45 protein-coding genes and 1 pseudogene (2 of these 46 running past the window's edge) are annotated in these 57,671 nt (G+C 73.2%); 34 read left to right on the top strand and 12 right to left on the bottom strand.

Annotated elements, in window-relative coordinates; genetic code table 11:
• From ACFYXC_RS19040 to ACFYXC_RS19050, 3 genes are all read left to right on the top strand, one after another.
• Nucleotides 1-5,994, top strand: the end of a protein-coding gene (locus ACFYXC_RS19040) for a non-ribosomal peptide synthase/polyketide synthase (RefSeq protein ID WP_389553005.1). It extends 14,253 nt beyond the left edge of the window; the window shows 5,994 of its 20,247 coding nt (coding positions 14,254-20,247); its start codon lies beyond the left edge, outside the window; the stop codon is at nt 5,992-5,994.
• 98 nt (nt 5,995-6,092) lie between these two features.
• Nucleotides 6,093-6,296 carry an MbtH family protein gene (locus ACFYXC_RS19045; protein ID WP_388909269.1) on the top strand — a complete coding sequence of 68 codons (204 nt, stop codon included), beginning with the start codon at nt 6,093-6,095 and terminating at the stop codon, nt 6,294-6,296.
• Nucleotides 6,297-6,382: 86 nt separating this feature from the next.
• Nucleotides 6,383-6,895, top strand: a complete 513-nt coding sequence (locus tag ACFYXC_RS19050; RefSeq protein ID WP_388909271.1) for a GNAT family N-acetyltransferase — start codon at nt 6,383-6,385, stop codon at nt 6,893-6,895.
• Between the two features lie 21 nt (nt 6,896-6,916).
• Here ACFYXC_RS19050 and ACFYXC_RS19055 read toward each other — a convergent pair whose 3' ends face one another.
• A complete protein-coding gene (locus tag ACFYXC_RS19055) occupies nt 6,917-8,197 on the bottom strand; it encodes a helix-turn-helix domain-containing protein (protein WP_389553009.1) in 1,281 nt (426 codons plus the stop codon).
• Nucleotides 8,198-9,068: 871 nt separating this feature from the next.
• Between ACFYXC_RS19055 and ACFYXC_RS19060 the strand changes: the two are divergent.
• A pseudogene (locus ACFYXC_RS19060) lies at nt 9,069-9,317 on the top strand (PAS domain-containing protein); the annotation flags it as partial.
• An 81-nt stretch (nt 9,318-9,398) separates the two neighbouring features.
• Nucleotides 9,399-9,695, top strand: coding sequence for a LuxR C-terminal-related transcriptional regulator (locus ACFYXC_RS19065; protein ID WP_389553507.1), 297 nt, complete (start codon nt 9,399-9,401; stop codon nt 9,693-9,695).
• A gap of 147 nt (nt 9,696-9,842) precedes the next feature.
• Here ACFYXC_RS19065 and ACFYXC_RS19070 read toward each other — a convergent pair whose 3' ends face one another.
• Nucleotides 9,843-10,361 (bottom strand): RNA polymerase sigma factor, encoded by a 519-nt coding sequence (locus tag ACFYXC_RS19070; RefSeq protein WP_389553012.1) that lies wholly within the window; start codon nt 10,359-10,361, stop codon nt 9,843-9,845.
• Between the two features lie 109 nt (nt 10,362-10,470).
• Nucleotides 10,471-11,820, bottom strand: coding sequence for a protein kinase (locus ACFYXC_RS19075; RefSeq protein ID WP_389553015.1), 1,350 nt, complete (start codon nt 11,818-11,820; stop codon nt 10,471-10,473).
• A 498-nt stretch (nt 11,821-12,318) separates the two neighbouring features.
• On the opposite strand from ACFYXC_RS19075, the gene ACFYXC_RS19080 reads away from it, so the two are divergent.
• The 4 genes from ACFYXC_RS19080 (at nt 12,319) to ACFYXC_RS19095 (ending at nt 26,615) form a co-directional block, all read left to right on the top strand.
• Nucleotides 12,319-21,114 carry an amino acid adenylation domain-containing protein gene (locus ACFYXC_RS19080; protein WP_389553018.1) on the top strand — a complete coding sequence of 2,932 codons (8,796 nt, stop codon included), beginning with the start codon at nt 12,319-12,321 and terminating at the stop codon, nt 21,112-21,114.
• Nucleotides 21,107-24,940, top strand: a complete 3,834-nt coding sequence (locus tag ACFYXC_RS19085) for a type I polyketide synthase (RefSeq protein ID WP_389553020.1) — start codon at nt 21,107-21,109, stop codon at nt 24,938-24,940. The genes ACFYXC_RS19080 and ACFYXC_RS19085 overlap by 8 nt, the downstream gene beginning before the upstream one ends.
• 125 nt (nt 24,941-25,065) lie before the next feature.
• Nucleotides 25,066-26,295 carry a crotonyl-CoA carboxylase/reductase gene (ccrA, locus tag ACFYXC_RS19090; protein WP_389553022.1) on the top strand — a complete coding sequence of 410 codons (1,230 nt, stop codon included), beginning with the start codon at nt 25,066-25,068 and terminating at the stop codon, nt 26,293-26,295.
• Between the two features lie 125 nt (nt 26,296-26,420).
• On the top strand, nt 26,421-26,615 hold the full coding sequence (locus tag ACFYXC_RS19095) for an antitoxin (RefSeq protein WP_388909283.1): 195 nt from the start codon (nt 26,421-26,423) through the stop codon (nt 26,613-26,615).
• A 110-nt stretch (nt 26,616-26,725) separates the two neighbouring features.
• On the opposite strand, the gene ACFYXC_RS19100 is transcribed toward ACFYXC_RS19095, so the two are convergent.
• Genes ACFYXC_RS19100 through ACFYXC_RS19110 form a run of 3 tightly spaced genes read right to left on the bottom strand, consistent with a single transcriptional unit; the run spans nt 26,726 to nt 29,204 of the window.
• Entirely contained in the window at nt 26,726-27,475 is a 750-nt protein-coding gene (locus ACFYXC_RS19100; protein WP_389553025.1) for a 4'-phosphopantetheinyl transferase superfamily protein, read from the bottom strand.
• Nucleotides 27,472-28,956: a class I adenylate-forming enzyme family protein gene (locus ACFYXC_RS19105; protein ID WP_389553028.1), complete on the bottom strand. Its 1,485-nt coding sequence runs from the start codon at nt 28,954-28,956 to the stop codon at nt 27,472-27,474. Before ACFYXC_RS19105 ends, ACFYXC_RS19100 begins: the two co-directional genes overlap by 4 nt.
• Nucleotides 28,956-29,204, bottom strand: coding sequence for an acyl carrier protein (locus ACFYXC_RS19110; RefSeq protein WP_388909290.1), 249 nt, complete (start codon nt 29,202-29,204; stop codon nt 28,956-28,958). The genes ACFYXC_RS19105 and ACFYXC_RS19110 overlap by 1 nt, the downstream gene beginning before the upstream one ends.
• Nucleotides 29,205-29,566: 362 nt before the next feature.
• Here ACFYXC_RS19110 and paaA point away from each other — a divergent pair, with 362 nt between their 5' ends.
• The 9 genes from paaA (at nt 29,567) to kynU (ending at nt 37,496) form a co-directional block, all read left to right on the top strand.
• A complete protein-coding gene (paaA, locus tag ACFYXC_RS19115) occupies nt 29,567-30,664 on the top strand; it encodes a 1,2-phenylacetyl-CoA epoxidase subunit PaaA (protein WP_389553031.1) in 1,098 nt (365 codons plus the stop codon).
• A complete protein-coding gene (locus tag ACFYXC_RS19120) occupies nt 30,661-30,972 on the top strand; it encodes a 1,2-phenylacetyl-CoA epoxidase subunit B (RefSeq protein ID WP_388909293.1) in 312 nt (103 codons plus the stop codon). Before paaA ends, ACFYXC_RS19120 begins: the two co-directional genes overlap by 4 nt.
• Nucleotides 30,973-30,979: 7 nt before the next feature.
• Entirely contained in the window at nt 30,980-31,807 is an 828-nt protein-coding gene (gene paaC, locus ACFYXC_RS19125; RefSeq protein ID WP_389553474.1) for a 1,2-phenylacetyl-CoA epoxidase subunit PaaC, read from the top strand.
• Entirely contained in the window at nt 31,804-32,313 is a 510-nt protein-coding gene (gene paaD, locus ACFYXC_RS19130) for a 1,2-phenylacetyl-CoA epoxidase subunit PaaD (RefSeq protein ID WP_389553034.1), read from the top strand. Before paaC ends, paaD begins: the two co-directional genes overlap by 4 nt.
• A gap of 8 nt (nt 32,314-32,321) precedes the next feature.
• Complete coding sequence (locus ACFYXC_RS19135; protein ID WP_389553036.1) at nt 32,322-33,575, top strand: 2Fe-2S iron-sulfur cluster-binding protein; 1,254 nt, start codon at nt 32,322-32,324, stop codon at nt 33,573-33,575.
• A 59-nt stretch (nt 33,576-33,634) separates the two neighbouring features.
• On the top strand, nt 33,635-34,411 hold the full coding sequence (locus ACFYXC_RS19140; RefSeq protein WP_389553039.1) for an SDR family oxidoreductase: 777 nt from the start codon (nt 33,635-33,637) through the stop codon (nt 34,409-34,411).
• Nucleotides 34,412-34,472: 61 nt separating this feature from the next.
• Complete coding sequence (locus tag ACFYXC_RS19145; protein ID WP_388909305.1) at nt 34,473-35,321, top strand: tryptophan 2,3-dioxygenase; 849 nt, start codon at nt 34,473-34,475, stop codon at nt 35,319-35,321.
• Nucleotides 35,311-36,240 carry an alpha/beta hydrolase family protein gene (locus ACFYXC_RS19150; RefSeq protein ID WP_389553041.1) on the top strand — a complete coding sequence of 310 codons (930 nt, stop codon included), beginning with the start codon at nt 35,311-35,313 and terminating at the stop codon, nt 36,238-36,240. Before ACFYXC_RS19145 ends, ACFYXC_RS19150 begins: the two co-directional genes overlap by 11 nt.
• A complete protein-coding gene (gene kynU / locus ACFYXC_RS19155; protein ID WP_389553044.1) occupies nt 36,237-37,496 on the top strand; it encodes a kynureninase in 1,260 nt (419 codons plus the stop codon). The genes ACFYXC_RS19150 and kynU overlap by 4 nt, the downstream gene beginning before the upstream one ends.
• 156 nt (nt 37,497-37,652) lie before the next feature.
• Here kynU and ACFYXC_RS19160 read toward each other — a convergent pair whose 3' ends face one another.
• Entirely contained in the window at nt 37,653-40,331 is a 2,679-nt protein-coding gene (locus tag ACFYXC_RS19160) for a glycoside hydrolase family 97 catalytic domain-containing protein (protein ID WP_389553047.1), read from the bottom strand.
• Nucleotides 40,332-40,605: 274 nt separating this feature from the next.
• Between ACFYXC_RS19160 and cpt the strand changes: the two genes are divergently transcribed.
• On the top strand, nt 40,606-41,127 hold the full coding sequence (gene cpt, locus ACFYXC_RS19165) for a chloramphenicol phosphotransferase CPT (RefSeq protein WP_389553476.1): 522 nt from the start codon (nt 40,606-40,608) through the stop codon (nt 41,125-41,127).
• A gap of 259 nt (nt 41,128-41,386) precedes the next feature.
• On the opposite strand, the gene ACFYXC_RS19170 is transcribed toward cpt, so the two are convergent.
• Both ACFYXC_RS19170 and ACFYXC_RS19175 read right to left on the bottom strand, forming a co-directional pair.
• Nucleotides 41,387-42,295: an endonuclease/exonuclease/phosphatase family protein gene (locus tag ACFYXC_RS19170; RefSeq protein ID WP_389553478.1), complete on the bottom strand. Its 909-nt coding sequence runs from the start codon at nt 42,293-42,295 to the stop codon at nt 41,387-41,389.
• A gap of 227 nt (nt 42,296-42,522) precedes the next feature.
• A complete protein-coding gene (locus ACFYXC_RS19175) occupies nt 42,523-43,053 on the bottom strand; it encodes a D-alanyl-D-alanine carboxypeptidase family protein (protein ID WP_388909320.1) in 531 nt (176 codons plus the stop codon).
• 86 nt (nt 43,054-43,139) lie between these two features.
• Between ACFYXC_RS19175 and ACFYXC_RS19180 the strand changes: the two genes are divergently transcribed.
• The 12 genes from ACFYXC_RS19180 (at nt 43,140) to ACFYXC_RS19235 (ending at nt 50,693) form a co-directional block, all read left to right on the top strand.
• Entirely contained in the window at nt 43,140-43,892 is a 753-nt protein-coding gene (locus ACFYXC_RS19180) for a response regulator transcription factor (RefSeq protein ID WP_388909323.1), read from the top strand.
• Nucleotides 43,885-45,000: a sensor histidine kinase gene (locus tag ACFYXC_RS19185; RefSeq protein WP_389553051.1), complete on the top strand. Its 1,116-nt coding sequence runs from the start codon at nt 43,885-43,887 to the stop codon at nt 44,998-45,000. Before ACFYXC_RS19180 ends, ACFYXC_RS19185 begins: the two co-directional genes overlap by 8 nt.
• A gap of 106 nt (nt 45,001-45,106) precedes the next feature.
• Nucleotides 45,107-45,427 carry a gas vesicle protein gene (locus ACFYXC_RS19190; RefSeq protein ID WP_389553054.1) on the top strand — a complete coding sequence of 107 codons (321 nt, stop codon included), beginning with the start codon at nt 45,107-45,109 and terminating at the stop codon, nt 45,425-45,427.
• 40 nt (nt 45,428-45,467) lie between these two features.
• A complete protein-coding gene (gvpJ, locus tag ACFYXC_RS19195) occupies nt 45,468-45,950 on the top strand; it encodes a gas vesicle protein GvpJ (RefSeq protein WP_389553057.1) in 483 nt (160 codons plus the stop codon).
• 18 nt (nt 45,951-45,968) lie between these two features.
• On the top strand, nt 45,969-46,718 hold the full coding sequence (locus ACFYXC_RS19200) for a GvpL/GvpF family gas vesicle protein (protein WP_389553480.1): 750 nt from the start codon (nt 45,969-45,971) through the stop codon (nt 46,716-46,718).
• A gap of 1 nt (nt 46,719) precedes the next feature.
• A complete protein-coding gene (locus tag ACFYXC_RS19205) occupies nt 46,720-46,974 on the top strand; it encodes a gas vesicle protein GvpG (RefSeq protein WP_389553060.1) in 255 nt (84 codons plus the stop codon).
• A 7-nt stretch (nt 46,975-46,981) separates the two neighbouring features.
• Nucleotides 46,982-47,902, top strand: coding sequence for a histone protein (locus tag ACFYXC_RS19210; protein WP_389553063.1), 921 nt, complete (start codon nt 46,982-46,984; stop codon nt 47,900-47,902).
• Nucleotides 47,903-47,908: 6 nt separating this feature from the next.
• The gene (locus ACFYXC_RS19215) at nt 47,909-48,997 is read left to right on the top strand and encodes an SRPBCC family protein (RefSeq protein ID WP_389553065.1); all 1,089 of its coding nucleotides are present in this window, start codon (nt 47,909-47,911) and stop codon (nt 48,995-48,997) included.
• Nucleotides 48,990-49,313 (top strand): gas vesicle protein, encoded by a 324-nt coding sequence (locus ACFYXC_RS19220; protein WP_389553068.1) that lies wholly within the window; start codon nt 48,990-48,992, stop codon nt 49,311-49,313. Before ACFYXC_RS19215 ends, ACFYXC_RS19220 begins: the two co-directional genes overlap by 8 nt.
• A 61-nt stretch (nt 49,314-49,374) precedes the next feature.
• Nucleotides 49,375-50,187, top strand: coding sequence for a GvpL/GvpF family gas vesicle protein (locus ACFYXC_RS19225; protein ID WP_389553071.1), 813 nt, complete (start codon nt 49,375-49,377; stop codon nt 50,185-50,187).
• A gap of 15 nt (nt 50,188-50,202) precedes the next feature.
• Complete coding sequence (locus ACFYXC_RS19230; RefSeq protein ID WP_389553482.1) at nt 50,203-50,418, top strand: gas vesicle protein; 216 nt, start codon at nt 50,203-50,205, stop codon at nt 50,416-50,418.
• Nucleotides 50,415-50,693, top strand: coding sequence for a gas vesicle protein K (locus tag ACFYXC_RS19235; RefSeq protein WP_389553072.1), 279 nt, complete (start codon nt 50,415-50,417; stop codon nt 50,691-50,693). Before ACFYXC_RS19230 ends, ACFYXC_RS19235 begins: the two co-directional genes overlap by 4 nt.
• 86 nt (nt 50,694-50,779) lie before the next feature.
• Here the strand turns inward: ACFYXC_RS19235 and ACFYXC_RS19240 are convergent, their stop codons facing one another.
• From ACFYXC_RS19240 to ACFYXC_RS19250, 3 genes are all read right to left on the bottom strand, one after another.
• Nucleotides 50,780-51,304, bottom strand: a complete 525-nt coding sequence (locus tag ACFYXC_RS19240) for a hypothetical protein (protein WP_389553075.1) — start codon at nt 51,302-51,304, stop codon at nt 50,780-50,782.
• Nucleotides 51,305-51,393: 89 nt separating this feature from the next.
• On the bottom strand, nt 51,394-52,299 hold the full coding sequence (locus tag ACFYXC_RS19245) for a hypothetical protein (RefSeq protein ID WP_389553076.1): 906 nt from the start codon (nt 52,297-52,299) through the stop codon (nt 51,394-51,396).
• A gap of 17 nt (nt 52,300-52,316) precedes the next feature.
• Nucleotides 52,317-52,703, bottom strand: coding sequence for a hypothetical protein (locus ACFYXC_RS19250; RefSeq protein ID WP_388909337.1), 387 nt, complete (start codon nt 52,701-52,703; stop codon nt 52,317-52,319).
• Nucleotides 52,704-53,039: 336 nt separating this feature from the next.
• On the opposite strand from ACFYXC_RS19250, the gene ACFYXC_RS19255 reads away from it, so the two are divergent.
• The 3 genes from ACFYXC_RS19255 to ACFYXC_RS19265 all read left to right on the top strand — a co-directional run.
• Nucleotides 53,040-56,372 carry a BTAD domain-containing putative transcriptional regulator gene (locus tag ACFYXC_RS19255; RefSeq protein WP_389553078.1) on the top strand — a complete coding sequence of 1,111 codons (3,333 nt, stop codon included), beginning with the start codon at nt 53,040-53,042 and terminating at the stop codon, nt 56,370-56,372.
• A gap of 80 nt (nt 56,373-56,452) precedes the next feature.
• Nucleotides 56,453-57,112, top strand: a complete 660-nt coding sequence (locus ACFYXC_RS19260) for a M15 family metallopeptidase (protein WP_389553080.1) — start codon at nt 56,453-56,455, stop codon at nt 57,110-57,112.
• A gap of 75 nt (nt 57,113-57,187) precedes the next feature.
• A protein-coding gene (locus tag ACFYXC_RS19265) for an RNA polymerase sigma factor (RefSeq protein WP_389553082.1) crosses the window boundary here: on the top strand, nt 57,188-57,671 show its 5' portion. 281 nt of this gene lie beyond the right edge of the window; 484 of the gene's 765 nt are visible here — the first part of the coding sequence; it begins with the start codon at nt 57,188-57,190; its stop codon lies off the right edge, out of view.

Genomic DNA, 57,671 nt, shown 5'->3' on the forward strand with positions numbered 1-57,671 from the left:
AAGGCCGTGGCGGTGCGCCACCGTGACGTGGCGTCGCTGGCCACCGACAGCCGATTCGCCGGCGGGGTGTGCGACCGCGTGCTGCTGCACTCGCCGGTCGCGTTCGACGCCGCCACCTTCGAGGTCTGGGCGCCCCTGCTGACCGGCGGCTGCGTGGTCGTGGCCCCCGGGGAGACGGTGGACGCCGCCCTGCTGCGGCGGCTGACCGGTGCGGGCGGGCGGACCGGGGACGGCGGACCGGCCGGTCCCGGCGATGAGGGCGCGGCAGCCGAGGGCACCGGACGCCCCGCCGGCGGCGGACTGACCTCCCTGTGGCTGACCGCCGGCCTCTTCCGGCTCCTGGCCCAGGACGCACCGGACTGCTTCGCGGGCCTGCGTCAGGTGTGGACCGGCGGAGACGTGGTCCCCGCGGCCGCCGTACGCCGGGTGCTGGCCGCCTGCCCCGGCCTGACCGTGGTGGACGGCTACGGGCCGACCGAGACCACCACCTTCGCCACGTCCCACGCCCTCGACGACGCCTCGGCCGTGCCCGGCACCGTCCCCGTCGGCCGGCCCCTGGACGACAAGCGGGTCCACGTCCTGGACTCCCGGATGCGTCCCGTTCCGCCGGGCTGCGCGGGCGAGCTGTACGTGGCCGGCGAGGGCGTGGCACGCGGCTACCTGGGCCGCCCCGGCGAGAGCGCGCGCCGCTTCCTCGCCGACCCCCTGGGACCGCCCGGAGCCCGCATGTACCGCACGGGCGACCTGGCCAGGCGCCGTCCGGACGGCACGGTCGAGTTCCTGGGCCGCGCCGACGACCAGGTGAAGATCCGCGGCTTCCGGGTGGAGCCCGGCGAGGTGGCGGCCGCCCTGGCGACCCACCCCGGTGTCGCGGACGTGGCGGTCGTGGCACGCGAGGACCGGCCCGGCGCACGCCGCCTGGTGGCCTACGTCGTCGGCCCGGCCGCCGACGACCCGCACGACCTGCGCGCGTACGCCCGCCGCACGCTTCCCGACTACCTGGTACCCACCGCGTTCGTGGCGCTGGCGGCCCTCCCGCTGAGCGGCAACGGCAAGGTGGACCAGGCGGCTCTCCCGGCGCCGGAGCCGGACACCGCGACGGGGCGGGGGACGCGCAGCGCACCGCGCGACGGGACCGAACGCCGTGCCGTCGAGGTCTTCGCGGACGTGCTCGGCGGCCGACCCGTGGGCGTGGAGGACGACTTCTTCGCCCTGGGCGGCGACTCCATCCTCAGCATCCGCCTGGCCTCGCGGCTCGCCGAGGAGTTCGGCACGACCCTGTCCCCGCGCGCCGTGTTCACCCACCCCACGCCCGCCGCGCTCGCCGCGCTGCTCACCGGGGACCGGACCGCCGACGAGGCACCGGCCGTCATCGTGCCGGTGGACCGGGACGCGGCGGCCCCGATGTCGTACGCGCAGCAACGCCTGTGGTTCCTGGAGGAGTTCGCGCCCGGCGGCACCGAATACGTCACCGCCCTCGCGCTGCGTCTGCGGGGCAGGCTCGACCCGCGGGCCCTCGCCGCCGCCCTGCGGAAACTGGTGGCCCGGCACGAGTCGCTGCGTACCACCTTCGACACCGTGGACGGCCAGGGCGTCCAGATCGTCCACCCGCCGCGGGAGGTGCCGCTGCCGCTCGACGACCTGTCCGGGCTGCCCGAGGGCGAGCGCGCGGCCCGCCTGGAGAAGCGGCTCGCGGCCGACCGCGCCCGCCCCTTCGACCTGCGCGAGGGCCCGCTGCTGCGGACCGGCCTGATCCGGCTGGCCGCCGACGAGCACGTCCTGACCCTCACGCTGCACCACATCGTCACCGACGGCTGGTCGACCGCCGTACTCACCGGAGACCTCGCCCACCTCTACCGGGCCGAGCTGGACGCGGCCACCGGGCCGCTGCCGGTGCTCGCGGTCCAGTACGCCGACTACGCCCACTGGCAGCGCACCACGAGCGGCAGTGAGCAGCAACTGGCCTACTGGAAAGAGAAGTTGGCCGACATCGGCCCGTTGGAGCTGCCCACCGACCGGCCCCGCCCGCCGATCCGCACCCGCTCCGGCGCCACCGCCCGGCTGGCGCTGCCGCCCCGCACCGCCCGCCGTCTGGCGCAGGTCGGCCGGGACCGGGGCGCCACCCTGTTCACCACGCTGGTCGCCGCCGCCCAGACCTTCCTCGCCCGGCTGAGCGGCGGCCGGGACATCGCCGTCGGCACCGTCACCTCGGGACGCGAACAGGCCGAGATCCAGCAACTCATCGGGTTCTTCGTCAACACCCTGGTGCTGCGCTCGCACATCGACGCCGACCGTCCCTTCCCCGAGTTCCTCGACGACGTCCGGCGGACCGTGCTGGACGCCTTCGCCCACCAGGAGGTGCCGTTCGAGCAGGTGGTGGACGAGGTGCGACCGGTGCGCGACACCAGCCGCACCCCGCTCTTCCAGGTGATGGTCGTCCTGCAGAACACCCCGTCCGCCGACCTCGACCTGCCGGGCCTGGAGGTGACCGCCGTCGAGACTGAGCTCCAGCACGCCGCGTTCGACCTCACCCTGGAGTTCGCCGAGACGGACTCCGGCGCACTGCACGGCGTGCTCACCTACAACACCGACCTGTTCGACGCACCCACGGCCGGACGCATGGCCGATCAGCTCGCCACCCTGCTGACCGCGGTCGCCGACGACCCGCACCGCCCCCTCGGCGCCCTGCCCCTCGCCTCCGACGAGGAACTCAAGACCCTCCTGGACCAGGGACAGGGCGCCGCGGCGCCGGTACCGGCGGCGACACTGCCCGAGCTGTTCGAACGGCAGGCGGCCGGCACCCCCGACGCCGTCGCCCTGCTGGACGGCGACCGGCGCCTGTCGTACGCGGACGTGGACCGCGCCGCCAACCGGCTCGCCCACCGGCTGATCGCCCGCGGCGTCGGACCCGAGGAGATCGTCGCCCTGGTCCTGCCCCGTACCGCGGAGACGGTGGTGGCGCAACTCGCCGTCGCCAAGGCGGGCGGCGCCTTCCTGCCCGTCGACCCCGCCTACCCCGAGCGGCGGCGGGAGTTCATGGCACGCGACGCGGGCGCCCGGGTGGTCCTCGCCGATCCGGCGCAGATCTGGGTGGCGGAGGAGGACGGCCCGGACTCCGCACCCACCGACGCCGACCGCACCGCCGCCCTCACCCCCGACCACCCGGCGTACGTCATCTACACCTCCGGGTCCACCGGCACCCCGAAGGGCGTCACGGTGACGCACCGGGGCCTGGCGGGCTTCGCCGCGGCCGCCGCCGAGCGGTACGCGGCGGGCCCCGGCGACCGGGTGCTGCAGTTCGCCTCACCCAGCTTCGACGCCTCCGTCCTGGAACTGTGCGTCTCCCTGCTCAGCGGCGCCGCCCTGGTGACGGGGGAGGAGGGGCCGCTGATCGGCGAGCGGCTGGCCGACGTGCTCGCCGGGCGCCGCATCAGCCACACCCTCATACCGCCCGCCGCACTGGCCACCGTGCCGCCGGGCACCTCGGATGCCCTGCCGGACCTGCGCACCCTGATCGTCGGCGCCGAGGCATGCCCGGCCGACCTCGTGGAACGGTGGGCACCGGGCCGCCGCATGATCAACTCCTACGGGCCCACCGAGGCCACCGTGGTCGCCACCTGGACCGGCCCGCTGAGCCCGGCGGACGGCGCCCCGCCGATCGGCCGCCCCGCCGGCGCCACCCGCGTGTACGTCCTCGACGCGGCCCTGCGTCCCGTTCCCCCCGGCGTGACCGGGGAGCTGTACGTGGCGGGAGCGGGGCTGGCACGTGGCTACCTTCACCGGCCCGGCCTGACCGCCCGGCGGTTCGTCGCCGATCCGTTCGGCGCGCCGGGAGAGCGCATGTACCGCACCGGTGACCTGGTGCGCTGGGGCGCCGACGGCGACCTGCGCTTCGTCGGCCGCGCGGACGACCAGATCAAACTGCGCGGCTTCCGCATCGAGCCAGGAGAGACGGAGAGCGCGCTGCGCCGCAGCCCGCACGTGCGCGACGCGGTGGTCGTCGTCCGCACGGACGGCCCGGACGGGCAGCCGTCCGACGGCCCCGGACGGCTGGTGGCGTACGTCGTCCCCACGAGCACGGCCACCACCACGACCACGGCCGACGTGGCGCCGGTCCCCGCTCCTGCTCCTGCCCCGGCGGGTGCCACCGCCGGCGACGATGCCGAGGGCCTGCCGGTCGCCGCGCTGCGCGAGCACCTCGCGGGACTGCTGCCCCCGCACATGATCCCGGCCGTGTTCGTGCCGATGGAACGACTGCCGCTGACCCCCAACGGCAAGACGGACCGGCGGGCCCTGCCCGCGCCCGGACCGGCGCGGTCGGCCACGGGCCCGCGCACCGCACCCCGTACCGGCACCGAACGCCGTATCGCCGCCGTCTGGACCGATGTCCTCGGCGTGGCGGACATCGGCGTGGACGACAACTTCTTCCACCTCGGCGGCGACTCGATCCTGAGCATGCAGGTGGTGTCCCGGCTGCGGCGCGAGGGCCTGCACCTGGCCACCCGGGACCTGTTCACCCACCAGACCGTCGCCGAGCTGGCCACGGTGGTCGGTACCGCTCCCCAGCACACCGGTGACGGCCCGGCGACCGGCGCGGTGCCCCTCACCCCGATCCAGGAGTGGTTCCTCACCACTCCGCGCGCCGACCACACCCACTTCAACCAGTCGGCGCTGCTGGAACTCGACGGCCCGCCCGACACCGCCGCCCTGGAGACCGCGCTGCGGGCCCTGCTGGAACACCATGACGCCCTGCGCATGCGGTTCACCAGGGACGCCGACGGCTGGCACCAGCACAATCCGCCGCCCGGCGACACCCCGGGTCTCCTCGTCCGCCACGACCTGGCAGGCATGTCGGCGGAGGAGACCGACGCGGCGATGGAGAAGGCCGCCGACGACCTGCACACCGGCTTCGACCTCGGCCGGGGCCCGCTCCTCAAGGCGGCGCTGTTCACCGGCGCGACCGGAGAAGGCACCTCAGCAGCAGGCGCAGGCGCAGGCAGGGGCGAAGGCGACGGCGCAGGCGGCTCGGCCTTCCTCCTCCTGGTGGGCCACCACCTGGTCGTGGACGCCGTGTCCTGGCGGATCCTCGCCGACGACCTGGAAGCCGCCTACGGGCAGGCGCTGCGGGGCGAGACCGTCGACCTGGGGGAGCGCACCACCTCCTTCCGCGACTGGGCCCGCGGACTCGCCGCACACGTCGCCGAGGGCGGCCTCGACCACGAACTGCCGTACTGGGAGGAGGCCGTGACCGCCGGTCAGCTCACGCCCGCCGCCGAACCCGGCGCGGCCGCGCGGGAGGCCGGCACGCTCACCGTCGAACTGGGGGAGGAGGACACCACGGCGCTGCTGCGGGCCGCTCCGGCCGCCTACCGCACCCGCGTCAACGACGTCCTGCTGGCCGCCCTGGCCCTGGCGCTGGCCCACTGGACGGGAAGCGACCGTGTCCGCCTGGACCTCGAAGGCCACGGCCGCGAGGACCTCCTCGAAGACGTGGACCTCTCCCGTACCGTCGGCTGGTTCACCACCATCCACCCGGTCGCCCTCCAGGTGCCCGACCCGGACCACGCGGGGCCCGACCGCAACTGGCGGGCCCTGGTGAAGTCGGTGCGCCGCCAACTGCGCTCGATACCCGGCAACGGACTGGGCTTCGGCGCCCTGCGCACCTTCGGACCACCCGAGGTGCGCGAGCGGCTCGGCGGCGCCGACGCACACGGCCAGGTGGTCTTCAACTACCTCGGCCAGTGGGACGCCCGCCCCGCCGCGTCCGGCGGCGGCCTGGTGCGTGCCGAGCACGGCTCCTTCGGCCAGGACCACGATCCCCGGGACAGCGGCTCGCATCCGCTGGAGGTGGTCGGGGCGGTACGCGACGGACGCCTCGCCTTCACCTGGAACCACCGCTCCGGGACTCACGACCCGGCGACCGTACGGCGGGTCGCCGAGGAGTTCGCCGCGGCACTGCGGCACATCGCCCGGCATGCCAGGGAGAGCCGGTGACCCCACACCGTCCCGGCGACCCGCCGCGCCACCGACACCTCCGCCCACACCGGCCGCGGACGGCCGGACGAACCCGACCCACGACAGGAGAGAACGACATGGACGAGAACACCCGCTACCAGGTGCTGCGCAACGACGAGGACCAGTACTCCCTCTGGCCGGTCGACGTCGAGGTGCCCGCGGGCTGGCAGCCCGTCGGGAAGGAGGGCACCGAAGAGGAGTGCTCCGCCCACGTCGACGAGGTATGGACCGACATGCGCCCGCGCAGCCTGCGCGAGCGGATGGAGAACGCGGAATCCTGACCCGCCCGCGAGGTGTCCCGGGGGCGGCGATCCCGCCCCCGGACACCGCACACCGACTCTCTCCACCACAGCTCAGGAGCCCACCGATGACACCCACCCTGAAGACCGAACGGCTGGAGTTCACGCCCTACCGCCCAGAGGACGAGGACCACTTCGTCGCACTGCTCCGCAACGAGGAAGTGTGCCACTGGATGGGCCAGGACATGGCGCCCGAGGCCGACCTGCGCGAGGTGTTCCGCGCCATCCTCACCGACGTCTACCCCACGCAGCGCTTCGACGTGTGGGGGGTGTGGTGGCAGGGCACGTACATCGGCCACGCGGAGGTGAAGAAGACCGGCAACGTCGACGGCCACGAACTCATCGTCGCCCTCGCCCCCGACTACTGGGGCAAGGGCATGGGCACCGAGATCGTCCACGGCCTGCTGCGCCACGCCTCCGACACCCTCGGCCTGAAGGAGGCGTACGGCATGGTGGGCGCCGGGAACACGGCGAGCCTCGCCCTGTGCCGGCGACTGGGCTTCCGGCACGTACGCGATGTGGTCGGCGAGGACGGCACGGTGACGCAGATGGTCGTCATCTCCACCACGGAGACGACGTGACGGCATCGGCGCACCCCGCGGTCAGCTCCGCAGGGCCGCACCGGCGTCGACCTGGTCCCACGCCCCCGCAGGCACCTGGCGGGAGCGGACGTCGGCCAGACTGGTGGCCAGGGACTGCCAGATGTGGGCCGCCAGGTCGAGGTTCTTCGCCTCCGTCGCCTCCCGGCCCAGCCGTTGCAGGGTCGCGATGCCGTCGTCGACCCGGCCCGACAGGATCATCAGCCGGCTGTCGAGGACCGACAGCCGGACCCGGTCCCGGTAGGACAGGCGCAGGTCCTCCTCGGACAGCAGCCCGTGGCTGAGCGTGCGGGCGTCGTCCAACTGGCCCTTGTGGAACGCGAGGTGGGCCTGGAGCGCCCGCACCTCCTGTACCTGGAGCGGAGTGCCGACCAGCGCGAGGACGGACGCGGCCTCGCCCAGCCAGCGTTCGGCCACGGCGACCCGCGGCGGTGACATCTGCAGCGCGGCCGCGGTGGCGGCGGCCCGCAGCCTGGTCCACAGAAGCAGGTCGTCCTTGCTCTGCGAGAGTTGCAGGGCCGCCTCCAGTCTGGCCTGGGCGGCCGCGTGGTCGCCCTGCCGGTTGCTCACCATGGCGGCCGTCCACAGCGCCTCGGCCGCCTGGGCCGGCGCGGCCTCCGGCAGCAACTCCCGCTCCAGCTCGTCGACGTGCCGTCCGGCAGTCTCCAGCCTGCCGAGTTCCGTCTCGATGCTGATCAGCACCATCAGGGCGGCCATGGTGTCGGACACCGGCAGACTCTCGGCGCGGGCGATGGACAGGGCCGCCACGGCCGCCGGTTCCGCCGTCCGCATGTCGCCGAGGGCGCGTGTGCAGCGTGCGTACTGGACCTGCGACCGCGCACGGAGTTCCGCCGCCTCCAGCAGGTCGCTCAGCTCGATGATCTCCAGCAGCTGTAGGCGTTCGCGCTCGTAGTCGCCGTCGCGGCCGGCGGCGCGGCTCAGCAGCCACAGGGCCTGCCAGCGGGCGGCGGGATCGTCGCCCGCGTCCTCCTCGACCGCGCGGCTGAGGGCCGCCGTCTCGTCCGTGCCCGGCGGAGCCGACACCACCGCGGCCAGCACCCCGGTCAGGGACCTGCCGTCCGAAGGCGCGGTCAGTGCGGACGCATCGATGCCCAGACGCTCGGCGAGGTAGGTCACCGCCCGTTCGGTGGGGCGTCGTTCACCCGACTCCAGGCGGGACAGGTAACCCGTCGACAGGCCCTCACCGACGAGGTTGGCCTGGCTCATCCCTCGTTCCAGCCGGAGCCTCTTCAGCCGGCGGCCGAAATGCGGCTGCTCGAGCATCTCCCCCCTCTGGTGGCGCGGTCCGCAGGGTCCTCGTTCCCGGCCCACTCGGCGGACACGTGGAGTTGTCAACATTTTACGAACCGTCCGGAACGGCGGCAACCCGTTGCGCGCGGTTCAACCACCCAGCTCGCACGCCCCGTTGTACGTCCTGGCGTGGCCGCCGGCCGGAGACCCCGCCTGCCCGGCAACCGCCGCGTTTACGGGGAGTTGACAGGTTGCCCAGGTCACTTGGCAAACTCTTGCCAAGGTGGTTGCCGCATCCTAATCTCGAAGGCGCCGCCGTCCTGATGCGATTCCCCTACTCGTCTCGTGGAGGTATTCGTGCCGCGTCACCCCCGGCCGGGTTGCTCGCAGGGGTCGATCACCCGCTCGCAGAGGTCACTCGACCGGCCCTCGCCGGGCGCCGGTTCTCCCGTTCCGGTCACGCCCCTGTCACCGGGCGGACGGCCGCCGGGGCGGCGTAACGAGATCGAATGGCCCTGACAACGTTATCCAGGTGTCGGCCGCTCCGGCGTCGGCACCCTCGCTCCTGATCCCCTCCGGGAGTTCCGGCACACACCGCCGGTCCGCCCGGCGCGACGCGGAACACCTGGCCCGACCACCGGCGAGGTGGTGTGCGCCATCACCGGGCGCCTGCCGACACCCCGGCACCAGGGCACCCGGCCGGCTCCGCGTCCGCACCCCTTCCCAGCCCCCCACGCGCAGGAAGAAGGACGGTACGTCCGTGGCGACCACGAGTTTCCCCGGTGCTTCGCCCCGCCAGAAGACGCGAGCCGCACACCCGGCTCCCCGCGCCCGCCGCGACACCATCAGGAGCAGCGCGAGTGCCCCACGCGGTGCCGTGTCACGGGATGTCCGCACGGCCCATGTGTCCCCAGGGGCCCTGGTCGTCAGAGCCGCGGACACGGAATTCGCCCGCCAATTCGGTCTGAGCGCCGACGAGATACGCGGACTGAGTCTTCTCGACCTTCTGCGATCGTCCGTTCCCGCGCGGTTGCGAGAAAAGTTCGCCGCCCTTTCCTCGGGTCGACTTCGGCGATTCACCGAAAGGGTCACGGGCCGGGATGGCACCGGATCCACCTTTTCCGCGGAAGTCACCGGAACCGCCGTCAGAAGGCCGTCAGGTGAAATAGCGAGTGTGCTCGTTCTTCTGCACCCGACGGGAGAGGTACGGCGGCCGAGAAAGGACACCGAGTCGATGTCTTCCGGTGAACTACCCAGGCCCTCCGACGACGTACCGCAGCCTTCCGGTGACGTACCGGTGCTCGACGCTCTCGACGCGCAGGTCCTGGAAGGCGTGGCAGGCGGTGAGTCCACGGTGCAGCTGGCCGCCCGCCTCTATCTGAGCCGCCAGGGGATCGAGTACCGCGTCGGCCAGATGCTGCGGAGGTTCGACGCGCCCAACCGCCCCGCCCTGGTGGCGCGTGCGCACGCGCTCGGGATGTTCGCCGCCGGCCAGTGGCCGCCACGCGTCCTTCCGAAGCACGTGCGCTGACGTACGTACATGTGGTGACGTACGTGCGGTGACGCGTACGGCAGTGCGGCACGAAGCCCCGCCGGCCCGGCGGGCCGGCGGCCGTGGCGGTCTCCACCGCCACGGCCGCCGTCGTACACGCCCCTGGGCGCCTCCGAGAGGAACGGGTCAGGCCGCCGTGGGCTGCCACGCCTCCTGGAAGCGGCGGCGGGCCCGGAACAGCCGGGACCGGACGGTGCCCACGGGCAGCGAGAGGACCTCCGCCATCTCCTCCTCGCTGAGCCCGTAGGCGCGCAGGGTGAGGACCTGCCGGTGGGCCTGCGACAGACGTTCCAGCACGTCACTGATGTGCACCGCGTCGAGCGGGTTCGTCTCCTGCCGCGACTCCATCTGCGTGCAGGTCCGTTCCTCGCCGTAGCGCTTGGCCGTCCGGACCGCCTCACGGATCGTCACCGAGCGCACCCAGCCGTAGAACGCCGCCGGTTCGCGCAGGGTCTGCAGACCGCGGTAGATGGCGAGCAGCGCTTCCTGCGTGGCGTCGGCGCCGTCGTCGTGGGTGACGGAACGGCAGATGCGCGCGACGTACGGCGTGATGGCGGTCAGCAGGTGATTCATGGCCGCCTCGTCGCCCGACTGGGCTCGGGGGAGCAGTGTCAGGGGGGAAGGGAGTTCGCTGACGGTGGTCATGTCGGGAAGGCTCCTTACGACGCCGGGTCGGCGTGTGCGTGCGCGGAGGGGGCGGTGCTGCGCACACGGCGGCGGTCGGGGGGTGTTCGGCCGCCGCCGCGGCCGGAGCTCAGCCCGCGGCGGCGCCGACGGGCTCGTGCTCCGTCGCGGCCCCCGTCTCCTCCGCGGTCGCGAAGGCGAGGAGGCCGTCACGCACCTCGTCACGGAACGCCCGTACGAAGGACGGGCTGAAGCAGGCGGTGTAGTACGGGAACTCGATGGCGAGCCGGCCCTCGAAGGAGACCACGCACGCCATGACGGGACTGCGTCCTGCCTGCGGGAAGTAGTGCTCGCGGGCGGGCACCAGGCGCACGTCGACCGCTTCCAGCCCGTCCGGCAGCCGGGGCCCGGGTACGACGCCCATGTTGGTGGCGATCACCGTGGCCAGTTGCAGCGTGGGGTTCCGGGGGATCTCCGGCGTGATGCGCACCTCGAGGAAGTGGTCGCCGCGTGAGATGTAGTCGCTCAGGCGGGCGTGCACGGCACGCGCCGTCTCCAGCGGGTCCGAGGTCCCGGACACCTCCAGGGTCTGCAGGTGGGTGGTGACCGCGGGCACCATCGCGGACGCGGGCAGCGGCGGGGTCAGCCGGGAGCGCAGGTCGACGGGGGAGAGGCAGCCCAGGGTGCGGGGGCCGTCGCCGTCCAGGCGCCGCCTGGCCGTGGCCAGCAGGGTCGACGCGATGAGCGAGTGCACGGAGACTCCGGAGCGGCGTGCCGTCCGGCGCAGTCCTGTGGTGAGTTCCGTGTCCAGCGTCAGCCGGCAGACCTCGATGTGCCCGTCCGCGTCGGCTGCCCCGTCCGCTCCCTCGCCGGTGACGGACGGACGCCGTACGTCGTACGGCACCAGCGTGACCGGGTGCGCCCGCGCCTCCTCGATGCGGCGCTCCAGGTACTCGGCGGTGTCGGCCTCGCCCGCCGGGGGCAGCAACTGGCTGACCGGCCGCGGCCACTGCGGCGCGTCGGACGCGGCGGCCCCGGTGCCGCCCCCCTCCTCGACCAGCGTCCGGTAGTGGTCCCACAGCGCGTTGTGCAGGGCGATGCTGCTGTGGCCGTCCGTGACGGTGTGGTCCACCACCAGGAGGAACAGGTGCCGCTCGCCGTCCGGCGCGCTGACCAGGACGGCCCGGCTCAGCGGACCCCCGACCGGCAGGGGGTTGTTCAGCTCCGCCGCGTACGCCTCGTCGCCGTCGCCGGTACGGGTGAGCAGCCGGGGCCGCTCGTCCTCGTCGAGGAGGGACAGCGCGTGGCCCGCACCGTCCGGCACGATGCGCGACCGCAGCGTCGGGTTCGCCTCCGTCACGGCGTCGAACGCGGCCGACAGCGCCTCGACGTCGACACGTCCACGCAGGGTGCAGGACAGGAAGGCCCTGCTTCGCTGGCCCACGTAGAGCGACTCGACAGGACACAGCGCACGGTGCATGCCGTCAGCCTTCTTTCCGTTGTCCATTTCATGTCCACGTTCATGTGTGCACGGCCCGGGAGCGGTCTGTCGCCGTCGGCCGTCCGCGGAGATCGGGGTCCTTCCGAGAGTGCACCGAAAAGGGTGGCCGAATCCATTCGAGAAGCGCCGTGCGGCGAAGTCCCGTGTTTTCCCTAGAAGTTTTCCCGGGACGCCATCTCTTCCGCGCCGGGAACTCCCTCACGCCGCGCGCATTAGGGAAACACTTGAATCGACCCTCGTAGGGTCCGCCCCGGCTTGACCGAATCCGCTCCGGCATCTCACCGTTGGGTGCTGTGAAACCGGGGCGGGGCGATGCGTATCCCCTGCCCCTGGTGTGCGACCCCCTTTTTCCGTCCTGTGGGCCGGCCCGGCGCGTACACACTCGCGAGGGCGGCACGGAGCGGTGGCCGCACCCGTCCGATCCGGCCGGGCCTTCGCCGTCCGGGACATTACGGCTTGTCACGTGAGGGTTGTGCTATGTCACTGCAGGAGGACGAACGTCGACCGCTGTCCGGAGCCCAGGAGGGCCTCTGGTACGCCGGGCGGCTCGCACCGGACAGCGCCGCGTACAACACCGCGGAAGCGGTGGAGATCCACGGACCCCTCGACACCGGCCTGTTCGAGGCCGCGCTGCGGCGCACCGTCGGGGAGGCCGACACCTTCGCCCTGCGCTTCGTCGACACCGACGACGGCCCCCGGTGCCACCCCGCCCCGGACGCCGACGACTGGCCCCTGCACCGGGTCGACGTCAGCGGCGCCGGGGATCCCGAGGCCGCCGCGTGGGACTTCATCCGCACGGACCTCGCGACCCCCGTGGACCTGGACAAGGGCCCACTGTTCTCGCACACCCTGCTGACCCTGGCACCCGACCGCTTCATCTGGCTGTTGAGGGCCCACCACCTCCTGCTCGACGGCTACAGCTACAAGCTCCTCGGACGCCGCCTCGCCGAGACGTACAACGCGCTGGCCGAAGGGCACGAACCGCAACCCTCCGGGTTCGCGCCGACGAGCCGGCTCCAGGCGGACGAGGAGACCTACCGCGCCTCCGAGCGGTACGCCCGTGACCGCGACCACTGGGCCGCGCGCCTGACCGGGCTGCCCGAACCGGCCCGGCTCACCTCCCGGACGGCCGCCGCCACCGCCCCGTTCCTGCGCCGCACCGCCGAGCTGGATCCCGCCGGGGCCGGCGCGCTGGAGGCGGCCGCGGACCGTCTGGGCGTCTCCCGCACCGACCTGCTGGCCGCCGCCACCGCCGTGTACCTGCACCGGATGACCGGCGCCGGGGACCTGGTGCTCGGCCTCGCCACCATGAGCCGGCTCGGCAGCGCCGCGCTGCGCACCCCCGGCACCGCCTCCGACGTCCTCCCGCTGCGCGTGGCCGCCGCTCCCGACACGTCCGTCGGGGAACTGGTGCGGGCCGTCGCGGACGAACTGAAGGACCTGCGCCGGCACCAGCGGTACCGCGGCGAGTTCCTGCGCCGCGACCTGGGCCTGCTGGGCACCGGACGCCGGCTGTACGGGCCGGTCCTGAACATCGTCCCGTTCGACGAGTCCCCGGTCTTCGGCGGCCACCCCACCACCTGGCACCACCTCTCCGGCGGAGCCGTCGACGACCTGCAGATCTCGGTGCGGCCCGGCGCCGTGGCCGGAGGGCTGTGGCTGGCCTTCGACGCCAACCCCGCCCTCCACGAGGACGACGAACTGGCCCTGCACCGCGACCGGTTCCTCACGGTGCTGCGCCGGCTGGCCGAGGCCCCGGCCACGACACCGCTGGCGGAGCTGGACATCCTGCTGCCGGGCGAGCACCCCCGCGACACCGCCGTACGCACCTGCCCCGCGGAACAGACCCTGACGGAACTGTTCGAGGAACAGGCCGCGTCCGTGCCCGACCGGACCGCCGTCACCTGCGGGGACGAACAGCTCACCTACGCCGAACTCAACGCCGGGGCCAACCGCCTGGCCCGGCTGCTGGCCGAACGCGGGGCGGGCCCGGGACGCGTGGTGGCGCTGGCCCTGGAGCGCGGTCCGCGACTGCTGCCCGCCCTGCTGGCCGTCCTCAAGACCGGCGCGGCCTACCTCCCCCTGGACCCCGGCCACCCGGCCGAGCGGCTTGCGCTGGTCGTCGAGGACGCGGCACCCGTCGTCCTCGTCACCGAGGGCGCCCACGCCCACCTGGCCGGGGACGCGGTGCCCGCCGTTCCGCTGGACGACCCGCAGATCGTGGCGGACCTCGCCCGCCGCTCCGCCGCCGACCTGACCGACACCGACCGGCACGGGCCGACCGGCCCGTCCGACACCGCGTACATCATCCACACCTCCGGTTCCACCGGCCGCCCCAAGGGCGTACCCGTCCCGCACGCCAACGTCGTACGGCTGTTCGCCGCCGCCGCGGAGCACTTCGACTTCGGCGCGGACGACGTGTGGACGCTCTTCCACTCCTACGCCTTCGACTTCTCGGTGTGGGAGATGTGGGGCGCCCTGCTGCACGGCGGCAGGCTCGTCGTCGTCCCGTACGCCGTCAGCCGCTCGCCGGGTGACTTCCTGGAGCTGCTGCACCGGGAGGGTGTCACCGTCCTCAACCAGACGCCGTCCGCGTTCGCGCAGCTCGTCGACGCCGACGGCGAACGGGCCGACGACAGCGGGGCGTTGCGGTACGTCGTCTTCGGCGGCGAGGCGCTCGATCCGGCACGGCTGCGCCCCTGGGCGGACCGGCACGGCCTGGACCGTCCTGCGCTGGTGAACATGTACGGCATCACCGAGACCACCGTGCACGTCACCCACCACCGCGTCACCCGGGCCGACCTGGACGACCCGCGCCGCGGCAGCGTCATCGGCACCCCGCTCGCCGACCTGCGGGTCCACCTGCTCGACCCCGCCGGGCGGCCGGTGCCGCCCGGCGCGACCGGCGAGATGTACGTCTCCGGCGCCGGGGTGGCCGCCGGCTACCTCGGCCGGCCCGGCCTGACGGCCGAACGCTTCCTCGACGACCCCTTCGGCCCGCCCGGCACCCGCATGTACCGCTCGGGCGACCTGGCGCGACGCCGCCCCGACGGCACGCTCGACTACCTCGGCCGCGCCGACGCACAGGTCCAGATCCGCGGCTTCCGCGTCGAGCCCGGCGAGATCGAGGCCGTCCTCGCCGCCCACCCGCACGTCGCCCGGGCCGCCGTCGTGGTCCGCCGCGCCGACAACGGCGCCCAGCAGCTCGTCGCCTACACGGTCCCCGCGGGCGACGGCCCCGCGCACCCCGCCGACCTGCGCGCCCACGCCGCGGCCCACCTGCCCGAGCACATGGTCCCGGCCGCCTGCGTCCCCGTGGAGACGCTGCCACTGACCGCCAACGGCAAGCTCGACGTCCAGGCTCTGCCCGCCCCGGACTTCACCGCCCAGGCAGCCGGCACCCGCCCCGGGACACCGCAGCAGGCCCTGGTGTGCGGCCTGTACGAGGACGTGCTGAAGCTGCCCGCGGACAGCGTGGGCATCGACGCCGACTTCTTCGACCTCGGCGGCGACTCCCTGCTCGCCACCCGCCTGCTGGCCCGCCTGCGGCACGAGACCGGCGCCGAGATCCCCATCACGGCCCTGTTCGACACACCGACCCCGGCCGCCCTCGCCCAGCGGCTCACCGCGCGGACCGGGGCCGCCCTGCCACGGCCCGCCCTCGGTGACGCCGTACGCCCCGAGCGGGTACCGCTGTCCTTCGCCCAGGAACGCATGTGGTTCCTCCACCGCCTCGACGACGGAGCGGCCACCTACAACATCCCGCTCCTCATCACGCTGGACGCCGACCTCGACGCCGAGGCGCTGGAGGCGGCCCTCGGCGACCTGGCCGACCGCCACGAGAGCCTGCGCACCGTCTTCGCCGAGCACGACGGAGTCCCGTACCAGCGGATCGTGCCGCCCGGCGGACTGCGCCCGCCCCTGCGCCGCGTCGACTGCCCGGCGGCGGAGACCGCCGCCCACGTCACCGCCGCACTGCGGCACCGCTTCGACCTGACCGCGCAGAGCCCCCTCGCCGCGTGGCTGCTGGGCACCGGACCCGAACGCACGCTGCTGCTCGTCCTGCACCACAGCGCGGCCGACGGCTGGTCCCTGCGCCCCTTCGCCGACGACCTCGGCACCGCCTACGCGGCCCGCCGCGCGGGCCGGGCGCCGCAGTGGACGCCGCTGCCCGTGCAGTACGCCGACTACGCGCTGTGGCAGCGCGCCCTGCTCGCCCCCGAACCGGACGGCAGCGGCCGTCTGGAGCGGCTCACCGCCCACTGGCGCACCGCGCTGGACGGTCTGCCCGAGGAGTGCACCCTGCCCGGCGACCGGCCGCGTCCCACCACGCCGCGCGGTGGCGGCGCGCACGTCGAGACCGCCGTCGACGCGGCCGTCCACCGTGACCTGCTGAGCCTCGCCGACCGCGAGAACACCAGCCTGTTCATGGTGCTCCACGCCGCCGTCAGCGCGCTGCTCACCCGCTGCGGAGCCGGCCAGGACATCGTCCTCGGCACCCCGGTCGCGGGCCGCACCGAACCCGCCCTCGACCACCTGATCGGCCTGCTCACCAACACCCTCGTCCTGCGGGCCGACACCTCCGGCGACCCCGCCTTCCGGGACCTGCTCGCCCGGCTGCGCACCGCCGACCTGGCCGCCCTCGACCACCAGGACCTGCCCTTCGACCGGCTGGTGGAGGAGCTCAACCCGCCCCGCACCCCCGGCCGGCACCCGCTGTTCCAGGTCATGCTGGCCCTGCAGAACAACGAACCCGCCGTGCTGCGACTCGGCGAAAGCCGGGCGCAGTTGCGGCCGACCGCCACCGGCACCGCCAAGTTCGACCTCTTCGTCGACGTCCTGGAGCGCCACACCCCCGAGGGCACCCCCGACGGCCTCGCGCTGCACGTCGAGTACGCCACCGACCTGTACGACGCAGACACCGTGGAGGCGTTCGCCGCGGCCCTGCACGACACCCTGCGCACGGTGTGCGCCGATCCCGGGACCCGCGTCGGCGCACTGCCGGCGATCCCCGAGCGCACCCCCGCCCCCGTCCCGGCCGACACCGCCACGCTGGTGGACACGGCACTGTCCGTACCCGGCATCCGTGACGCCCGGGCCCTGCCCGGCGCCGACGGCGGACCACCGCGCCTGTACGTGGTGCCAGGGCGAGCGGACGCGGCGGAACGGGTCGAGGACGTCCTGGACCGCGCGGGCCACGGCACCGTCCGGGTCACGGCGGTCAGCACACTGCCCCTCGGCACCGACGGCACCCTCGACACCGGGGCGCTGTGTGCCCTGCCCGCCGTCGATCGCGCCGCCGCCGGAACCTGGCGGGAACACCTGGCCCGCGTCCCCGGCGTCACCGACGCCGAGGTGTCGGTGGAGAACGCTCCCGACGAACTCGGGCGCCGCCACGCAGGACGGCAAGACCGCACCACCGCCCCCGCACCGGCCGACAGCACCCCCCGCACGGCCGCGGCCTCCGCCGTCCCGGCGCTCAGCGAGGGCCCCGCCCTCGCCGAACCCTCCGTGTCCGGCTGGGCCGAGGCACTGCGCCGCGCCGCCGAGCGGGGGCAGGGCGACATCGTCCACGTCCACGCCGACGGCAGCGAACACCGGCGCAGCTACGCCTCCTTGATCCCGGAAGCCTCACGCGTACTGGCCGGTCTGCGCCGGGCGGGCCTGCGCCCCGGGGACCAGGTCATCCTCCAGTGCGACGCCACGGAGGACTTCCTCGCCGTGCTGTGGGGCTGCATCCTCGGGGGCTTCGTCGCCGTCCCGCTGACCGTTCCCCCGTCCTACGACACGCCCTCGGCGGCGCTGACCAAGCTGGAGGGCATCTGGCGGATGCTCGGCCGGCCCTGGATCGTGTGCTCCGCGGACCGTGAGGCCGGGCTGCGCGGCCTCGCCGCCCGGCAGGACCGGCCCGCGCTGCGCCTGACCACGGCCGACGCGCTGCGTGAGGCACCCGAGGACCACGACTGGCACGCCGCCCGGCCCGACGACCTCATCCTGATGCTGATGACGTCCGGCAGCACCGGCCTGCCCAAGGCGGTGCGCCTCACCCACCGCAACGTGCTGACCCGCTCCGCCGCCACCGAGCAGCTGAACGGGCTGGGCCCGGCGGACGTCTCCCTGAACTGGATCCCGCTCGACCACGTCACCGGCGTGGTGATGTTCCACCTGCGGGACGTCTACCTGGGCTGCCGTCAGATCCACGCCCCCACGTCGTGGATCCTGCAGGACCCGCCGCGCTGGATGGACCTCGCCGACCGGCACCGGGTCACCGTCACCTGGGCGCCCAACTTCGCCTTCGGACTGCTCGCCGAGGAGTCCCACCGCTTCACGGGCCGCGCCTGGGACCTCTCGCCCATGCGGCTGGTGATGAACGCCGGCGAGGTCGTCGTCGCCCCGGCCGCCCGCCGGTTCCTGCACGCGCTGAAGCCCTTCGGTCTGCCGCAGGACGTGATGCACCCCGGCTGGGGCATGTCCGAGACCTGCTCGGTGGTCACCGACGCCGTCCTGCCCGGCGAACCCGCGGACGGCGAGGGCACGTTCGTCAGCTGCGGCCGCCCCTACCCGGGCTTCGCCATGCGCATCGTCGACGACACCGGCACCGTGCTCGCCGAGGGCGACGCCGGCCGGCTCCAGGTCCGCGGCACCTCCGTGACCGGCGGCTACCACGACAACCCGGCGGCCAACGCGGAGGCGTTCACCGAGGACGGCTGGTTCGACACCGGCGACCTCGCGTTCCTGCGCGACGGCGAGCTCTACATCACCGGCCGCGTCAAGGACGTCATCATCGTCAACGGCGTCAACCACTACAGCCACGAGATCGAGGCATGCGTCGAGGAACTGCCGCACGTGGTGCGCAGTTTCACCGCCGCGGTCGCCGTGCGCTCCGACCCCTCGTCGTCCACCGACGAACTGGCCCTCTTCTTCCACCTCACCCCCGAGACCGCCGCGCGGGACACGGCCGGCGCCCTCCGCGAGATCGCCGGCAAGGTGACCCGGGAGATCGGCGTCAGCCCCGCCTTCCTCGTCCCGGTCACGACGGACGACATCCCCAAGACCGAGATCGGCAAGATACAGCGCACCAAGCTCCGCAAGAGCTTCGAGGCGGGCGCCTTCGACGAGGAGGTGCGCGGGGCCCAGCTGCTGCTGGGCAGCGCCGCCACCGTGCCCGACTGGTTCCTGCGGCCGGTGTGGCGGCGCGCGGAACTCCCCCCGCGCGGCGCGACGTCCCGCGGCCGGCACACCGTCGTGCTGACCGGCGGCGACCCGCGCGTCCAGCGGCTCGCCGGCCGGCTCGCCGACGCGCTGCGCTCCGGCGGCGGCCTGTGCACCGTGGTGACCGAGGGGACGTCGTACGCCCGCTTCGACGCCGCCCGCTACCGGGTCCGGCCCGCCGAGGAGGCCGACTACACCACGTTGCTGGACGCCGTGGAGCGGGACCAGCGCCCGGTCGACGCCGTCCTGCACCTGGACGGCCTCCGGGGCGCCGAAGCCCTCGGGACGGCCCCGGCCGCAGGGCCCGGCACGGAGCCGGCACCGCACGACACGGCCGGCCGGGAAACGGCACCGTACGACACCACCGCCACGGAAGGGCTGCTCGCCCTCGCCCGTGCCCTCGCCGCCCGGCCCGGCCGACAGCGCCCCGTCGACCTGGTGTACGTGACCGCGGGCGCCCAGGGGGTACGCCCCGGGGACCGCCCGCACCCGGCGCACGCCATGGCGGGCGCCCTCCTCAAGTCACTGGGCGAGGAGTTCGGGCGGCTGCGCGGCACGCACCTAGACCTCGCGCCGCACGACGACGAGGACCCGCTGCCCGTCCTGCTGGCCGAGTCGGCCGTCGCGGCGGACAGCGCGGAAGTGGCGTACCGCGACGGACGCCGTCACGTACGGCGCCTCGCGCCCCTGCCCGACACGCCGCCGCGCGCCGAGCCGCCCGCGCACGACGGCTTCACCCTGCTCACCGGCGGACTGGGCGGCGTCGGCCGTGAGGTCGCCGCCCACCTGCTGCGCACCCCCGGCACCCGGCTGCTGATCGTCGGCCGCACACCGCAGGCCGAACTCGACACCCACGGAGCCGAACCGGACCGCGGCCACGTCCTGCGCCGGCTGCGCGAGTCGGGCGACGTCCGCTACGCCTGCGCCGACGTCACCGACGAACACCAGGTACGGGCCGCCGTGGACGCGACCACGCAGGCATGGGGCGTACCGCTCACCTCGGTGCTGCACCTGGCCGGCGCCCTCGTCGAACGCCCCGTCGGCGACCTGGACCCCGCCACCTGGCGCCGGGCACTGGAGGCGAAGGCACGCGGCGCCTGGACACTGCACCGCGTCACCGCGGACCACCCGGTGCACTCCTTCGTCACCTTCTCCTCGGTGAACGGCTACTTCGGCGGTGCCATGAACGCCGCCTACGCCGCCGCCAACGCCTACCTGGACGCCCTCGCCCAGCACCGCCGCAGCCTCGGCCTGCCCGCCCAGTCCCTGGCCTGGAGCATGTGGCGCGAGCACGGCATGAGCAGGGGCTACCGCCTCACCGCGCTCACCGAGGCGCGCGGCTACCGGCTGCTCGACGCACCCGCCGCGCTGCGCTCGTACGACCTGGCCCGCACCCTGGACGAGCCCCACCTGCTGATCGGCGCGGACCGCGGCGCCCCCTGGGTCCGCAGCCACGTGGTGGCCCCGGTCCGCCAGGTGCGCCGCCTGGCCGCCCGTGTCGGTCTGGAGGACGGCGCCGACCTGGGCGCCCTCTACCGCGCGGCGGCCGACAGCGCCCGCGCGGCCGGCCTGGGCGAGGACTGGACGCTGCGTTCCGCGGGCACCGCCGCACCCCGGGACCGGGCGGACGCGGGGGAGGACCCGCGGCGGCTGGAGAAGAGGCTCGCCGAGGTGTGGTGCGGCGTACTGGCCCGCGACCGGGTGGGCCGGGACGAGAACTTCTTCGACCTGGGCGGCAACTCGCTGCTGCTCGTCACCGCCCAGAGCGCCGTCAACAGCGCCTTCGGCACCGATCTCTCGGTCGTCGACCTGTTCGCGCACCCGACCGTACGGGACCTGGCCCGCCACCTGTCGACGCGCACCGGCGCCGGCACCGGGGCGGCCGAAGAACCCTCACCACCGGGCGGGCCCACGGACGAAGGGGCCGCCGGCCCCGCGGCACGACAGTCCGACGGGACCGCCCCCGGCGGCCTGGACCGGGCCAGGGAACAAGCACAGCGCCAGCGCGCGGCCCGCGCGCGCCGCACCGCACGGCAGGGGAAGGACCGAGGCCATGCATGACGACACCACCGCACCGCACGGCACAGCCCATGACCAGGAGATCCCCGCCGTCGCCGTCATCGGCATGGCGGGCCGCTTCCCGGGCGCCGACGACCTCGACACCTTCTGGGACAACCTCGCGGCCGGCCGGGAGTCGGTACGGCCGGTCACCGACGAGGAGTTCCTCGCCGCGGGCGGCGACGCGCGCGACCTCGACGACCCCTCCCTCGTACGGATGGCCTCCGTCGTCGAGGGCATGGACCGGTTCGACGCCGGCTTCTTCGGCTACAGCCCCGCCGAGGCGGCCGTGGTCGACCCGCAGCAGCGGCTGCTGCTGGAGACGGCCTACCACGCCCTGGAGGACGCGGGCTGCCTCGGCGGCGACCGTGGCGACGACAGGTTCGGCGTGTACGCCGGCAGCGGCGACAGCCGCTACTACCCCGCCCATGTGTACCCGAGATACGCCGGACAGCCCGGCTCGGTCGAACTCGTGCACGCGGCCACCGCCAACTCCCTGGGCACCCTCGCCACCCGCGTCTCCTACGAACTGGGCCTCACCGGCCCGAGCGTGTCCCTGCAGACGGCCTGCTCCACCGCGCTCGTCGCCGTGCACACCGCCTGCCAGGACCTGCTCGACTTCCGCTGCGACACCGCGCTCGCCGCCGCCGTCTCCCTCAACCCCTCGGCCGCGCTGGGCTACCGGCACGTACCCGACGGACCCTTCTCGCCGGACGGCCACTGCCGCGCCTTCGCCGCGGACGCCGCCGGCACCTCCTCCGGCGACGGCGTGGGAGCCGTCGTGCTCAAACGCCTGGAGGACGCCCTCGCCGACGGCGACCCCATCCGGGCCGTCATCCGCGGCAGCGCCGTCAACAACGACGGCCGCCGCAAGGTCGGCTTCAGCGCGCCCAGTTCGGCCGGACAGACCGAGGTCGTCCTCGCGGCGCAGGCCCAGGCCGAGGTCGACGCCGGCACCATCGGCCTGATCGAGGCGCACGGCACCGCCACCAAGCTCGGCGACCCCATCGAGGTGTCCGCGCTGACCGAGGCGTTCCGGCAGAGCACGCGGGAGACCGGCTTCTGCGCCCTGGGCTCCGTGAAGACCAACATCGGCCACCTGGGAGCGGCGGCGGGCATCGCCGGGCTCATCAAGGCGGTCCTGGCCCTGGAACACCGGCAGATCCCGCCGAGCCTGCACTTCGAACGGCCCAACCCGCTCATCGACTTCGCCTCGGGACCCTTCCGCGTGCCCACCGCCCTGGAGGACTGGCCAGCGAGCGACGACCATCCCCGCCGGGCCGCCGTCAGCGCCTTCGGCATCGGCGGCACCAACGCGCACGTCATCCTGGAGGAGGCCCCGCCCGCCGCCCCCGCCGCACCCCGCCCGCCGGAGGACGGCCGCCGCCTGGTGCTGCCGCTGTCCGCCCGCACGGCCGGTGCCCTGCGCGGACAGGCCGACGCACTCGCCGACCACCTCGAACGGCGGCCCGAGCTGCGTCTGGACGACGTCGCGCACTCCCTGCGCGCCGACCGGCCCGCGCTGCGCCACCGCCTCACCGTCACCGCGGCCTCCCGCGACGAGGCCCTCGACGCCCTGCGCGCCGCCGCACCGGCCACCCCGCCGCCGCCCGAGGACCCGGCCCGCGTGGCCTTCCTGCTGCCCGGCGGCGGCACCCAGTACCCCGGCATGGGAGCGGAGCTCTACCGCGACCACGCCGTCTACCGCGACACCGTCGACGAATGCGCCCGCATCCTGCGGCCGGCGCTCGGCGCCGACGTCCGCACCGCCCTGTTCGAGGACCGCCGGCCGGACGACACCGCCGCGTTCCTCGGCCTGGTGGTGACCGAGTACGCCCTGGCCCGCACCCTCATGGAACACGGCGTGCGCCCCGACGCGCTCATCGGCCACTCGCTCGGCGAGTACACCGCGGCCTGCCTGGCCGGAGTCATCGACCTGGAGGACATGCTCCCCCTGGTCACCGAACGCATCCGGCTCATCAGCACGGCGGGCGGCGCCACCGTCGGCATCGCCGCGCCGGCCGAGGACATACAGCCCCTGCTCGACGACGAGCTGTCCCTGGCCGCGGTGAACGGCCCGAGCGCCTGCACCGTCGCCGGACACCTCGACGCCGTCGCCCGCTTCGAGGCCGAACTCACCCGCCGCGGCGTCCCGTTCCGCCGCCTGCGCATCCCCGTCGCGGCCCACTCCCACGTCCTCGACCCGGTCCTGCCGACCTTCGAGAGCCACCTGCGCCAGGTCACCCTGCGCCCGCCGCGGATCCCGTACGTCACCAACGTCACCGGCACCTGGGTCACCGACGCCCAGGCAACCTCCGTACCGCACTGGCTCGACCACACCAGGAACACCGTCCGGTTCGCCGACGGCATCACGGCCCTGTGGGAGCGGCAGCACCCCGTACTGGTCGAGATCGGGCCGGGGGACACCCTGACCAAGCTGGCCACCGGCCGCCTCGCCGACGAGGCACCCGTGACGGTGACCACCATGCGGCACGCCAAGGCCGAGGCGTCCGACGGCTTCGTCCTCGCGGAGGCCCTCGGCCGGCTCTGGAGCGCGGGCGTGGACAGCGCCCTGCCCCCGGCGCCGGACTCCGCCCGACGGGTCCCGCTGCCGCCGTACGCCTTCGACCGCCACCGTCACTGGATCGACGCCCCCGGAGCCCGTACGGACCCCGCCGCGCCCGCCGCCCCGGCCACGGCACCCGCGGACACGGCCCTCGCCCCGCGCCCCCGCCTGACCACCGAACACGTACCGCCGCGCTCCGCACGCGAACAGGCGGTCACCCGCCTGTGGGAGGAGACGCTCGGCATCGGCGGCATCGGCGTGCACGACAACTTCTTCGACCTCGGCGGCGACTCGATGCGCGCCGTGCTGCTGGCCGGGCGGCTGCGCCAGGCCGGAGTCCTCGACATCCCGGCGGCGGACCTGCTGGCCGCGCCCTCGGTGGCCGGGATCCTCGCCGCGTCCGACGAACAGGACCGGGGCCCGGAACAGGCCGCGTCCACCGCGCTCGGCCCGCTGCTGCCGCTGCGCGCGGAGGGCACCGCCACCCCCCTGTTCTGCGTCCACCCCGGCGCGGGCGTGTCCTGGCGCTACACCGGGCTGCTGCCCCACCTGGGCGGCGACCAGCCGGTCTACGGCATCCAGGCGGCCGGCCTCGACGGCACCCGGCCGCCCGCGCCGGACGCCGCCGCCATGGTCGGCACCTACCTGGACCTGCTGCGGGAGGTCCAGCCGCACGGCCCGTACCGGCTGCTGGGCTGGTCCTACGGCGGGTTCGTCGCGCACGCCATGGCCTGCGCGCTGCAGGAGAGCGGCGAGCGGGTCGAACTCCTCGCCATGCTCGACGCGCCGCAGCCGCACGGCACCGCCCACGACGCCGACGCGGCCGAACGCCAGGTGGCGGCCCTGCTGTCACGGGTGGCCGGCCTGCCCGTCGAACCGGGGGCCGCGCCGCTGGACGCCGACACCGTCCTGGAGCGTATCGACGCCCGGGTCACCGCGGATCCGGCCGCCTCGCCCGTCACGCGCGCCGAGGCGGCCGCCATCGCCGCCGTCATGCGCAACAACCTGCGCATCGCCCCCCAGTTCGCCCCCGGCGTCTACCACGGTGACGTGCTGTTCTTCAGCGCCGCCCAGGAGGAGCCGACCGGCTTCCCGGTGGACCTGGCGGTACAGCCGGGCAAGGCCGACAGCTGGCGGCCGCACGTCGACGGCACCCTCCACGACCACCAAGTGCCGTGCGGCCACTACGAGATGACCGAGCCCGAGCCGATCGCCCGCATCGGGGAAGCGGTCGCCAAGGCACTGCGTGGCCTCGCCGGCTGACCTCGTCCGGGGCGACCCCCGCGCCCCACGCCCGCACCCCTCCCTCTCGCCCCGCCTCGCCGGCCCCGGCCCGTTCCGGCCGACCGGCCCTTGAGAACGCCCACCGACCGTGTAGGAGAAGCCGCGTGACCGCGACCCAGGACCTCTACGAGCTCGGCGACGCGCCTGAGCTCGGCACCGTCCCCAAGAAGATGTACGCCTCCCTCATCCGCCGTGAGCGCTACGGCCGGCCGGTCGACGCCTTCCGCACCGAGGTGGTCGACGTCCCGCCCGTCGGCCGCGGCCAGGTGCTCGTGAAGATCATGGCGGCCGGCATCAACTACAACAACGTGTGGGCGGCCCTCGGTTCGCCGCTCGACGTGATCGCCGCACGGCAGAAGGCGGGCGCCACCGAGGACTTCCACATCGGCGGCTCGGACCTGTCCGGGATCGTGTGGGCGGTCGGCGAGGGCGCGCGCGGGGTGAAGCTCGGCGACGAGGTGGTCGTCCTGGCCGCCCGGTGGGACGAGTCGGCCGAGGACATCCGCATGGGCACCGACCCGGTGATGTCCACCAGCCAGCGGGTCTGGGGCTACGAGGAGAACTACGGCTCCTTCGCCCAGTTCGCGGTCGTCGACGACTACATGCTCCACCCCAAGCCGGCCCGGCTGTCCTGGGCGGAGTCCGCCTGCTACATGGCCACCGCCGCGACCGCCTACCGCCAGCTCTTCGGCTGGGAGCCGCACACGGTACGCCCCGGCGACCCGGTGCTGATCTGGGGCGGCGCCGGCGGTCTGGGCTCCATCGCCATCCAGCTGGTCCGGCACGTCGGCGGCATCCCCGTCGCGGTCGTCTCCAACGAGGAACGCGGCGAGTTCTGTCTCAAGCTGGGCGCCAAGGGGTGGATCGACCGCCGGGAGTTCGACCACTGGGGCCGGCTGCCCGACACCTCCGACGACGCCGCCATGGCCCGCTGGCTGACCGGCGCCCGCGCCTTCGGCCGGCGCTTCTGGGACGTGCTCGGCGAACGCCGCAGCCCGCGGATCGTGCTGGAGCACTCGGGCGCCGACACCATCCCCACCTCGCTGTACATGTGCGACAACGGAGGCATGGTCGTCATCTGCGGCGGCACCACCGGCTACAACGGCGACGTGGACCTGCGCTTCCTGTGGATGCGGCAGAAGCGGCTGCAGGGCTCGCACGTCGCCAGTGCCCGTGAGGCGCGGGAGGTCACCCGGCTGATCGACCAGGGCGTCGTCGACCCGTGCCTGTCACGGACGTTCGACTTCGACGAGATCGGCCTGGCCCACCAGCTCATCCACGACAACCAGCACCCGGCGGGGAACATGGCGGCGCTGGTGAACGCGCGGGACTGAGACGGCCGTCGTGTGGGCGGCGGCCCCGACGGGACCGCCGCCCGTCGTGCAACGGGTGGTTTGTGTCGGACGTGCGGGGTACCTGCGGTGGAGTACGACGCACGCACTATCTCGGGAGGCATCCCATGAGCAAGCTGGGCGACATGGCGAACAAGGCCAAGGAGATGGCGAAGGGCCACCCGGACCAGGCCGACAAGGGCGTGACCGGCGCCGAGCGAGTGGTCGACGAGCGGACGGGGAACAAGTACGACTCCCAGACCGACAAGGCCGCGGACGCGACACGTGACTACTACCGTGACGGCGGCACGACGGGGCACTGATCCCCCACGGATTCCACGGAAGTTACGGATCCCTGGGTCCGCACGGTCGGACACCGGCTCCCGGCACTGCGCCGGGAGCCGGTGCCGTGTCAGGGGCCGGTGTCGTGTCGTCAGGGCCGCGCGTCGGCCCGGCCGATGACATAGCTGAGTACTCCTGATCCCAGGGCCGTCACATGGACCTGTACCGCGTGTGCGGGGTGTGCGCGCCGGCAGACGCGCAGGCCGTCCCCGGACGGGCGGGCACGCAGGTCCCGCAGAGTCCCCGGCTCCGCCGCTCCGTCGGATCCGCCCGCTCCGGACACGTACCCCGCCTCAGCCACGTACAGAGCCTTCCACGCGGCCTCCTTGGCGGAGAACAGCTCCGTCACCGACCAGGCCGAGTCCACCGACCGGGAGCCGGTGACCAGCAGCTCCTCCTCGTCCGCACGCAGCACCAGACGGGCCGCACGGCGGGGGAGGGGCCGCAACTCCAGATCGCAGCCGACCGGCCGGTCCCGGCCCGCCGCGTGGGCCACGGCGACGGCGACACCGGCGCTGTGCGAGATCGACGCCGCCCGTCCTGGCGGAAACACCGGCAGCCGTCCCGCACGGGGGATCTCGCCGCAGTCCAGTCCCACCGCGCGCAGGGCCCGGCGGGCGGCCCGACGGCCGGCCAGGAACTCCAGGCGCCGCCGCGCCGGCATGCCCTCGGCCGCGGCAGCCTCGGAGGGACCCGCGGGTTCGAGCCCCGGCTCCGCGACGGAGGCGACGCCCAGGCCGAGCCCGGCGGCGGCCAGCAGGGGACGCAGCCGGGCGATCGTACCGAGGTCCGCTCCGGCCGACGGAGCGTCACCGCCGACCGGGCCGCCGAGGGGTGTCACACCCGCAGCAGCTTCTTGATGATCTTCCCGGCGGGGTTGCGTGGCACCTGGTCGATGAACTCCACGCGTCGCGGGCGCTTGTACGGTGCCAGCAGTCCCGCGACGTGTGCCAGCAGCTCGGCCGTGCCCGCCTGCGTGTCCGGTTCCAGGACGACGTACGCCAGCGGCACCTCGCCGTAGTCCTCGTCGGGCATCCCGACCACCGCGGCGTCCCGTACCGCCGGGTGGGTCATCAGGGCGCGTTCGATCTCCGAGGGGTAGACGTTCTGGCCCGCGCGGATGATGACGTCCTTCGTGCGGTCCACGAGGCTGATGCGGCCCTCGTCGTCCACGAACCCCAGGTCGCCCGTCCTGACCCAGCCGTCGAGGGTGATCTCGCGGGTGGCCTCCGGGTCGTTCCAGTACCCCTGCATGAGACCGGGACCGCGCACGATGATCTCGCCGATCTCACCGCTCGGCAGTTCCCGGCCGCCCTCGTCCACCGCGCGGGCGGACATGCCCGGGACGACCCTCCCGCAGGGGATGCGCGCGGTGACGTCCCCGGGGGCGGGGTGCTCGTCGGGTCCGAGCGTGACGAACGGGCCGCCCACCTCGGTCATGCCGTACACCTGGCGGAAGCCGCAGCCGAGCCGCTGGACGGCGTCGGCGTACACGTCGAGCGGCATCGGGGCGGCGCCGTAGAGGATCTCCCGCAGGGACGACAGGTCGGTGCGCTGCGACGCCTTGGCTTGCAGCATGAACCGCAGCATCTGCGGCACCATCCACATATGGGTGGCGCGGTGCCGCTCCACCGCGGCGAGCGCCCGCTGCGGGGTGAAGCCGGGCATCAGCACCACCGTCGCGCCGGCCGCCATGTAGGTCAGCGACACGACCATGCTGCCGTGGTACAGCGGGCAGCAGTTGGCCATGACGATGTCGTCGGCGGGCCGCGCCAGGACCAGCCAGCCCAGCGCGATGGCCCGGAACGAGCCGCTGTCGACGGTGACCCCCTTGGCCCGCCCGGTGGTCGCCGAGGTGTGCAGCACGGCGATGGGGTCGGTGTCGGCCACGGCGGGCAGGTCCCGTTCGGCGGCCAGGGTGCCCAGCGCCTCGAAGGAGGGCTTGTCGAAGGCGAGCCGGATCCGCACCGATCCCGGCAGTTCGGGATGCCGGTCCAGCAGGTCCGACTCACCCAGGACGGCCACTGCCCCGACCCGCTCGATGATGTCGGCGACCTCGGGCTCGGCCAGGCTGTGGTTCAGCGGTACGAACAGCGCGCCGAGCCGGGCGAGCGCGAAGTAGCTCTCCAGGACCTCGATGCGGTCCTTGGACAGCACCGCGACCCGGTCACCCCGCTCGATGCCCAGGTCGGCCAGGCCCCGCGCCAGTTCGGCCGTACGGTCGTGGAACTCGGCCCAGGTGACGCTGCGTTGCTCGTCGACCAGCGCCGTGCGGTCGGGGAAGCACTGGCGGTTGCGTTCCAGCAGCTGGGTCAGCCACATCACGCACCGCCGGCGGCGCCGGCGACGGAGTGCTCGGCGACGAAGCGCTCGTAGTCGGCGATGGTGTGCAGCTTCTCCATGTCCTCCGCGGTGATCTCCACGCCGAGCCGCTGCTCGACGAGCAGGACGAGACGCACCAGGTCTCCGGAGTCGATGCCGCTGGCCGCGAGGTCGACGTCGTCGCCGACCTGGTCCGCGTACTCGGTGGTGCCGGTGAGTTCGACCAGCAACTCCCTGATGGTGCTCATGCTTTCCCCTTTCGCCTCGGCGTGCCGGCCGCCGTGCGGATCTCGGCTGTCACCCACTCAAGAGGCGACGGCCGGCGGTTCCACTCCCTCGGCCGGCCCGTGAGCTTTGTCACGCGCCGGAACCGGGCGCGCCAGGGATAGCCGGAGGGTGTGCCCGGCCTCTCTCTGCAACGAGGAAACGTGGTACGCCACGACGTCCCCTCACACCACGACGTCCGCCCTGCCCGACAGGACGGGCGGGTCCCAGCCGAAGGAGTGATGCGAGTGCCCAGGCAGCCGGTACCGGTCCGGGCCGCGGGAGGGCGCGGGCGCCCAGTGCGCCGCGTCGACGCGGCGCACACCGCTGGTGCGGGCGGTGCCGCGTGAGCACACAGCCCGCCGTCACAGAGCTCGCCGCGGAGCCCGCCGCACGGCCCGCTGCCGCCGCGCCCGCGGGCCAGGACGAGCTGCTCGCGGATCAGGACGAGTTGCTCGCGCACTTCGACGCGCTCATCGCCGGAGGCGAGACGATCGAGCCGCGCGACTGGATGCCCGACGGCTACCGCCGCATGCTGATCCGCCAGATCGCCCAGCACGCCCACTCCGAGATCATCGGCATGCAGCCGGAGGGCGCCTGGCTCACCCGCGCCCCGTCCCTGCACCGCAAGTCGGTCCTCATCGCCAAGGTGCAGGACGAGGCGGGTCACGGCCTGTACCTGTACTCGGCCGCCGAGACGCTGGGGGTGGACCGCGCCGACCTCCTCGACGCCCTGCACCGGGGGCAGCAGCGTGCCTCGGCCACGTTCAACCACCCCGCACTGACCTGGGCGGACACCGGGACCATCGCCTGGCTGACGGACGGCGCCGCCGTCATCAACCAGGCGCCCCTGTGCCGCACCTCGTACGGGCCGTACGCCCGGGCGATGCGCCGCGTCTGCCAGGAGGAGGCGTTCCACGTGCGGCAGGGCTACGACCTGATGCGCGCGCTGTGCGAGGGCACGCCGGAGCAGAAGGAGATGGCCCAGGACGCGGTGGACCGCTGGTGGCTGCCGGCCGTGGCGCTGATGTTCGGCCCGCCCGACACCGAGGCGGGCGGCGCGGACGCGCGGACGGCGGCGCTGGGCGCCGCGGTCTCCCGCCGTGCGATGGCCTGGGGCATCAAGCGCCACACCAACGACGAACTGCGCCAGCGTTTCGTCGACCAGTGCGTCCCGCAGGCCGAACGCCTCGGACTCACGCTGCCCGACCCGGCGATCCGCTGGAACGAGGAGCGGGGCCACTACGACTTCACCCCGGTCGGCTGGGACACCTACCGCGAGGCGCTGGGCGACGACACCCACTGGGCGCGGCAGCGGATCGCACGCCGCAGGGCCGCACACGAGGACGGTGCCTGGGTACGGGAGGCGGCCGCCGCGTACGCGGCCCGTGCGGACGTGGACGCCGACACGGGCGTGCGGCAGCAGCCGGGGGAGGCCGCATGAGCCGGGACCGCGAGGGCGTACCGGCGTCCTGGGAGGTCTTTCTGCGCGCTCGCCGTGGTTTGGCGCACCAGCACGCGGGATCGGTGCGTGCCGCCGACCCGGACACGGCACTCGCGCTCGCCCGCGACCTGTACGCGCGCCGCGGCGACCCGCTGTCGCTGTGGGTGGTCCGCTCGGACGCCGTGCACACCGCCTCCCCGGACGAACGCGACCCGTACTTCGCCGGCGCCCACCACAAGCCGTACCGGTATCCCGAGCACTTCGCACCGCTGACCGAGAAGGGGCCCGAGGGTGACCACGTCGACTGACACACGGGTGGACGCCGCCGCGACCGGTGCGGCGCCGCCGACGGCCGTACCCGACGGGCCCGCGTCCGCGCCCCGGGCCCGGGCCGACGCCGACCTGGCCGTACACCTGTTGCGGCTCGGCGACGACGCCCTCGTCCTCGGACAGCGACTGTGCCAGTGGATCACTCGCGCGCCGACCATCGAGGAGGACCTGGCGCTGTCCAACATCGCCCTGGACCTGATCGGCCACGCCCGTATCCTGCTCACCCGCAGCGGCCGGCTCGACGGGAGCGGCCGGACCGAGGACGACCTCACCTTCACCCGGTCCGAGCGCCAGTTCACCAACGCCCTGCTCACCGAGTTGCCCGACGAGGACTTCGCGGTCACCGTGGCCCGGCAGCTGGCCTACACGCACTACGCGGTCCTGTACTACGAGGCACTGGCGGACTGCGCCGACACCGAACTGGCGGCCTTCGGCACCCGGGCCGCCAAGGAGGTCGTCTTCCACCGGCTGCACGCGGAACGCTGGACCCGCCGGCTGGGCCGTGGCACACCGGAGAGCACCCGCCGTATGCAGCGTGGCCTGGAGCGGGTGTGGCCGTACATCGGTGAACTCTTCGACGAGGACGAGGTGGTGCGCCGCCTCGCCGCCTCCGGCACGGTGCCCTCACCGGCACCCCTGCGCGCGGAGTGGGAACATCGCGTCACCGGCGTCGTCACCGACGCGGGGCTCACCGTGCCCGCACCCACCTGGTCGGCCGAGGGCGGCCGGTCGGGCCTGCACACCGAGGAGTTCGGCCCGTTGATCGCCGAACTGCAGTCGGTGCACCGGCAGTTCCCCGGAGGCACCTGGTGACCGGGCCGCTGCCGACCGCGGTCCGCTCCGTGCGGGAGGTACGCGAACGGGTGGAGGCGATCCCGGACCCGGAGCTGCCCGTGATCGGCCTCGGTGACCTCGGCGTGGTGGGCTCGGTCGCCCCGGGCGCCGACGGGATCCTGGAGGTCGAGATCACGCCCACCTACCTGGGCTGCCCCGCGCTGACCGCGATCACCGCGGCGGTACAGGACGTCCTGACGGACTGCGGTCACCCCGAGGGCCGCGTACGGCAGGTGCTGTCCCCGCCCTGGACGACGGACCGGATCACCGACGAGGGACGACGGAAACTCGCCGCGAACGGCATCGCCCCACCCGTGTCCCCGGCCCCCGAAGGACCGGTCACGGTCGAACTCGGCGGAGTGCCCTGCCCGCACTGCGGTTCGCGGGCCACCCGGCCGCACACCCCCTTCGGGCCGTCCCGCTGCCAGTCGGTGCTGTGGTGCACGGCGTGCCGCGAGCCCTTCCCCCACCTGACCGCGCTGTGAGGCAGCCCGTGAACACCGCCCCCACCCCGCCGACCACGCGCCTCGGACCCCTCCCTGACCGCGGCCGGGACCTGGCCCCGGAACGACAGCGACGCCCCGGCCGGCACCAGGGACCGGACCAGGACCCGGGCCGGGCGCCGGACCCGGACCGGGGCGCGCGTCCGCGCGCACCCTGGTACCGCCTGGAGGTCGCCGACGTGCACCGCCTGACCCACGACGCCGTGGCCGTCGCCCTCCGCGTGCCCGCCGCGCTGCGCGAGGTCTTCGCCCACCGGCCCGGCCAGCACGTCGTCGTCCGGCACCGCCGCGCCGGTGGCGAACTGCGCCGCAGCTACTCGGTCTGCCCGCCGCCGCACGACCCCACGGCACTCCGCCTGGTGATCAAACGGGGCGGCCCCGACGGCTTCGGCGCCCACGCCACCAGCCGCCTCGCACCCGGCGACCACCTCGAACTCTCCCCGCCCACCGGCCCCTTCGCCCTGCCGGACCTGCCCGGCGCCCACCACGTCCTGCTCGCCGGCGGCTCGGGCATCACGCCACTGGCCGCCATGGCCGCCCACGCGCTGCGCCGGGACCCGGCCTGCCGCGTCTCCCTCGTCCACTCGGTCCCCACCTCCGCGGACGCCCTGCTGGCCGACGAACTCGCCGAACTGAAGGACGCGTTCGTCGACCGGCTCACCGTCCTGTACGTCCTGACCCGGGAGGACCGCGGCCCCGGTGACGGCCCGTTCAGCGGGCGGCTTGACGCCGAGCGGCTGTCCCGCCTGCTGGCCGCGCTGGACGCCCGTCCGACCCCGGACACCGCGTTCGCCCTGTGCGGCCCGCCCGGTCTGGTCGACGCCCTCCGACAGGCCCTGACGGACTGGGGAGCCGATCCGGCGCTCGTCCGCCAAGAGGTGTTCACGGCGGCCGGCACGCCACAGCGGACGTCCGGGACGTCCGGGCCGGTCCGGACGACCGCACCACAGGCCCCGCACGCCGGGGAGACCCGTGTCACCGCCCTGCTCGACGGGCGCCACCGGGCCGTCACCGTCCTGCCGCAGGACACGGCGATCCTCGACGCACTCCTGCGAGCACACCCCGACGTGCCGTACGCCTGCCGTGAAGGCGTGTGCGGCAGCTGCCGCGCGAAGGTCCTGTCCGGCCAGGTGGCGGGGGAGGGGCAGTACGCCCTGGACGAGCGCGACCGCGCCGCCGGCTACACGCTCGTCTGCCGGACCCGGCCGAGCACCCCCGAGGTCACTCTCGACTTCGACGCCTGACCCGTACCCGTATCCGTATCCACTGAGCGAGACCCAGCACCGAGCAAAGGAGATCCACCGTGACCGCCACCGCCCGCCACGAGGGGAAGACCGCCCTGGTCACCGGAGGCAGCCGGGGCATCGGCAAAGCCATCAGCCGTCGTCTGGCCCGCGAGGGCGCGCTGGTGGCGGTCCACTACGGCCACGACCTGACGGCCGCCGAACAGACGGTCAAGGAGATCGAGGCCGACGGCGGCCGCGCCTTCCCCGTACACGCGGAACTGGGTGTGCCAGGTGACGCCGACACTCTGTGGGCGGCCTTCGACCAGGCCCTGTCCGAGCAGGACGCGCCGGCCGGACTGGACATCCTCGTCAACAACGCGGGCATCACCGTCCCGCGCCCCATCGCCGCCGTGACCGAGGCCGACTACGACCGGGTCTTCGCGATCAACACCAAGGCCCCGTTCTTCATCATCCAGCGTGGCCTGGACCGGCTGCGGGACGGCGGCCGGATCGTGAACATCTCCTCCGTGGCGACCCGCGTCGCCTTCCCGGCGCTCGTCTCGTACACCATGACCAAGGCCGCCCTGGACTACCTCACCCTCGCCCTGGCCCAGGAACTCGGCCCCCGGCACATCACGGTCAACGCCGTCGCGCCCGGCTACACCGAGACGGAGATCAACCCCACCCTCAGCATCCCGGAGATCCGCCGCCGGTACTCCGAGGCGTCCACGTTCGGCCGGCTCGGCGACCCGGTGGACATCGCCGACGTCGTCTCCTTCGTGGCGAGCGACGACGCCCGCTGGGTGACCGGTCAGTGGCTCGACGCCTCCGGAGGCGCCCACCTCGGCGTGTGACACCGCCTCCGCAGACGCCCACCTTCCTGGCCGTCCGTCGGCCGCACCACCAGGAGATGCGATGAACAACAGCACGTCCGCGCTCGCCGAGCCGGTGACGGACGACGCCCTGACCCGGCCCTTCGCGGGCGCCAGCCCCTACGACGCGTACGTGCACGCGTCCGTCCTCAACTCGCTGCAGCAGCCGCTCACCGAAGCCCCGGACGAGATGGGCTTCCTCGTCACCACCCAGGTGATGGAGCTGTGGTTCACCCTGATCGTGCACGAGTGGCGCACCGCACGGGTGGCCTTCGCCAAGGACGACCTGCACGCGGCGATGGACGCCCTGGTACGCAGCCGTCGGGCGCTGACCTCGCTCAACGGCGCCTGGGCACCCATCGCCGCACTGACCCCCGCCCAGTTCAACGGCTTCCGGGCCGCGTTCGGCCAGGCGTCGGGTTTCCAGTCGGCCATGTACCGGCACATGGAGTTCCTCCTCGGCGACAAGTCGGCCGGGATGCTGCGCGCCCACCGGGGCGACCCGGCCGTCCACGAGGCGCTGGGGGAGACGTACCGCGAGACGTCCCTGTACGACGAGGTGCTGGCCTTCCTGGACCGGCAGGGCCTGCCCGTGCCGCCCGGCGTCCGCGAGCGGGACGTCACCGGCCCGTACGTCTCCGATCCCGGCGTGGTGGAGGTGTGGCGGCAGATCTACGCCGGCCCGCAGCACCATCCCCACCTGGCGCTGGGCGAGTTGCTCACCGACATCGCCGAACTGGTCACCCGCTGGCGGTTCGAGCACGTCCTGGTGGTGCGCCGCGCCATGGGCTCCAAGCCGGGCAGCGCCGGCTCCGCGGGGCTCGCCTGGCTGGAGAAACGTGCGGCCCGCCCGGTCTTCCCGGAACTGTGGGAGGTGCGCGGTGACGTCTAGGGTCCTCTCCGCCTTCGCGGCCGAGGAGGAGAAGCGGGTCCTGAGCCTGAAGCCGGTGCTGGCGCCGGTCCACGGCCGCTACGGGGACCACCCCCACCAGTCCTACGACGCCTGGCCGGCCGACGACCCCCGAGCGCCGCTGGTCGTCCTGCTGCACGGCGGCTACTGGCGATACGACCGGATGCACCTGACCCCCTTCGCCGCCTACCTCTCCCAGCAGGGCTTCCACGTCCTGCTTCCCGGCTTCCGCCGTTCCGGCGGTGCGGGCGGCTACCCGGAGACCTTCGACGACGTCGCCCGGATCGTGGACACCCTGCCCGAAGGGCGGCCCTACGTCCTGGCGGGCCACTGCTCCGGCGGCCACCTGGCCCTGTGGTGTGCGGCCCGCGGACTGCTGCCCGCCGGCTCGCGCTGGCACACGCGCACCCTGCCGACGAGCGTGCTGGCCCTCGCCCCGATCACCGACCTCACCGCCACCAGGCGCGACGACCTCAGCGACGGCGCCGCCCTGCAACTCATGGGCGGGGAGACCGAGTTCGACCGGCGGCTGCCCGAGGTCGACCCCCTCACCCTGCTGAGCGGCGCGGGGACGACCGGGGTGCCCACGGTGCTGCTGCACGGGGCCGTCGACGAGGAGGTGCCGCTCACACAGTTCACCGACTACGCGGACGTCCACCGCGACCTGCGGACGGTCGTCCTGCCCGGCACCGGCCACTACACGCTCATCGAACCGGGGGCGCCCGGCGCCCGCGCCGTCGCGGACACCCTGCGCGAGCTGTCCGCCGGATTCACCCCGCACCGGCCCGGCCCCGGGTCCACCCCGAGCCCGTCCGATCCCGGGTCCACCCCGAGCCCGGCCGCTCCCGAGTTCTCCCCCCTCCGGTCCGGCCGGGCGGACGAGGAGGCCGCACACCGATGACCACCGCGCTGTCGGCACCCACCGCCCTGCGCGAGCAGGCCGCGCGACTGGACGCCGACGACCCCCTGGCTCCCCTCCGCGAGCGCTTCCTGCTCCCGCCGGACGTCGTCTACCTCGACGGCAACTCCCTCGGCCCGCTGCCCGCCGCCGTACCTCCGGTCCTCTCCGACGTCGTGACACGCCAGTGGGGCACCGGCCTGATCGGCTCCTGGAACGACGGCGGCTGGTGGGAGGCACCCCTGCGGGTCGGCGACGCCATCGGCGCGCTCATCGGGGCGGCGCCCGGGCAGACGGTCGCGGGCGACTCCACCAGCGTGCAGCTCTTCACCGCGCTCGACGCCGCGGCCGCGCTCCGCCCCGACCGGCCCCTGCTGGTCACCGATCCCGGGCACTTCCCCACCGACCGCTACCTCGCGGACGCGGTGGCCGGCCGCCGCGAACTCGACGTACGCCGCGTGCCTCCGTCCGCGCTGCCGGACTTCCTCGACGCCGAGGGCCACCGGGTGGCCGTGGTCAGCTACTCACCCGTCGACTTCCGCACCGGCGAGCTGTACGACATGCGGGCGCTGACGCGCGCCGCGCACGAGGCCGGCGCCCTCGCGCTGTGGGACCTGTGCCACGCGGCCGGAGCCCTGCCCCTCGACGTCGACGCCCTGGGTGTGGACCTGGCCGTCGGCTGCGGCTACAAGTTCCTCTCCGGCGGCCCCGGCGCCCCCGCCTTCCTGTACGTGGCGCACCGGCACCACGCGGACCTGAGAACGCCGTTGCCCGGCTGGACCGGCCACGCCGACCCCTTCGCCCTGGCCCGGGAGTACACCCCGGCCCCGGGCATCGCCCGCGCCCGCATCGGCACCCCGCCCATCCTGTCCCTGCTCGCCCTGGAAGCGGCCCTGACAGCCTTCGACGGCGTCGACCTGACTCAGGTCCGCACCAAGAGCCTGTCCCTCACGGACTTCTTCCTGCGCTGCACGGAGGAACTCCTGACCCCGGAGGGCTTCACCCCGGTCACCCCGGCCGATCCCGCCCGCCGCGGCAGCCAGATCACCCTGCGCCACCCCCACGCCCACGGCCTGACCACCGCGCTGGCCCGGCGCGGCGTCATCGCCGACATGCGCGCACCCGACCTCCTGCGCTTCGGCGTCAACGCCCTCTACACCACCCACCAGGACCTGCTCACCGCGGCACTGCGCCTGCGGGACATCGCCCACGAGGCCGCCTACGACCCGACACCACCGGCCACGGGACCGGTGACATAGACGCGGTGACCACCGCGGCCCCGACCTGGCCCGCACGCCGGCTCGCACCTCCGGGTCTCCGGTCCGCCGTTCGTAAGGCGGACCGGAGACCCGGCATGACCGCCCGGCCCGCGCGCGGCGGGCCGGGCACCGGAGGATCCGCTGACGCCGGCCGCGTCAGAGGTGCAGCCGGGCGTCCGCCCAGTCGGCGTGGTCCGAGTCGACCCCGTCTCCACCGTCCGTGACCCGGAGCGTCAGCCGTTGTACGCCGCGGACGTCGACGTCGATGCCCCGCGCGGCGTCGGCGGAGGTGAGTACCCCGGTGGACGCCAGCGACCGGCCGTCGCCGAGCACTTCGAAGGCGACGCTGCCCTTGCCGGCGACCTCGTCGTCGATCCCCACGACGGTGGTGAACCGCTGGTAGGAGCCGTTCAGTTCGACGACGACCTCACTCGCGGCGTGCACCCCGAGTCCCTTGTCGTAGGACTTGCCACGGAGGGTCAGCCGGCCACCGTCACCGGGGTCGCGTTCTCCGTTGGACCCGTCACGTTCGACCGGTCCCCAGCCGTTGCGCTCCTCCGCGAAGGGCAGACTGCTCACATGGTCGACGCCGGGCGGTGAGACGTACACGCGGGCCGTCCGCTCCACCCGCAGGGCGTCGGCACCCGGCCGGTCCGGTGCGCGGTACTGCGCGGTGACCGTCAGATCCCGGCCGCCGTCCGCGGCGCCGGGCGGCACCGTCACCTTCCAGCGCCCGGTGAGTTCGCCGCCCGTCTTTACCTCGGTGGCCCGCGGATCGTCCCCCTCCACCGACCAGCCCTCGGGCACGCCGAGGGACAACGAGACGTCCTCGGCCGGTCCGGCCTGTTCCACCGCGTACCGCGCGCTGACCTCGACCGTGGTGCCGGGGTCGGTCTCGATCCGGTCCGGCGTGACGGTCAGAGCGGTCAGCGGCAGCCGGGACACCTCACGGTCACAGGTGTCGCGGCCCGGCGCCTGACGGCACATCAGGGCGGCGAAGCCGCCGTGCTCGGCCGTGGGCACGCGCAGGGTGTCACGACGGGTCAGGACGTGCCGTTCGCGTACGAGCCCCGCGTCGCCGTCCCGCACCACCTCGACCAGCCACCGTCCACCGCCGAGGAAGTCCAGCGGCACGTCCTGGTGGCCGGCCGGCCCCGCGGTGACACTGCCGAGGAACCACCGGTCGCCGTGGCGCCGGGCGAACGTGGCCTCCTCACCGGGGCGGCCGGACACCAGCCGCGACTCGTCCCAGACGGTGGGCACCTGCTCCAGGAACCGCTCCAGCTCGGGACGGTCCCGGTAGGCCCGCACCGATCCGGCGAAGTTCTGGAAACCGGACTCGTACACCACGGACAGGGCCAGTTCCGCGGCGTCGGAAACGGTCCGCGTACCGAACTGGAACGCCATCGGGGTGTAGTCCATCGACCCGACGACGTTACGGGTGAACGGCAGGGCGGTGATGTTGGAGGCGGGGACGTTGCCCTGCTCGGCTCCGTAGACCGCCTCCAGTGTCATCACGTGCGGCCAGGTCCGCTGGATGCCCTTGGGCAGGGTCGCACCGTGGAAGTTGACGAGCAGTTCGTGCCGGGCCGTGTCCCGCAGCACGTCGTCGTACCAGCGGAAGCGCTCCTGGGCGTCGGAGTCCATGAAGTCGATCTTCAGCCCGGCCGCACCCCACTGCTTGACCCGGGGCAGGAACTCCGCGCGCTCCGCGGCGGTGTCCAGGTCGCTGTAGTGCACCCACAGGAGGATGTCGACGCCCCGCTCACGGGCGTACTCGATGAGCTGGGGCATCCACGTAACCGTCTTCCAGCCGTCGTCGACCAGGGAGTACGGCCAGCCGTGCGCCGCGGCGTAGTCGACGAAGCGCTGCTGCGCGGGGAGGCTGCGCTGCGCGCCCGCGAAGCCGTCGAGCCACGACCACGCCACCTTGCCGGGGCGGATCCACGAGGTGTCGCGGATACGGGAGGCCGGTGCCAGGTCGTCCACCAGCGTGGACTCGGTGACGGTGGCGAGGTCGCCGATCACCACGGTCCGCCACGGTGTGGCGAGCGGGCCGGGCGAGGTGACCTCGGGGTCGGCCAGCTCCACCGTGTAGCGTCCGCTGCCCTGTTCGTGGACGAGGTGGGCGCCGGCGTAGCGTCCGTCGACGTCGGACTCGGTGAGCAGGGCGTAGGTCCCGCCCACCTTGAAGAGCGAGGGATAGCCGTAGGTCCCGTCCGCGGCCTGGGACGCGGAAGTGGCGCTGAACACCCGTTCGTAGTTGGCGGTATAGGGCGCGAGCCATGCCTCGGCCGAGGCGGGGAGCTGGAAGGCGGACGCCTCGCGCAGCACGGTGATCCCGTCCCGGCCGGGCAGTACGTACCGGTAGGCGACACCGTCGTCCGCCACCCGCACGAGCAGGTCGAGACGTGCGCCGCCGGTGCCGCTGAAGGAGAACCGGCTCTCGGTCGCCTCGAAGGTACGGCGGAGCTGCTTACCGGTGGTCATGCTGTAGCGTTCGGCGACCTGCCGGGTGGTGCGGGAGATCAGCCGCAGTCCGGAGGTGAGGTCGGCGCTCTTCGTGACGAGGCCGACGGGGGCGGGCTCCAGCACGGTGGTGGCGCCCTTGTGGGCGGCCAGGGTCACCGTGCCCTGCGTGTCGTCCAGCCGGACGACGGCCGAGACGCCGTCGCGCCGGTGTCCGGGCTCGCCGACGGACCAGCTCTTGCCGGTGCGTTGGGCGGCGTGGACCTCGGCGCTGAGCGGGATGAGGGCCAGCAGCAGGGAACCGAGGGCGAGGAGAAGCGCGGTGCGGGGGAAAAGGTGACGCGAGCGGGGTGACGCTCTGAGCATCAGGGCCTCCATCCAGGGTCTGACATCGTTGTCATAGCTGGTGCTGTGAGAACCCTGCCCACCTCACGGCCCGTCAACCACGGTGGCCCCTCACGACCCCCTTCTCGCGGACGGCCCCACCACCGCGGCCGGCCGCACACGGATAGGGTCGGGCCATGACCGCTGAGTGGGCCGGCCGCAGGGGCGGGCGCTGTCCGCGGGGGCGGGCCGTGTGCGTCGAAACCCTTTTCACAGCGTGTTGCGGCGCCTCTACGCTGGCGTCGTGAAGACTGCGGTGATCGTTCTCAACGGTGGTTCCAGCTCGGGGAAGTCCGGGATCGCCAGGTGTCTGCAGGCGGTCCTGCCGGATCCCTGGCTGACCCTCGGCACCGACACGCTCGTGGACGCGATGCCCGCGTCCATGCAGGCGTCGGACGGCGGGATCGAGTTCGCTCCGGACGGAGAAGTGATCGTCGGGCCGGAGTTCCGCACCGTGGAGGCCGCATGGATCGAGGGGATCGCCGCGATGGCCCGTGCGGGCGCCCGTGTCGTCGTCGACGAGGTGTTCCTCGGTGGAGCGGACTCGCAGCAACGGTGGCAGAAGGCTCTGCGCGACCTGCGGGTGCTGTGGGTCGGCGTCCGGTGTGACGGTGCGGTCGCCGCGGGCCGCGAGGCCGCCCGGGGCGACCGGGTCGTCGGGATGGCCGCGTCCCAGGCCGAGATGGTCCACCGGGGCGTGGTCTATGACCTGGAGGTGGACACCACGCATGCCGAGCCGATGGAGTGCGCGCGGGCCATCGCCGCGCACGTCAGGTGACCGCCGGGGGCGACCGGCTGCCGCCCTGACCGCAGCGGCCCCTGCCCCTTCCGGCCGGGTCCGCGGACCTCGACGGGCTCCGCCACGGTGCCTGGACGCACGGATGCGATGTCGGCACACGTCCCACCCCACCCAAGTCCCGCACGGCGGACGGCAACCCGGAGAACCTTCGCGCGGTCACGGCACCGGCCACGCAGGTGTCGGGCACCGCCGCCCCGCGTGACGGCGGTGCGCGGGCGCGTATCGGCCGTGTGCCCGATCACCAGCTGAGACCGGCGGCCACCGGCAGATGGTCGCTGCCGGTGGCGGGCAGCACCCGCGCGCTCGCCGGCTCCACACCGCGGACCAGGATCTGGTCGATCCGCACCATGGGGAACGTCGCCGGCCAGGTGAAGCCGAAGCCGTCCCCGGCCGCCTCCTGGACCGAGCGCAGCCGCGAGGTGAGGTCCGCGAACGCACGGTCGTCCATGGTGCCGTTCAGGTCCCCGAGCAGCACCACCCGCTCGTTCCGCTCCGCGGCGACGGCCGTACCGAGCGCCCGCGCTCCTCTGTCCCGCGAGTCCGTCCAGAAGCCCGCCCTGGGATTCACCCGCGCGGACCCCAGGTGAGCCACGTACACCGCCAGCGGCCCCTGATCCGTGGCCACCGTGGCGCGCAGGGCCCGGTTGTCCGCCATCCTGACGTCGAGCGGCTTGGTGTCCGCCAGCGGTCCGTGGTCCATCGCGGTGTCGACCGGCCGGATGTCCGACAGCGGCAGCCTGCTCCACAGCCCGACCGTGCCCATCACCGTGTGGTACGGGTACTCCTTCGCCAGCTCCTTCTCGTACGTGCCCCGCGCCCTCTGGGTCAGCTCCTCCAGTGCCAGCACATCCGCGCCGGAGGCGGCCAGGTCACGGGCGGTGCCGGCCGGATCGGGATTGGCGGCGCCGACATTGTGGCCGGCCACGGTGAGGTCGCTGTCCGGGCGGGACTTGTCGTCGAGCAGCCCGCCGAAGAGGTTCAGCCACACCGTGACCGGCAGCAGCAGCGCGGCCACCGCGGCGGCGGAGCGGCGCCACAGGGCCCCGGCCAGCAGCACCGGGACGAACAGGCCGAACCACGGCAGGAAGGTCTCCACCAGGCTGCCGAGGTTCCCGATCCGATTCGGAATCTCCGCGTGCAGCAGCATGAGCAGGCCGAGCAGCAGCCCCAGCGCCGCGAGCACGGGGCCGCGCAGCCAGGGCTCCGGCCGGAAGCCGCGGCGAACCACCCGGCGGATGCCCGCGCGCCAGGTCACGGCGCCGGTGCCCCGGCGGTCGCCCGCGTGCCGGGTCCCCGGGTCGGCATCCCGGCGGTCGCCCCGTCCGGCCTCCGCCACGTCCACCCGTGCCCTCGTCTCTCCTCGCTCACCGCCGGTCACCGCTGCATCCTCGGGTCGTGGGTGGGGTCGGCGTACCTGCGCGGGCAGTCGGAGCGCCCGATGCCGACCGCGTCCGCCGACACGTGCGGGGACGGCGCCGCGGTCGCCACCCATCGGGCGGCCTCGTCCTGCGACCCGTACTCGGAGACCGCCTCGCGAAGAAGCCGGTTCTGGTAGGCAGGGGACCGCCGGCCGCTGGTGACGTAGAAGTGGACTCCGTCGTCCGCGGCGGCCGTCGCGGCCCGGCGCAGGGCATCGAGCAGAGCCGCATCGAGATGGGCCACGGCCGGAACGGCGTCGTCGAAGACCGTCACGCCGTCGGGGACTACCCCGTCGGCTTCGCCGAGCGCACCGAGATGCCCGCTGCGAAGAGCGTGCGACGGAGCCGCGGCCGAGGGCGGCGAGGACTTCGCCACCTGGTGACCGATGGCCGCGGTGATCACCGCCAAGACGACCAGCGGGCCGACGACGGGGAGGCGACGAAGCCGGCGGGTCGTCGTTCGTGCCGATGATGGGGTTCGCGTCATACCGCCAGTGAAGGCAGTGCGTTGTTGCCGGTACGTATCCGGTTTCCGATACGCCGACGATACGCGTCGGCTCGTAGCCTCAAGGCATGCGAGTGCTGATCGTCGAGGACGAGCCCTACCTGGCGGAAGCCATCCGCGATGGCCTGCGCCTCGAAGCCATCGCGGCGGACATCGCGGGTGACGGCGACACAGCTCTGGAGCTGCTGAGCGTCAACGCGTACGACATCGCCGTCCTCGACCGGGACGTTCCCGGGCCCACCGGTGACGAGATCGCCCGACGCATCGTCGTCTCCGGCAGCGGCATGCCGATCCTCATGCTCACCGCCGCCGACCGGCTCGACGACAAGGCCACCGGGTTCGAGCTCGGCGCCGACGACTACCTCACGAAGCCGTTCGACCTCCGGGAACTCGTGCTCAGACTCAGAGCACTCGACCGCAGGCGCGCCCACAGCAGGCCGCCCGTGCGGGAGATCGCAGGTCTGCGGCTGGATCCGTTCCGCCGCGAGGTCTACCGGGACGACCGTTACGTCCCGCTCACCCGCAAGCAGTTCGCCGTGCTCGAAGTTCTCGTCGCCGCCCAGGGCGGTGTCGTCAGCGCCGAAGGGCTGCTGGAACGCGCATGGGACGAGAACGCCGACCCGTTCACCAACGCCGTCCGCATCACCGTCTCGGCACTGCGCAAACGCCTCGGTGAACCCTGGGTCATCGCCACCGTGCCGGGCGTCGGCTACCGCATCGACGCGCGACCGGAAGCCGGACAGGGGGGAGACGAGAAGGACCAGAGGGACGAGAGGGACCAGAAGAAGGGCGCAGGGGACGGGGGAGGCAGGCGTGGATAGGACACGTGGGGTGAGCGTCCGCGTCAAACTCACCCTCAGCTACGCCGGGTTCCTCATGATCGCGGGCGTCCTGCTGCTCGCGGCGGTGTGGATGTTCCTCCTGCGCTACGTCCCCGACCGTGCGCTCATGATCCGCGACGCGGGTGACGCCCTCCCACACGGTGTCTTTCCCATCCGGTCCAACCTCCTGCACGTCTTCGCTCCGAGGGCGGCCGCAGTGCTCGCGTTCCTGCTGGCGTTCGGCCTCGTCGGAGGGTGGCTCCTGGCCGGCCGGATGCTCGCCCCGATGACGCGCATCACCGACGCCACCCGCCAGGCCACGACCGGATCACTCTCCCACCGCATCCGACTGCCGGGCCGCAAGGACGAGTTCCGTGAACTCGCCGACGCGTTCGACGCCATGCTGGCGCGGCTCGAAGCACACGTCGCCGAGCAGCGGAGATTCGCCGCCAACGCCTCGCACGAGCTGCGCACCCCGCTGGCGGTGTCGAAGGCCCTCCTCGACGTGGCCCGCACCGACCCGGACCACGACGCCGGTCAGGTCATCGACCGCCTCCACGCCGTCAACACCCGGGCCATCGACCTCACCGAGGCGCTCCTTCTGCTCAGCCGTGCCGAGCAGCGGTCCTTCACCCGGGCGGACGTCGACCTGTCCCTCCTGGCGGAGGAGGCCACGGAGACGCTCCTGCCCCTCGCGGAGAAGCATGGCGTCACCATCGAGACCTCCGGCGACATCACCCCCACGACCGGATCACACGCGCTCCTCCTGCAGCTGACCACGAACCTCGTACAGAACGCGATCGTCCACAACCTGCCCGAACACGGCATCGTGCGGGTGACCACCCGCGTCCGCCCCGACGGTGCCCTGCTCACGGTCGAGAACACCGGCGAGCACCTCTCCCCGCAGCTCGTCTCGACACTCACCGAACCGTTCCACCGCGGCACCGAACGCCTGCACACCGGCCATGCGGGCGTCGGCCTCGGCCTGGCGATCGTCAAGACCATCACCCACGCACACGACGGGACACTCACCCTCACTCCGCGCTCCGCCGGCGGACTCCGCGTCACCGTGGAACTACCCGCGACATCCGCGCACATCGACGGGTGAAGCCGCGAGGACGGTCAGGCGTGCTGCGTGCCCCGTCGGAGAGGGACCGGCACCCGACTGCCGCGCTCAAGATGCGACGCGCCGGATAGTCACCAGACTCGTGTGCATGGCAGAAGAGCGTCGGCCGCGCACCAGGAAATCCTCCGCGACGACCGCGCGCCGCACACCGGGCGTGCGGGGCGCGGAGCACGCCGCGCGCACGGCCCGCCAGAGCCTGGAGGGCCTGACCGGTCATCCCACGGAGGGCGTGTCGGCGGTGGGCCGTGAGGACGACGGCTGGTGTGTGGTCGTGGACGTCCTCGAACTGCCCCGGATTCCGGACACGACGAGCCTGCTCGCGTCGTACGAGGTACGGCTCGATCAGGACGGCGAGCTCATGGAGTACCGCAGGGTCCGCCGCTATCGGCGAGGGGCCGCCGACGAGTGAGCAGTGCCCCAGGTTTGCCCGACTACCGGAAGGACCCCTCATGCCTGCGACCACCTACTCCGACGAGGTCGTCGCGTGCCCACCGCGCGCAGGCACGTTGTACGACGTGCTCGAACTCATTCTTGACCGGGGCATGGTGATCGACGTGTTCGTCCGGGTGTCCTTGGTCGGCATCGAGATCCTCAAGGTGGACGCACGCATCGTCGTGGCGAGCGTGGACACGTACCTGCGGTTCGCGGAGGCGTGCAACCGGCTCGACCTGGAGCGCGACTCCGGCAGCACCACCATCCCCGAGCTGCTCGGCGGTGGTGTCGCCAAGTCCGTCGGCAAGCGCAAGGTGCGCAAGGCCGCGGAGAGCGTGGGCGACACCGTACGCAAGGCGGTCGGTGGCCGTGCCGACGACCCCGACGGCCCTGACGACCCCGACGAGTACGCATACGAGGAAGAGCAGCAGGAACGGCCGAGGAAGCGGCGCGCCCCGGCCCGGAGTGGTACGAGCCGACGACGCCCCGCGGAGGCGTGAGCCATGGCGGCCGGTGGTATGGCGCCCGAGGGCGTGTACGTCTACGCGATCATCCCTGCGGGGGAAGGACCTCCGGCTGACGCACAGGGCGTCGGCAGCCCGGCCGCGCCGCTGCGCGTGCTCCGGCACGGACGGGTCGCGGCTGTCGTCAGTGCGGCCCCCGCCAAGCTCCGCGCCAGACGGCGGGATCTGCTCGCGCACCAGAACGTGCTGCTGCGCCTGTCGGAAGAGGGCTCTGTGCTGCCGATGCGTTTCGGCACGGTGGCGACGGACGAGGAGACGGTGCTCGGCGAGTTGGCGGCACGCGAGGCCGGCCATCTGACCGCGCTGGAGTTCCTCTCCGGCAGGGTGGAGGTCAATCTCAAGGCGCTCCCGGCGCAGCACGCGCTGGCAGAGGTCGTCGCGCAGGACGGCACGGTCCGTCGGCTGCGGGACGAGGTGCGCCGACGGCCCGGTTACGAAGCCAGTGTCCGGCTCGGCCAGGCGGTGGTCGCCGCGCTGGAGAGCCGGGCGGCCGAAGCGGGTCGCCGGCTGCTGCGCGAACTGACGCCCAGGGCACGCGCGGTGACACCGGGTCCTGAGGTCCAGGGGTGTGTCCTGAACGCGTCGTTCCTCATCGACCGCGGCGACAGCGCGGCCTTCCACGCGGCGGCGGAGCGATTCGGCCGTGCCAACGGCGACCGTGTCGAGCTGAGGCTCTCGGGTCCGCTGCCCTGCTACAGCTTCGTCGCCGCCGCAGACGCTCCCGTCCAGGCCGCTGGAGTCTGAGATGGGACTGATCACCGGACTGCTCACCCTTCCCCTCGCGCCGGTCCGCGGCGTCGTCTGGGTGGCGGAGAAGCTCAATGACGCGGCCGAGCGTGAACTGCACGACCCCGCCGTCCTCCGTACTCAGCTGGCCGTGCTGAACCAGGAGTTCGAGGACGGGGACATCGGCCTGGCGGAGTTCGAACGAGAAGAGGAACGGCTGCTCGACCGGCTGCACGCCGCACGGGCCTGCCCCCTACCGAACGATCGAAGGTGACGGATTCATGGATGACAAGGACAAGGTGACCCTCGCGGCTGCCGTGGTGGGCGGCTATGTGCTGGGCCGCACCAAGAAGGGCCGCATGGCGCTGTCCGTCGCGACCTATCTGGCCGGCCGGCGGTTCGGCCTGGAACCCCGCCAGCTCGCCGCCGAGGGAATGCGCAGGCTGGGGGAGCTTCCGCAGGTTGCCGAGCTGCAGGAGCAGCTACGAGGGGAAGTGCTGGACGCGGGGCGCAAGGCGATGACCGCCGCCGCCGACCGGGGCATGAGCACGCTGGCCGGCGCTCTCAGCGACCGCACGGCCAGAATCAGTGACAGGGCGCTCGACGGGGAGCAGGACGAGCAGGAGGACGACGAGGAGTACGAGGAGGAGGAAGAGGCGGAAGGCGCATACGAGGACGAGGACGAGGACGAGCCGGAAGGCGCATACGCCTACGAGGACGCCTACGAGGACGAAGAAGAGGAGCCGGAGCAGGACGAGCCGGAGGAAGAGGAGCCGGAGGAAGAGGAGCCCGAGCCGAGGCACCAGCGGCGCCGGTCCCGTGAGGCACCCGCGTCGGCGGCGGACGAGAAGGCCGCTCCCGCTCCGGGAGCGAAGCGAGCGGCACAGAAGACCGCGACGCGCGGAACCGCTCCTGCGAAGAAGGCGGCGACGAAGAAGTCCGCGCCCGGCAAGAAGTCCGCGCCCGGCAGGACAGCGGCGAGGAAGACGGCGGCCGGGAAGCAGGCGGCGGAGAAGTCTGCGGCGAAGAGGTCCGCGCCCGCCAAGAAGACGGCTCCGGGCAAGAAGACGGCCGCCGCCAAGAAGACGGCTCCGGCCAAGAAGACCGCGGCCAAGAAAACGGCTCCCGCCAAGAAGACCGCGGCCAAGAAAACCGCGTCGTCGAAGCGAGCAGCGTCCAAGCGTGCCGATCGTCGGAGGTAGGCAGTCATGGCCAAGACGGACAACGACCGGTCCGCGGAGGGGACGTCGGGTCTCGACCAGCTCCGGGAAGAGCTGCCCAAGTTCCTCTCGGCGCAGGTGGAGCGTCTCGCCGAGAAGGCGGGCGGCAAACTGACCGACGTCACCGGGTCGCTCACGGACGCCGCCCAGAACGGTGGCTCCCTGCCCGCGATCGGCTCCCGCATCATCCAGGGCGACTCACCCGTGAAGGCTTTCGTCTCGGAGAAGGCCAAGGGAGTCAAGGACAGCGTTGTGGGAAAGGCCAAGGAAGCCTTCGGCGGGGGCAAGGGCAAACGCAAGGCCAGCGGCGGCAAGGTCATGAACATCGTCGAGGTTCTCGATGTGGGGGTTCCCCTGCGCGATGCCTACGACCATTGGACGCAGTACGACCAGTTCAGCAGTTTCGCGAAGGGTGTGCGCGACGTCTCGAAGAGCGATGAGGTCGAAAGCGACTGGAAGGTCAAGGTCGGCCCTTCGACGCGCAGTTTCAAGGCGACGGTCCAGGAACAGATTCCTGACGACCGGATCGTCTGGACCTCCGAAGGGGCCAAGGGCACCACCCGCGGCGCCGTCAGCTTTCATGAGCTGGCCCCCACCCTGACGCGCATCGTGCTGGTCGTGGAGTACTACCCGTCCGGTTTCTTCGAGAAGACGGGAAATCTCTGGCGGGCCCAAGGACGCCGTATGCGTCTCGACTTCAAGAATTTCCAGCGGTACGTCACCCTCAGCAACGAAGAGCCGGAGGGGTGGCGCGGGGAGATCCGTGACGGCGAAGTCGTCGTCTCCCACGAGGACGCCGTGGAAGAGGAGGAGGCCGAGCAGGAGGAACAAGGGGACGAGGAGGGCTACGAGGACGAGGCCGAGGACGGTACGGAGGAAGGGGCCGACTCCGCGTACGAGGACGAAGAAGCGGCGGAGGACGAAGAGGGCGAAGCCGAAGGCGGCTACGAGGACGAGGACGAGGCCGAGGACGCCTACGAATACGAGGATGAGGACGACGAGGACGAGGGAGAGGAAGAGGAAGAGGAAGAGGAGACCCCGAGGAAGCGGAGAGGACAGAGGCGACGCCGTGACTGACGTCGACTTCCGGCAAGGTTCCTACCCCGTGTCCGGTCCGCAGACCACCAACCTCGCCGACATCCTCGAACGCGTGCTGGACAAAGGCATCGTGATCGCCGGGGACATCAAGATTGAGCTCCTCGACATCGAACTGCTCACCATTCGGCTCCGCTTGTTCGTGGCGTCGGTGGACACCGCGAAGAAGGCGGGAATCGACTGGTGGGAGAACGATCCGGCCCTCAGTTCCCGTGCCGCACGCAATGCGCTGCAGGAGGAGAACCGCGCACTGCGAGAGCGGCTGGAGGAGCTCGAACCCAGTACGGCGGAGAAGTGACTTCGGCAGCGGTCCGGCGGCTCGGCCCGACGTCAGCGAGGAACAAGGAGAACCGAGGTACATGACGGAACACGGCCCTGGGACTTCGGACGCCGACACCCTCTACGTGTTCGCCGTCTGCCGGAATCCGGACCTGTCGGACGTCGTCGGCCTGCCCGGCGTCACCGACGACTCACCCGTGAGCCCACTGTCCCTCGGGACCCTGACGGCGATCGTCCAGACCGTCCGGGCGAGCGACTTCACCGACGAAGCCTGGCAGGCACGCCTGTCCGACCAGCGGGAGCTGGAACGGTACGCGCGAGCCCACCACGACGTCGTCTCCGCGCTCGCGGCCCGCTGCCCCACGGTTCCCTTGCCGATGGCGACCCTCTACCACGGCGCACAGAGGGCGCGGGACGCGCTGGCCGAGGAGGAGGACCGGTTCCACGCCGCGCTCGCGCGCATCGCCCACCACGCCGAATGGGGCGTGAAGGTCTACGCGTCGCCCGGTCCGCGGGACGACGGGGACCGGCCGCCGGCCCGGCAGGTCGCGTCCGCCGACCGGTCCCGGCCGGCGCCCGGAGCCGGCCTCGCCTATCTGAACCGCAGGCGAGGCGTTCAGGAGCGCCGAGAGCGGAGCCAGCACGAGGCCCTGCGGACGGCGGAGGCGGTGGACACCGAGGTCCGGGGTCTCGCCACGGCTTCCCGCAGACTGCGGGTACACCCCCAGCCCCCCGGAGAGCGCCGGGTCCAGCTCCTGAACGCGACCTATCTCGTGGCGGAACACCGCGCCGAGGAACTCGCCGTGCTCACCCGGACCCTGCGGGACCGCACCGGAGCGCAGATCGAACTGTCCGGACCGTGGGTGCCCTACTCGTTCGTCGGCGAGGTGTAGGGCGTGACGCACGAGATGGTGCCGTGGGACGACGCGAGGCCACTGAGCGGGCCCGTCGGGGTGCCCCTCGTCGATCTGCTGGACCGTGTCCTTGCGACCGGCGTGGTGATCAGCGGCGATCTGGTCATCGCCATCGCGGACGTTCCCCTGGTACGCCTGTCGCTGCACGCCCTGCTGTCCTCGGTCAACGAACGCGTTCCGGCCCCCTGGGCGGACGGCGGCCCCCTGTGACCGGCTCCCGGATCGACCTGGACTCCGAGAAGATGGGACGCGACCTCGTCGCCCTGGTCCTCACGGTGGTCGAGCTCCTGAGACAGCTGATGGAACGCCAGGCGATCCGCCGTATCGAGCAGGGCGACCTCAGCGACGAGCAGACCGACGAGATCGGCACCACGCTGATGCTGCTCGACCAGCGGATGACGGAACTCTGCGAACAGCACGGAGTGCGTCCGGAGGACCTCAACCTCGACCTGGGCCCACTCGGGACGCTCCTGCCGCGGGACTGAGGCCCGGTGGTGCGAGAGCGCACTCCTTCGTCAGGAGCGTGCACCCCTGCGCCGGGAGCAGGTACCCCCGCATCAGGAGCCCGCTCTTACATCGGGTCCTCCGTGCAGGAGTGCACCCAGCGGTGTGCGGAGATGTTGTTGTGCATCTTCTCGCCGCCGCCCGCCCCGTTCGCCGGGAACTCGTACTGGTAGAGGTGCCCGTCGGCCCAGCCGTTCTGGAGACAGGCCCGCGCGCCGTCCCATCCGCCGGCGTCGTTCGCGTCGTCCCAGTACACGAGGACGTCCTCGTAGGCTCCCGGGAAGCCGCGGTTCGCCAGCGAGTTCGCCAGGTTGCGCATGTTGCCGTGCGGGGCACAGCTGCTCCAGTCGGCGTCGTCGCCGGCCCAGGCACAGTGACCACCGGCGAAGCCGACGTACTGGTACGCGTACAGGTTGCCGTCCGCCGGGAACAACGGTGCGGCCGCGCCCGCGGTCCCCCGGCTGTCGGCCGCGTCCGCCGCCTGCGCCGCACCGGGAACCACGAACGCGGTGAGTCCGGCCAGTGCGACCGCCGCCAGCGCCACCCGCGGTCCTGTGCCGCGTACCGCGGGGATCCGTGCCGTCTTCCTCATGGTCATCCTTCTCTCGCTCTCGTCTCCGCTGCTGTCTCTGTCTCTGCACATCGCTTCCGCTCGTGCTCCTGCTGCCTGTCTCCCTGTCCTCAGTCGGTGATCACCCGCGCGCGGGGAAGCGCCCCGCGCGCCAGCCGGTCCCGCTCCCGGAACACCTCCGCGTGTTCGGCTCGGAGGGCGTCGCCGTACCGGCGGCTGAGCCGGGCGGCGGTGCCGGTCAGGCCGCTGCTCGCCGCGCACTTCGTCTCGGCGAGCGCCGTGCGCCGCTCCTCCGCCCACGAGGTCCCCGACGAGCCGTCCAGGAACCGGGCGCGGGCCGCCGCCGGGTCCGGATAGGCCAGCCCCCGCCCCCGCATACAGGCGGACCACCGGTCTACGGCCCGCGCGTAGGCGGGATCGGCGACCACCTTCGTCTGCCGGGTGATGGACAGGGCCTGGGTGATCGCCTCGGCCCGGAACCAGGCCGCCAGGTCCCCGTAGAGCTCGTCCTCCGCCCGTGCGGTGCACCCCTCGTCGCTGCGGCTCACCTGGCGTCCGGTCGGCAGCTTCACCGACAGCGCGTTCGGCGTGCGCCCGTGCAGCGCGTCCATGGCCTCGGCGCGCCGCCCGGCGTCGAGCGACCGGGCGTAACGCCGGTTGGGGTCGGACGCCCGGAGCTTCACCGCCCGCCGTTGGAGGTCGCTGCCGTACCCGTGCCGTCCTGCCCATCCGGCGTCGTCCAGCCCGTAGGGGAAGTCCCGGTGTTCCGGGACGGGACGCTCGGGGACCTTCGCGAGGCTGAAGCCGTGCCGGCGCATGCACTGTTGGACGAGTGTCTGTTCCGCGTCGTACAGCAGGGACCGTTCCGCCGAGGTGAGGGCCGCCGTGGCGGAGGGCGAGGGCGAGGGCGGCGTCGGGCCGACAGGGCCGGGATCCGAAGCGCCGCCCGCCGAACAGCCGGTCACGGTGGCGACGAGGACGGCCACCATCGCCACTGTCGTACGGGCGTACGCCATCCGCCGGGGGTTCCTGTTCAGGCGCAGTCCTCGATGTTCTGCGAGACACCGGGGATCGGCTCCCAGTTGTTGCCCGTGCTGATGTAGACCGCGCTGATCCAGCCGCGCGGGCCGCCGGCATCCACCTGGACCCACCAGTTGTTGGCGTAGGGGCCGTCGACCACGTTGTCGCCCTTGAGCTGGCAGTGCGCGTCCACGGTCATCTGGCTGATCTTGATGCGGTCGTAGTGCGGGCAGGAGAGGGATCCGCAGCTGCGCATGTTGACGTTGGTCGCCCACACATAGACCTCGGTCGTGTTGCTCGCGGCCTGCGCGGGAGCGGCGCCGAGGAGGGACATCGCGGCGCCGCCGACGGCTGCCGCCGCAACGGCCGTACGACGCAGACGGCTGGTTCGCTGGGACATGGGGTTCCTCCGGAGTGCGCGTTCGGTGGTCCCCGCCGGTGAGCGGGTTCGGCAAGGTGACGGGCCGTCCGGCCGCGGCGTATGAGTGTTGAAAAAACGAAATTCGTACGCGCCGACGCTCATACGGGTCGGCCGCCCGTTCCGTCTCCCCAGCGGCCCCCGCACACACCGGGGACGGCAGAGAGGAGAACCGGCCACCACACACCCGTTTTGGTCATTGTTCGACGTCAGGGGATCACCACATAGCGGGACGGTGATCCTTTCTCCGGCATGCCACGGGACTCCCCGCGGGTAGGGTCCGTCAGGAGGACCAGGTACGCGAATCGGGGGACGGCGATGGACGTGCGCCTTCTGGGGCCGGTCGAGGTGTGGGACGCAGGCCGGAGAGTCCCGCTGAACGGTGCCAGACCGACGGCGATCCTGGCGGCTCTGGTCGTCCACCTGGGCGAGGTGATCTCCGTGGACCGGCTGGTGGACCTGGTCTGGGAGGAGCAGCCCCCGGCGACCGCCCGGGCGTTGGTCGCCACGCATGTGTCCGGGCTGCGCCGCGCGCTGGCGGCGGCCGGTGCCGGGGAGGTGATCCAGACCCGTTCTCCCGGCTATCTGGCCGAACTGCCTCCCTCCGGCGTCGACGCCCGCCGTTTCGAGGAGGCGCTGGCCCTGGGCAGGCGGATGACCTCGCAGGGACGAGCCGCCGAGGCCGCCGAGGTGCTGCGGGACGCGACCGCGCTGTGGGGCGGACGGGAGGCGCTCGAAGGGGTCAAGCAGTCCTTCGCCCGGATGGAGGCGGCGCGGCTGGCGGAGCTGCGGCTGACGGCGCAGGAGGAGCGGTTCGCCGCCGAACTGGCCCTCGGCTGCCGGGCGGAACTGGTGGCCGAGCTGCTCGCGCACGTGGCCGCCGAACCGTTGCGCGAACGGCCGCGCGGGCAGCTCATGACCGCGTTGTTCCGGACCGGCCGGGTGCCGGACGGGCTGCGGGTCTACGAGGAGGGACGCGAACTGTTCCGGGCGGAACTGGGCATCGACCCCGGTCCGGAGCTGCGTGCCCTGCACCAGGCCCTGTTGCGCGCGGACACCGGCGTGCTGGGCGCCGAGGTCAGCGCTTCCTCCGTAACCCTCGGTTCCGGTCCGACCCTGACCGGCAACGGCAACGGCAGCAGCGGCGGGGGCAGTGTCAACGGCAGCGGCTCAGGCACGGGTTCCGGCTTCGGCACGGGCACGGGCTCCGGCTCTGGTTCGGGCCCTGGCTCTGGCTCTGGCTTCGTGGAGTCGTCGACGGACGGCGACACCTCCGCCGGGCCGACGGCGCTCACCCGCAGCGTGGAGCGTCCGCGGCAGGAATCCGACCGCACCGGACGGCCCGCGCCCTCCCATCTGCCGCCGGACGTCGCGGACTTCGTCGGCCGCACCGAGCAGATCGCCTGGGCCACGGCCCTGCTGGACGGCGTCCAGGACGGACACCGCACCGCCCCGCCCATCGGGGTGATCTCCGGGCGCTCCGGGGTGGGCAAGACCGCGCTCGCCGTGCACGTCGGCCACCGCGCGGCCGCCCACTTCCCGGACGGCCAGCTCTTCCTGGACCTGCGGGCCTCCGACTCCGCGCCGCTGCCGACCGCCGACGCGCTGGCCCGGCTGCTGCGCGCGCTCGGCACCGATCCCGAGGAACTGTCCGGTGACGAGGACGACCTCGTCGGCCTCTACCGCACCCACATGGCCCACCGGAAGGTCCTCCTCGTCCTCGACAACGCCGTGGGAGAGGCACATCTGCGGCCGCTGCTGCCGTCGGGCAGCGGCTCCGCCGTACTGATCACCAGCCGCCGGCGCCTGGTCGCCCTGGAGGGCGCGAGCCGTCTCGAACTGTCCGCGCCCTCCGTGACGGAGGCACGGGACCTCCTCGCCCGCGTCGCCGGTGGCGGGCGGGCGGACGCGGAGCCCGCCCACGCCGCCGAGATCGTCGCCCTGTGCGGGCAACTGCCCCTCGCCGTGCGCATCGCCGGCGCCCGCCTCGCCGCCCGGCCGCACTGGACACCGGCCCGCCTCGCCGCCCGGCTCCGCGACGAACACCGGCGACTGGACGAGCTCCAGGCCGGCGACCTGGAGGTACGCGCCAGCCTGGGGCTCGGCTACGCCGACCTCGACGAACAGGAGCGGCGGGCACTGCGCCGGCTGGCCCTGATGGACCTGCCCGACTTCCCCGCCTGGATCGCGGCGCCCCTGCTCGACATCACGGTCGACGAGGCGGAGGAGTCGGTGGAGCGGCTGGTGGACTGCCACTTCATCGACGTGACCGGCGCCGACGAGACCGGCCGGATCCGCTACCGGATCCACGACCTAGCGCGGGAACACGCCCGGGAGCGCTGCCTGTCCGAGGAGAGCGCCGAGGACCGCAACGCCGCCGTGCTGAGGCTGGCGGGCCGCTGGCTGTCGATGGCCAAGGTCGCCGCCTCCCGGGGGCCGGGCGAGGCGTCGAGGCTGCTGGCCGTCGCCCGGGACGCCGGGCCGCTCGACCCGCACCTGCGCGAGGAACTGCTCGCCCGGCCCGCCGCCTGGTTCGCGGCGGAGCAGCCCTGCCTCCTCGCCGCCGTCAAGCACTGTGCCGACCACGGGCTGTCCCGCACGGCCCGCGACCTGGCCGCCGCCCTGGTGGCCAGTTCGGCGGCCCAGTACAACCAGTTCGACGCGTGGTCCCGCTCGCACACCGTGGCCCTGGACGCCGTGCGCGGCACCGAGGACGTCGAGGGACAGGCATGGCTCCTGCACGGCCTGGGCGAACTGCGCCTGCAGCAGGACCGCTTCGAGGAGGCGCACGCCTTCTTCGCCGAGGCGCTGGCCCTCTTCGAACGGACCGGAGTGACCCGGGGCGTCGCGGGCGCGCTGGCCGGCCTGGGCTCGGCCTGCCGCGAACAGGCCCGCTTCGACGAAGCCCTGGAACTGATGGAGGGCCGCGCCCTTCCGCTGTACCGGGAACTGGAGGACGGCACGGGCGAGGCGTATCAGCGCTACGGAATCGGCAGTGTGCACCGCGACCGGGGCCGGTACGAGGACGCCACGCGCGAGTTGTCCCGGGCGCACCGGCTCTTCGCGGCGGCCGGCAACCGGCACGGCGAGGCGCTCGCGCTCCGCGGACTGGCGCTGTGCCACCGGGCCAGGGGTGAACTGACCGAAGCGGAGCAGCTCCTGGGCCGCGCGCTGGAGCTCTTCGAGGAGACCGCGGACGCCTTCGGCGCGATGTACGCCGGACAGTCGCTGGCGAAGGTCCACATCCGGCAGGGACGGTTGCCGGAGGCGTACGAGCGGCTCCAGGAGTGTCTGGAGACCACCCGCGAGCGACAGGACCGCTTCGGCCAGGCCCTGGTGCTCAGGACGCTGGGGGAGTGCCGGCTGGCCGCCGGTGCCTGGGACGCCGCAGCCGAGTACCTGCACGCGGCCCTGTTGCTGTGGGACGAGCTCGCACTGCCGCTGTGGCGGGCCCGGACACTGCGCGACCTGGGCGACACCGCGGCGGGACGGGGCGAACAGGACACGGCACGCGCCCTGCGGGCGGAAGCACTGGAGATCTTCCGCGCGCTCGGCAGCCGTGAAGTGGACGAGGCCGGGGCGGACGGACCCACCGAGGCGGGCGAGGGCGCGAAGGCGAGCGGCAACACAGAGGTGCCCGAGAACGCGTGACAGCACGCAACCGCTGCTCTGCAGACGGTCCTGCAGAGGATCTGCAGCGGTTCTGCAGAGCCCTCGCCCACGCTTGAGGCGTGACAGAGATCATCCTCCTTTCGGACCAGCGGGTCGCCGCCACCCCGGTCGCCGAGAACGGCGAGCCGCTGGTCGACGCCCGCGAGGCCGGCGCGTTGCGCGTGGACCCGCGTCAGGCCGACGGGGACGGCTCCTACGCGCACGTCCGGGCGGACGTGCTGCGCCGGCTCCTGCTCGCCCAGCGCGCGCTGCCCGACGGCGTCCGTCTGCTGATGGTGGAGGGCTTCCGCCCTCCGCGACTGCAGAGCACGTACTTCGACAGCTACGCCGACGAGATGCGCCTGGCCAACACCGGCGCGTCCGAGGACCGGATACGTGAACTGACGAGCGCGTACATCTCGCCGCCGGAGGTCGCTCCGCACGTCAGCGGTGGCGCGGTCGACCTGACCCTGTGCACCGACGACGGCGTCGAACTGTCCCTGGGGACCGAGGTCAACGCCACTCCGGAGGAGAGCGACGGAGGCTGCCGCACGGCTGCCGTCAACATCAGCGCCGAGTCCCGGACCAACCGGCGGCTGATGGGTGACGCGATGACGGCCGCGGGCTTCGTCAACTACCCGACGGAGTGGTGGCACTGGTCCTACGGGGACCGCTACTGGGCGCTCCTGACCCGGGCGCCGGCCGCCAGGTACGGGCCCGTCGCCCGGCACATCCTGTAACGGCGCGTGGGCATCCCGACCGCCGTGCCCACCGCCACACGCCGTTCGACCCATCCGCTCGACCCGGGGGAAAACGTGACAAGCACCTGCGCCGCGATGACGTCGTCGATGCCCGAGAGCGTGCGCCGCAAACAGACCGCTGCCGAGACCACGACCGACACCACGGCCGAGAAGGCCGAGGCCGCCGCCGACCACATGACCGCCGCGGAGTTCGACGAGGCGTTCACCGCCGCCATGCCGAGGCTGCGCAACCGGCTGCTGGCGATGACGGGCAACCCGCACGACGCCGACGACCTCCTGCAGGAGACGTACCTGCGGCTGTCCCGCCGGGCCCACGCCCGCGTGCTGGCCCGCCAGGACCATCCGTACGCCTACACCTGCGCGGCCGCGCTGAACCTGCTGCGCGACTCCTGGCTGCGCCCGTCCCGCCGGGAGCACTGCACCGACCGGATGCCCGAGCAGAGCTGGGACGGCGGCTTCGCGGCCCGGGAGGCCGCGGTGGTCACCCTCGCACTGCTGCGCGGTCTGTCGCCCAAGGAGGCGGCCGCGGTGATCCTCG

Origin of the sequence: Streptomyces sp. NPDC002701, assembly GCF_042889045.1 — a bacterium.
Classification (GTDB): domain Bacteria; phylum Actinomycetota; class Actinomycetes; order Streptomycetales; family Streptomycetaceae; genus Streptomyces.

Excerpts from the sequence above, each read along its gene's own strand:
- ACFYXC_RS19045 (WP_388909269.1), top strand. The coding sequence starts at position 6,093 with ATGGACGAGAACACCCGCTACCAGGTGCTGCGCAACGACGAGGACCAG.
- ACFYXC_RS19175 (WP_388909320.1), bottom strand. The coding sequence starts at position 43,053 with ATGACGCGAACCCCATCATCGGCACGAACGACGACCCGCCGGCTTCGT.
- ACFYXC_RS19085 (WP_389553020.1), top strand. The coding sequence starts at position 21,107 with ATGCATGACGACACCACCGCACCGCACGGCACAGCCCATGACCAGGAG.
- ACFYXC_RS19200 (WP_389553480.1), top strand. The coding sequence starts at position 45,969 with ATGGCGCCCGAGGGCGTGTACGTCTACGCGATCATCCCTGCGGGGGAA.
- ACFYXC_RS19240 (WP_389553075.1), bottom strand. The coding sequence starts at position 51,304 with ATGAGGAAGACGGCACGGATCCCCGCGGTACGCGGCACAGGACCGCGG.
- ACFYXC_RS19095 (WP_388909283.1), top strand. The coding sequence starts at position 26,421 with ATGAGCAAGCTGGGCGACATGGCGAACAAGGCCAAGGAGATGGCGAAG.
- ACFYXC_RS19070 (WP_389553012.1), bottom strand. The coding sequence starts at position 10,361 with ATGACCACCGTCAGCGAACTCCCTTCCCCCCTGACACTGCTCCCCCGA.
- ACFYXC_RS19065 (WP_389553507.1), top strand. The coding sequence starts at position 9,399 with ATGTCTTCCGGTGAACTACCCAGGCCCTCCGACGACGTACCGCAGCCT.
- ACFYXC_RS19160 (WP_389553047.1), bottom strand. The coding sequence starts at position 40,331 with ATGCTCAGAGCGTCACCCCGCTCGCGTCACCTTTTCCCCCGCACCGCG.
- kynU (WP_389553044.1), top strand. The coding sequence starts at position 36,237 with ATGACCACCGCGCTGTCGGCACCCACCGCCCTGCGCGAGCAGGCCGCG.
- gvpJ (WP_389553057.1), top strand. The coding sequence starts at position 45,468 with ATGCCTGCGACCACCTACTCCGACGAGGTCGTCGCGTGCCCACCGCGC.
- ACFYXC_RS19250 (WP_388909337.1), bottom strand. The coding sequence starts at position 52,703 with ATGTCCCAGCGAACCAGCCGTCTGCGTCGTACGGCCGTTGCGGCGGCA.
- ACFYXC_RS19215 (WP_389553065.1), top strand. The coding sequence starts at position 47,909 with ATGGCCAAGACGGACAACGACCGGTCCGCGGAGGGGACGTCGGGTCTC.
- ACFYXC_RS19075 (WP_389553015.1), bottom strand. The coding sequence starts at position 11,820 with ATGCACCGTGCGCTGTGTCCTGTCGAGTCGCTCTACGTGGGCCAGCGA.
- ACFYXC_RS19245 (WP_389553076.1), bottom strand. The coding sequence starts at position 52,299 with ATGGCGTACGCCCGTACGACAGTGGCGATGGTGGCCGTCCTCGTCGCC.
- ACFYXC_RS19255 (WP_389553078.1), top strand. The coding sequence starts at position 53,040 with ATGGACGTGCGCCTTCTGGGGCCGGTCGAGGTGTGGGACGCAGGCCGG.
- ACFYXC_RS19205 (WP_389553060.1), top strand. The coding sequence starts at position 46,720 with ATGGGACTGATCACCGGACTGCTCACCCTTCCCCTCGCGCCGGTCCGC.
- ACFYXC_RS19180 (WP_388909323.1), top strand. The coding sequence starts at position 43,140 with ATGCGAGTGCTGATCGTCGAGGACGAGCCCTACCTGGCGGAAGCCATC.
- ACFYXC_RS19050 (WP_388909271.1), top strand. The coding sequence starts at position 6,383 with ATGACACCCACCCTGAAGACCGAACGGCTGGAGTTCACGCCCTACCGC.
- ACFYXC_RS19210 (WP_389553063.1), top strand. The coding sequence starts at position 46,982 with ATGGATGACAAGGACAAGGTGACCCTCGCGGCTGCCGTGGTGGGCGGC.
- ACFYXC_RS19110 (WP_388909290.1), bottom strand. The coding sequence starts at position 29,204 with ATGAGCACCATCAGGGAGTTGCTGGTCGAACTCACCGGCACCACCGAG.
- ACFYXC_RS19230 (WP_389553482.1), top strand. The coding sequence starts at position 50,203 with ATGGTGCCGTGGGACGACGCGAGGCCACTGAGCGGGCCCGTCGGGGTG.
- ACFYXC_RS19190 (WP_389553054.1), top strand. The coding sequence starts at position 45,107 with ATGGCAGAAGAGCGTCGGCCGCGCACCAGGAAATCCTCCGCGACGACC.
- ACFYXC_RS19055 (WP_389553009.1), bottom strand. The coding sequence starts at position 8,197 with ATGCTCGAGCAGCCGCATTTCGGCCGCCGGCTGAAGAGGCTCCGGCTG.
- ACFYXC_RS19120 (WP_388909293.1), top strand. The coding sequence starts at position 30,661 with ATGAGCCGGGACCGCGAGGGCGTACCGGCGTCCTGGGAGGTCTTTCTG.
- ACFYXC_RS19225 (WP_389553071.1), top strand. The coding sequence starts at position 49,375 with ATGACGGAACACGGCCCTGGGACTTCGGACGCCGACACCCTCTACGTG.
- ACFYXC_RS19080 (WP_389553018.1), top strand. The coding sequence starts at position 12,319 with ATGTCACTGCAGGAGGACGAACGTCGACCGCTGTCCGGAGCCCAGGAG.
- ACFYXC_RS19145 (WP_388909305.1), top strand. The coding sequence starts at position 34,473 with ATGAACAACAGCACGTCCGCGCTCGCCGAGCCGGTGACGGACGACGCC.
- ACFYXC_RS19105 (WP_389553028.1), bottom strand. The coding sequence starts at position 28,956 with ATGTGGCTGACCCAGCTGCTGGAACGCAACCGCCAGTGCTTCCCCGAC.
- ACFYXC_RS19170 (WP_389553478.1), bottom strand. The coding sequence starts at position 42,295 with ATGCTGCTGCACGCGGAGATTCCGAATCGGATCGGGAACCTCGGCAGC.